Annotated in this window: 53 protein-coding genes and 1 tRNA gene (1 of these 54 cut by a window edge); 16 read left to right on the top strand and 38 right to left on the bottom strand. The window is 68.3% G+C overall.

The annotated features are described in order from the left end of the window. On the bottom strand, positions 1–1329 hold the 5' portion of the coding sequence (locus tag AC3WRR_RS14710; RefSeq protein ID WP_492297322.1) for a M23 family metallopeptidase. The gene continues 63 nt to the left of window position 1, outside the view; 1329 of the gene's 1392 nt are visible here — the first part of the coding sequence; the start codon lies at positions 1327–1329; the stop codon falls past the left edge of the window. 245 nt (positions 1330–1574) lie between these two features. On the opposite strand from AC3WRR_RS14710, the gene tyrS reads away from it, so the two are divergent. The 4 genes from tyrS (at position 1575) to AC3WRR_RS14690 (ending at position 4731) form a co-directional block, all read left to right on the top strand. Then, the gene (gene tyrS, locus AC3WRR_RS14705) at positions 1575–2816 is read left to right on the top strand and encodes a tyrosine--tRNA ligase (RefSeq protein ID WP_010813899.1); all 1242 of its coding nucleotides are present in this window, start codon (positions 1575–1577) and stop codon (positions 2814–2816) included. Between the two features lie 10 nt (positions 2817–2826). Then, positions 2827–3288 (top strand): D-aminoacyl-tRNA deacylase, encoded by a 462-nt coding sequence (gene dtd / locus AC3WRR_RS14700; RefSeq protein WP_010813898.1) that lies wholly within the window; start codon positions 2827–2829, stop codon positions 3286–3288. Between the two features lie 51 nt (positions 3289–3339). Then, the gene (locus AC3WRR_RS14695; RefSeq protein WP_010813897.1) at positions 3340–3987 is read left to right on the top strand and encodes a YbhB/YbcL family Raf kinase inhibitor-like protein; all 648 of its coding nucleotides are present in this window, start codon (positions 3340–3342) and stop codon (positions 3985–3987) included. A gap of 69 nt (positions 3988–4056) precedes the next feature. Then, on the top strand, positions 4057–4731 hold the full coding sequence (locus AC3WRR_RS14690; protein ID WP_492297320.1) for a histidine phosphatase family protein: 675 nt from the start codon (positions 4057–4059) through the stop codon (positions 4729–4731). Positions 4732–4733: 2 nt separating this feature from the next. On the opposite strand, the gene AC3WRR_RS14685 is transcribed toward AC3WRR_RS14690, so the two are convergent. The 17 genes from AC3WRR_RS14685 to AC3WRR_RS14605 all read right to left on the bottom strand — a co-directional run bounded on the left by AC3WRR_RS14685 (position 4734) and on the right by AC3WRR_RS14605 (position 20126). After that, positions 4734–5459, bottom strand: coding sequence for a queuosine precursor transporter (locus AC3WRR_RS14685; protein ID WP_492297318.1), 726 nt, complete (start codon positions 5457–5459; stop codon positions 4734–4736). Positions 5460–5626: 167 nt separating this feature from the next. Further along, complete coding sequence (locus AC3WRR_RS14680; RefSeq protein ID WP_010813894.1) at positions 5627–6211, bottom strand: BPSL1445 family SYLF domain-containing lipoprotein; 585 nt, start codon at positions 6209–6211, stop codon at positions 5627–5629. 44 nt (positions 6212–6255) lie between these two features. Next, positions 6256–6849 carry a hypothetical protein gene (locus AC3WRR_RS14675; protein ID WP_010813893.1) on the bottom strand — a complete coding sequence of 198 codons (594 nt, stop codon included), beginning with the start codon at positions 6847–6849 and terminating at the stop codon, positions 6256–6258. A gap of 202 nt (positions 6850–7051) precedes the next feature. Then, entirely contained in the window at positions 7052–8110 is a 1059-nt protein-coding gene (gene ruvB / locus AC3WRR_RS14670; RefSeq protein WP_010813892.1) for a Holliday junction branch migration DNA helicase RuvB, read from the bottom strand. A gap of 58 nt (positions 8111–8168) precedes the next feature. Next, positions 8169–8750, bottom strand: a complete 582-nt coding sequence (gene ruvA / locus AC3WRR_RS14665) for a Holliday junction branch migration protein RuvA (RefSeq protein WP_010813891.1) — start codon at positions 8748–8750, stop codon at positions 8169–8171. Positions 8751–8828: 78 nt separating this feature from the next. Then, the gene (locus AC3WRR_RS14660) at positions 8829–10061 is read right to left on the bottom strand and encodes a glycerophosphodiester phosphodiesterase (RefSeq protein ID WP_492292920.1); all 1233 of its coding nucleotides are present in this window, start codon (positions 10059–10061) and stop codon (positions 8829–8831) included. 80 nt (positions 10062–10141) lie between these two features. Beyond that, complete coding sequence (ruvC, locus tag AC3WRR_RS14655) at positions 10142–10687, bottom strand: crossover junction endodeoxyribonuclease RuvC (RefSeq protein WP_010813889.1); 546 nt, start codon at positions 10685–10687, stop codon at positions 10142–10144. Between the two features lie 153 nt (positions 10688–10840). Further along, a complete protein-coding gene (purH, locus tag AC3WRR_RS14650; protein WP_010813888.1) occupies positions 10841–12415 on the bottom strand; it encodes a bifunctional phosphoribosylaminoimidazolecarboxamide formyltransferase/IMP cyclohydrolase in 1575 nt (524 codons plus the stop codon). A 22-nt stretch (positions 12416–12437) separates the two neighbouring features. Further along, on the bottom strand, positions 12438–12671 hold the full coding sequence (locus tag AC3WRR_RS14645; RefSeq protein ID WP_010813887.1) for a Fis family transcriptional regulator: 234 nt from the start codon (positions 12669–12671) through the stop codon (positions 12438–12440). Then, the gene (dusB, locus tag AC3WRR_RS14640) at positions 12668–13729 is read right to left on the bottom strand and encodes a tRNA dihydrouridine synthase DusB (protein WP_492297315.1); all 1062 of its coding nucleotides are present in this window, start codon (positions 13727–13729) and stop codon (positions 12668–12670) included. The genes AC3WRR_RS14645 and dusB overlap by 4 nt, the downstream gene beginning before the upstream one ends. Positions 13730–14015: 286 nt before the next feature. After that, positions 14016–15254: a UbiH/UbiF/VisC/COQ6 family ubiquinone biosynthesis hydroxylase gene (locus tag AC3WRR_RS14635; RefSeq protein WP_439671761.1), complete on the bottom strand. Its 1239-nt coding sequence runs from the start codon at positions 15252–15254 to the stop codon at positions 14016–14018. Next, positions 15235–15714: a hypothetical protein gene (locus AC3WRR_RS14630; RefSeq protein ID WP_010813884.1), complete on the bottom strand. Its 480-nt coding sequence runs from the start codon at positions 15712–15714 to the stop codon at positions 15235–15237. The genes AC3WRR_RS14635 and AC3WRR_RS14630 overlap by 20 nt, the downstream gene beginning before the upstream one ends. Next, positions 15711–17114 (bottom strand): aminopeptidase P N-terminal domain-containing protein, encoded by a 1404-nt coding sequence (locus AC3WRR_RS14625; RefSeq protein ID WP_058697880.1) that lies wholly within the window; start codon positions 17112–17114, stop codon positions 15711–15713. The genes AC3WRR_RS14630 and AC3WRR_RS14625 overlap by 4 nt, the downstream gene beginning before the upstream one ends. Positions 17115–17220: 106 nt before the next feature. Next, complete coding sequence (murU, locus tag AC3WRR_RS14620; RefSeq protein WP_492297313.1) at positions 17221–17964, bottom strand: N-acetylmuramate alpha-1-phosphate uridylyltransferase MurU; 744 nt, start codon at positions 17962–17964, stop codon at positions 17221–17223. After that, positions 17964–18287, bottom strand: coding sequence for an AzlD domain-containing protein (locus AC3WRR_RS14615; RefSeq protein ID WP_010813881.1), 324 nt, complete (start codon positions 18285–18287; stop codon positions 17964–17966). The genes murU and AC3WRR_RS14615 overlap by 1 nt, the downstream gene beginning before the upstream one ends. Further along, on the bottom strand, positions 18284–19087 hold the full coding sequence (locus AC3WRR_RS14610) for an AzlC family ABC transporter permease (protein WP_492297311.1): 804 nt from the start codon (positions 19085–19087) through the stop codon (positions 18284–18286). Before AC3WRR_RS14610 ends, AC3WRR_RS14615 begins: the two co-directional genes overlap by 4 nt. Before the next feature lie 4 nt (positions 19088–19091). Next, positions 19092–20126 carry an aminoglycoside phosphotransferase family protein gene (locus AC3WRR_RS14605; protein WP_011614548.1) on the bottom strand — a complete coding sequence of 345 codons (1035 nt, stop codon included), beginning with the start codon at positions 20124–20126 and terminating at the stop codon, positions 19092–19094. 216 nt (positions 20127–20342) lie between these two features. Here AC3WRR_RS14605 and AC3WRR_RS14600 point away from each other — a divergent pair, with 216 nt between their 5' ends. Genes AC3WRR_RS14600 through trpS form a run of 5 tightly spaced genes read left to right on the top strand, consistent with a single transcriptional unit; the run spans position 20343 to position 27353 of the window. Further along, entirely contained in the window at positions 20343–22784 is a 2442-nt protein-coding gene (locus AC3WRR_RS14600) for an LPS-assembly protein LptD (RefSeq protein ID WP_492297309.1), read from the top strand. Positions 22785–22793: 9 nt separating this feature from the next. Next, positions 22794–24269, top strand: coding sequence for a peptidylprolyl isomerase (locus AC3WRR_RS14595; protein WP_010813877.1), 1476 nt, complete (start codon positions 22794–22796; stop codon positions 24267–24269). Positions 24270–24298: 29 nt separating this feature from the next. Beyond that, a complete protein-coding gene (gene pdxA / locus AC3WRR_RS14590; RefSeq protein ID WP_011614551.1) occupies positions 24299–25402 on the top strand; it encodes a 4-hydroxythreonine-4-phosphate dehydrogenase PdxA in 1104 nt (367 codons plus the stop codon). A 17-nt stretch (positions 25403–25419) separates the two neighbouring features. Then, positions 25420–26262 (top strand): 16S rRNA (adenine(1518)-N(6)/adenine(1519)-N(6))-dimethyltransferase RsmA, encoded by an 843-nt coding sequence (gene rsmA, locus AC3WRR_RS14585; protein ID WP_010813875.1) that lies wholly within the window; start codon positions 25420–25422, stop codon positions 26260–26262. Between the two features lie 56 nt (positions 26263–26318). Then, the gene (trpS, locus tag AC3WRR_RS14580; RefSeq protein WP_492297307.1) at positions 26319–27353 is read left to right on the top strand and encodes a tryptophan--tRNA ligase; all 1035 of its coding nucleotides are present in this window, start codon (positions 26319–26321) and stop codon (positions 27351–27353) included. Between the two features lie 52 nt (positions 27354–27405). Here the strand turns inward: trpS and AC3WRR_RS14575 are convergent, their stop codons facing one another. The 15 genes from AC3WRR_RS14575 to AC3WRR_RS14505 form a co-directional block, all read right to left on the bottom strand. Next, a complete protein-coding gene (locus AC3WRR_RS14575) occupies positions 27406–28311 on the bottom strand; it encodes a DMT family transporter (RefSeq protein ID WP_492297305.1) in 906 nt (301 codons plus the stop codon). A 12-nt stretch (positions 28312–28323) separates the two neighbouring features. Continuing rightward, positions 28324–28731, bottom strand: a complete 408-nt coding sequence (gene gloA, locus AC3WRR_RS14570; protein WP_492297303.1) for a lactoylglutathione lyase — start codon at positions 28729–28731, stop codon at positions 28324–28326. Between the two features lie 83 nt (positions 28732–28814). Next, entirely contained in the window at positions 28815–29651 is an 837-nt protein-coding gene (locus AC3WRR_RS14565; protein WP_492297302.1) for a M48 family metallopeptidase, read from the bottom strand. Next, a complete protein-coding gene (locus AC3WRR_RS14560) occupies positions 29648–30412 on the bottom strand; it encodes a lysophospholipid acyltransferase family protein (RefSeq protein WP_011614553.1) in 765 nt (254 codons plus the stop codon). The genes AC3WRR_RS14565 and AC3WRR_RS14560 overlap by 4 nt, the downstream gene beginning before the upstream one ends. Before the next feature lie 41 nt (positions 30413–30453). Further along, complete coding sequence (gene gmhB / locus AC3WRR_RS14555) at positions 30454–31041, bottom strand: D-glycero-beta-D-manno-heptose 1,7-bisphosphate 7-phosphatase (protein ID WP_010813869.1); 588 nt, start codon at positions 31039–31041, stop codon at positions 30454–30456. 21 nt (positions 31042–31062) lie between these two features. Further along, on the bottom strand, positions 31063–33186 hold the full coding sequence (gene glyS / locus AC3WRR_RS14550) for a glycine--tRNA ligase subunit beta (RefSeq protein ID WP_011614554.1): 2124 nt from the start codon (positions 33184–33186) through the stop codon (positions 31063–31065). A gap of 36 nt (positions 33187–33222) precedes the next feature. Further along, positions 33223–33852, bottom strand: a complete 630-nt coding sequence (locus AC3WRR_RS14545) for a hypothetical protein (protein WP_010813867.1) — start codon at positions 33850–33852, stop codon at positions 33223–33225. Next, the gene (gene glyQ, locus AC3WRR_RS14540) at positions 33849–34796 is read right to left on the bottom strand and encodes a glycine--tRNA ligase subunit alpha (RefSeq protein ID WP_010813866.1); all 948 of its coding nucleotides are present in this window, start codon (positions 34794–34796) and stop codon (positions 33849–33851) included. The genes AC3WRR_RS14545 and glyQ overlap by 4 nt, the downstream gene beginning before the upstream one ends. A gap of 591 nt (positions 34797–35387) precedes the next feature. Beyond that, a complete protein-coding gene (gene lnt, locus AC3WRR_RS14535) occupies positions 35388–36998 on the bottom strand; it encodes an apolipoprotein N-acyltransferase (protein WP_492297300.1) in 1611 nt (536 codons plus the stop codon). Beyond that, positions 36995–37882, bottom strand: coding sequence for a CorC family transporter (locus AC3WRR_RS14530; protein WP_010813864.1), 888 nt, complete (start codon positions 37880–37882; stop codon positions 36995–36997). Before AC3WRR_RS14530 ends, lnt begins: the two co-directional genes overlap by 4 nt. A 144-nt stretch (positions 37883–38026) precedes the next feature. Next, the gene (gene ybeY / locus AC3WRR_RS14525) at positions 38027–38773 is read right to left on the bottom strand and encodes an rRNA maturation RNase YbeY (RefSeq protein WP_010813863.1); all 747 of its coding nucleotides are present in this window, start codon (positions 38771–38773) and stop codon (positions 38027–38029) included. Then, entirely contained in the window at positions 38774–39772 is a 999-nt protein-coding gene (locus tag AC3WRR_RS14520; RefSeq protein WP_010813862.1) for a PhoH family protein, read from the bottom strand. It lies immediately after the preceding gene. A 33-nt stretch (positions 39773–39805) separates the two neighbouring features. Next, the gene (miaB, locus tag AC3WRR_RS14515; RefSeq protein ID WP_010813861.1) at positions 39806–41158 is read right to left on the bottom strand and encodes a tRNA (N6-isopentenyl adenosine(37)-C2)-methylthiotransferase MiaB; all 1353 of its coding nucleotides are present in this window, start codon (positions 41156–41158) and stop codon (positions 39806–39808) included. An 89-nt stretch (positions 41159–41247) separates the two neighbouring features. Continuing rightward, the gene (locus tag AC3WRR_RS14510) at positions 41248–41649 is read right to left on the bottom strand and encodes a hypothetical protein (RefSeq protein ID WP_010813860.1); all 402 of its coding nucleotides are present in this window, start codon (positions 41647–41649) and stop codon (positions 41248–41250) included. Positions 41650–41762: 113 nt separating this feature from the next. Next, positions 41763–43448 (bottom strand): ClcB-like voltage-gated chloride channel protein, encoded by a 1686-nt coding sequence (locus AC3WRR_RS14505; protein WP_439668542.1) that lies wholly within the window; start codon positions 43446–43448, stop codon positions 41763–41765. Positions 43449–43747: 299 nt separating this feature from the next. Here AC3WRR_RS14505 and AC3WRR_RS14500 point away from each other — a divergent pair, with 299 nt between their 5' ends. Together AC3WRR_RS14500 and AC3WRR_RS14495 are read left to right on the top strand one after the other, a co-directional pair. Continuing rightward, positions 43748–45310, top strand: coding sequence for a DEAD/DEAH box helicase (locus AC3WRR_RS14500; protein WP_011614561.1), 1563 nt, complete (start codon positions 43748–43750; stop codon positions 45308–45310). Positions 45311–45328: 18 nt separating this feature from the next. After that, positions 45329–46375, top strand: coding sequence for a serine/threonine protein kinase (locus AC3WRR_RS14495; RefSeq protein ID WP_492297297.1), 1047 nt, complete (start codon positions 45329–45331; stop codon positions 46373–46375). A 47-nt stretch (positions 46376–46422) separates the two neighbouring features. On the opposite strand, the gene AC3WRR_RS14490 is transcribed toward AC3WRR_RS14495, so the two are convergent. Beyond that, entirely contained in the window at positions 46423–46863 is a 441-nt protein-coding gene (locus tag AC3WRR_RS14490; RefSeq protein WP_010812232.1) for a universal stress protein, read from the bottom strand. A 351-nt stretch (positions 46864–47214) separates the two neighbouring features. Here AC3WRR_RS14490 and AC3WRR_RS14485 point away from each other — a divergent pair, with 351 nt between their 5' ends. The 5 genes from AC3WRR_RS14485 to AC3WRR_RS14465 all read left to right on the top strand — a co-directional run bounded on the left by AC3WRR_RS14485 (position 47215) and on the right by AC3WRR_RS14465 (position 51868). After that, complete coding sequence (locus tag AC3WRR_RS14485; protein WP_010812231.1) at positions 47215–48282, top strand: CaiB/BaiF CoA transferase family protein; 1068 nt, start codon at positions 47215–47217, stop codon at positions 48280–48282. A 92-nt stretch (positions 48283–48374) separates the two neighbouring features. Next, positions 48375–48785, top strand: coding sequence for a carboxymuconolactone decarboxylase family protein (locus AC3WRR_RS14480; RefSeq protein ID WP_492292930.1), 411 nt, complete (start codon positions 48375–48377; stop codon positions 48783–48785). A 161-nt stretch (positions 48786–48946) separates the two neighbouring features. Next, on the top strand, positions 48947–49573 hold the full coding sequence (locus tag AC3WRR_RS14475; RefSeq protein WP_010812229.1) for a LuxR C-terminal-related transcriptional regulator: 627 nt from the start codon (positions 48947–48949) through the stop codon (positions 49571–49573). Positions 49574–49657: 84 nt separating this feature from the next. Then, entirely contained in the window at positions 49658–51250 is a 1593-nt protein-coding gene (locus tag AC3WRR_RS14470) for a L,D-transpeptidase family protein (RefSeq protein ID WP_010812228.1), read from the top strand. Positions 51251–51280: 30 nt separating this feature from the next. Then, complete coding sequence (locus AC3WRR_RS14465; protein ID WP_010812227.1) at positions 51281–51868, top strand: YcbK family protein; 588 nt, start codon at positions 51281–51283, stop codon at positions 51866–51868. Between the two features lie 108 nt (positions 51869–51976). Here the strand turns inward: AC3WRR_RS14465 and AC3WRR_RS14460 are convergent. The 4 genes from AC3WRR_RS14460 to AC3WRR_RS14445 all read right to left on the bottom strand — a co-directional run. Then, positions 51977–52053, bottom strand: a tRNA-Met gene (locus tag AC3WRR_RS14460). Between the two features lie 133 nt (positions 52054–52186). Next, a complete protein-coding gene (locus tag AC3WRR_RS14455; RefSeq protein ID WP_010812226.1) occupies positions 52187–53884 on the bottom strand; it encodes an MFS transporter in 1698 nt (565 codons plus the stop codon). A gap of 243 nt (positions 53885–54127) precedes the next feature. Next, positions 54128–54463, bottom strand: coding sequence for a DUF4212 domain-containing protein (locus AC3WRR_RS14450; protein ID WP_010812225.1), 336 nt, complete (start codon positions 54461–54463; stop codon positions 54128–54130). Further along, positions 54460–55969, bottom strand: a 1510-nt coding sequence (locus AC3WRR_RS14445) for a sensor histidine kinase (protein WP_492297296.1), incomplete at its 5' end; no start/stop codon positions are given. The genes AC3WRR_RS14445 and AC3WRR_RS14450, both read right to left, overlap by 4 nt.

Here is a 55969-nt window from a genome sequence, read left to right as displayed (position 1 = left end):
GGTGTAGGTCAGGAATTCCTGGCGCGACTTGCCGGTCAGCGTTGGCGATTCCATCAGCGTGATGGTCAGCGGGTTCTGCGGCACGTCGTTGAAGCGGAACTCATAGTGCAGGTGCGGGCCGGTGGCCCAGCCGGTCGAGCCGACATAGCCGATCAGCTGGCCCTGGCGCACCGGCTGGCCCTGGCGCATGCCGGCAAAGCCGGACAGGTGCGCGTAGTAGGTCGAGTAGCCGTTGGCGTGGTTCAGGATGACGATATTGCCGTAGCCGTTCTGCTGGCCCACGAACTCGACCACGCCGTCGCCGGTGGCCAGCACCTTGGTGCCGGTCGGGGCGGCGAAGTCCACGCCCTTGTGCTGCGCCCAGTCATGATGCAGCGGATGCTCGCGGCCGCCGAAGCCCGACGACACGCGCGAGAATTCCACCGGCGAACGCAGGAACGGCCGCTTCATGCTGCGCCCGTCGAAGGTGTAGTAGGCGCCGCCGTCCTTGCTGTCTTCGGGCGCGAACCACAGCGCCTGGTGCAGCTGGTTGCGGTTGATCAGCTCCAGTGCGACCACGCGGCCGTTGCGCACGAAGGTGCCGTCGCGGAAGCCCGCTTCGTAGATGATGCGGAAGCGGTCGCCGCTGGCGATGTCGTGGTGGAAGTCGATCACGCCGGAGAAGATCGACAGCATCTGCTGCACGACTTCGTCGGGCACGTTGGCCGCGTCCATGGCCTTGAAGAAACCGCCCGCGGAAATCGCGCCCGAGGCCATCTCATAGTGCACGTCATTGTCGACGCGCTGCACCTTGGCCTTGTAGGCGGCGGCGGTGTTGTCGCTGGCCGCGCGCACGCGTTCGATCACCAGCTCGCGCGAGGCGGCTGCGTCGCCGCCCAGGTTGGCCTGCAGCGACACCAGCGTGTTGCTTTCGTCGATCTCCGCCTGCACCGCCTGGCCGGGGTTCAGGTTGAACAGGCCGCGCGCGGTCGGGTTCTTGACGATGAACGCCTGCGCGTCGGCATCGTCCACGCCCAGCCGCTTGAGCAGGCTGGCGATGGTGTCGCCGCGCTGCATGCGTTCTTCGCGCACGTAGACGGCCTGGCTGTCGGTAAGCTGTTCAAGTTGCTCGCGCACGTCGGGCATGCGCAGCGCCTGCTGCGTGCGCGGTGCGAGCGGATCGTCAAAGGCGCTGCGCGGCGCAACGCCCATCGCCGCGGCCATGCCGAGCGTGAAGATTACGCCCACCGAGGCCGTCAGTTGTTTGCGCCGCCGCGCGTGCTGGGGGTTGGTCGGATCGACAAGAACCACCAGCTCACGCGCGAAAACTTCGCGGAGTCTGGACCACATCACGTAAAATTCAACCTTGGTCTGAGCACCGCTGCCGGGGACGATGTGTCTCGTCTGCCTTCCTCCCCCGAGGTGCGGCGCGGGCTCTTCACTGTTATTTGGCCGCCTGCATTGCTGCATAAAGTGGCGGGTGGCGCACTGGAAAGGCTTCCGTAGGCGCCGGGAATCGCGGATTATACCAAAATCCGGCTCTGGCGGCTGTCAGGAAATTTCCTAAAATTTCAAGTATTTCAAAGACTTACGTCATGACTGAAGTTGCCACGGGCCCTACGGCCAAATACCCCCTGACGCCGTCGGTGATGCAGGCCCTGGAAGTCTCCAAGCGAGGCTGCGACGAACTGCTGATCGAATCCGAATGGGCGCAGAAGCTGGCGCGCAGCGAGGCCACCGGCGTGCCGCTGCGCATCAAGCTGGGCCTGGATCCGACCGCGCCCGACATCCATATCGGCCATACCGTGGTGCTGAACAAGCTGCGCCAGCTGCAGGACCTCGGCCACCAGGTGATCTTCCTGATCGGCGACTTCACCTCGACCATCGGCGATCCGTCGGGCCGCAACAGCACGCGCCCGCCGCTCACGCGCGAGCAGATCGAGGCCAACGCCCAGACCTACTACCGCCAGGCCAGCCTGGTGCTGGACCCGGCCCGCACCGAGATCCGCTACAACAGCGAGTGGTGCGATCCGCTGGGCGCGCGCGGCATGATCCAACTGGCGGCCAAGTACACCGTGGCGCGCATGATGGAGCGCGACGACTTCACCAAGCGCTTCCGCTCCGGGATTCCGATCTCCGTGCATGAGTTCCTGTACCCGCTGATGCAGGGCTATGACTCGGTCGCGCTCAAGTCAGACCTGGAGCTCGGCGGCACCGACCAGAAGTTCAACCTGCTGGTCGGGCGCGAGCTGCAGAAGGAATACGGCCAGGAGCCGCAGTGCATCCTGACCATGCCGCTGCTGGTGGGCCTGGACGGCGTCGAGAAGATGTCCAAGTCCAAGGGCAACTACGTCGGCGTGACCGAGGCGCCCAACGAGATGTTCGGCAAGCTGATGAGCATCTCGGACGACCTGATGTGGCAGTACTACACGCTGCTGTCGTTCCGCCCGCTGGCCGAGATCGAGCTGATGAAGCAGGAAATCGCGCTGGGCCGCAATCCGCGCGACTGCAAGGTGCTGCTGGCGCAGGAAATCGTGGCGCGCTTCCACAGCCAGGCCGATGCCGAGAAGGCGCTGGAAGACTTCAACCACCGCGCCCGCGGCGGCGTGCCGGACGATATCCCGGCAGTGAGCCTGACTGGCGCGCCGCTGGGCATCGCGCAGCTGCTCAAGCAGGCCAACCTGGTGCCGTCCACCTCGGAAGCCAACCGCAATATCGAGCAGGGCGGCGTCAAGATCGATGGCGCCACGGTCAGCGACAAGGCCACCAGGGTGGCAGCGGGCACCTATGTCGTGCAGGTGGGCAAGCGCCGTTTCGCGCGCGTGACGCTGGCCTGAGGCGGCCGGGATGATCGCGCTGATCCAGCGGGTGGCCCAGGCCCGCGTCACGGTCGAAGGCCGCACCACCGGTGAAATCGGCGCCGGCCTGCTGGCGCTGGTCTGCGCCGAGCGCGGCGACACCGAGGCGCAGGCCGAGCGGCTGCTGGCCAAGATGCTGTCGTACCGGGTGTTTTCCGATGCTGCCGGCAAGATGAACCTGCCGGTTCAGAACATGGACGGCAACGGCAACGCCGGCGGGCTGCTGGTGGTTTCGCAGTTCACGCTGGCGGCCGATACCAACAGCGGCACGCGGCCGAGTTTCACGCCCGCTGCCTCGCCCGAGGACGGCCGGCGCCTGTACGAGCATTTCGTGGCGCAGGCGCGCGCCGCCCATCCGCAGGTGCAGACAGGCGAGTTCGGCGCGATGATGCAGGTCAGCCTGGTCAACGACGGCCCGGTCACCTTCTGGCTGCGGGTGCCGCCGGCCTGAACAGATTCCAAGCTGCCGCGCCCCGGCGCGGCACCAAGACAGGAGAGACAAATGAAACTCTGGAGCAAGTCCTTCAACGACAACGCGCCGATTCCCGGCGAGTTCGCCTTCTGCGTGCCCGACGCCGCCGCCCACGTGGCCCTGTCGAATAACCGCAATCCCGACCTGCGCTGGGAAGACGCCCCGGCCGAGACGCGCTCGTTCGTGCTGATCTGCCACGACCGCGACGTGCCCAGCAAGGGCGACGACGTCAACCAGGAAGGCCGCGAAGTGCCGGCCGCGCTGCCGCGCGTTGACTTCTTCCACTGGGTGCTGGTCGACATCCCGCCGGGCCTGACCTCGATCGCGGCGGGCTCGCACAGCGACGGCGTGATCGCGCGCGGCAAGCCGGGCCCCGAAGCCACCGGCGGCACCGCCACCGCGGGCGGCCTGCGCCACGGCATCAACGACTACACCGGCTGGTTCGCCGGCGATGCCGACATGAAGGGCGACTACTACGGCTATGACGGCCCGTGCCCCCCGTGGAACGACACGCTGCTGCACCACTACGTGTTCACGCTGTATGCGCTGGACATCGACCGGCTGCCGCTCGATGGCACCTTCACCGGCGCGCAGGTGCGCGAGGCGATCCAGGGCCATGTGCTGGCGCAGGCCAGCCTCACCGGCACTTATACGCTGAACCCTAATCTGGCGAAATAACGTCTGGCCGGGGGCCCCCCGCGCCAGCCGCGGGGCGCCGGCCTCAAAGGAAATCCCGAAGGAAACGGCATGTCGCAAAGCCCCGGGCCGCATTCGCTGGCCTATACCCACCTGATCGTGATCCGCCACGGCGAAACGGCCTGGAACCGGGAGCGCCGGCTGCAGGGCCAGCTCGACATTCCCCTGAACGAGACCGGCCGCGCCCAGGCGCGCGCGCTGGCCACGGCGCTGGCGGGCGAGCCGATCGATGCGGTCTATGCCAGCGACCTGTCGCGTGCGATGGAAACCGCTGCGCCGCTGGCCGAGGTGCTCGGGCTGCAGGTGCGCCCCGATGCGCGCCTGCGCGAGCGCAGCTACGGCACGCTGCAGGGTAAGACCTACGCCGAAGTAGCCGAGCACCTGCCCGAGGATTTCGCCCGCTGGCAGGCGCGCGTGCCGGACTACGCGCCGCCTGAAGGCGAGTCGCTGCTGGGCTTCCATGAGCGCGCGGTCGAGGCGGTGCTGGCGCTGTCGCGTCGGCATCCCGGCGAGCGCATCGCGCTGGTGGCGCACGGTGGCGTGCTTGACTGCCTGTACCGCGAGGCCACCGGCATGACGCTGGAAGCACCGCGCCAGCATGAACTGCTCAATGCCAGCGTCAACCGGCTACGCAGCGACAGCAGCCACCTGACGCTGGCGCAGTGGGGCGATGTCAGCCACCTTGAAAACCTGGCGCTGGACGAGGTGGACCGGCGCGTGCCTTAGCGCTACACGCGGACGCGGAACGGGGTGAAGTCGGTATTGCGGTCGAAATAATCCTCGTTCTCGGCTCGCTTCAGGAACCCGACCACCTTGTACGTCACCGGTGTCATCACCACTTCCCAGCCGGTCTTCAGCACGTACTGCGCCACTGCCACCTGGATCACCTTTTCCAGCGGCCAGATGCCGTAGAACGCGATCACGTAGAACAGCGACGAGTCGACCAGCTCACCGGCCAGCGTAGAGCCGATCGTGCGCGTCCACAGCCACCGCCCCGAGGTCCACAGCTTCATCTTGGCCAGCACGTAGCTGTTGGTGAAGCTGCCGCAGCAGAAGGCGATCAGCGAGCCGAGCGCAATCCGCCAGGTGTTGCCGAACACGTCCTGCAGGCTTTTCTGGTAGTCCGCCATGAAGGGCGCCACCGGCATGTTCAGCACCACCAGGCTCATGAAGGTGGCGAAAGCCAGCGCGGAAAAGCCGGCCCAGACCACGCGCCGGTCGCGGCCGTAGCCGTAGACCTCGGTCAACACGTCGCCGAAGATGTAGGAGATCGGGAAGAACAGCACGCCGGCGCCGAAGGTCACCGTGCCGATCACGGGCAGCGTCACCTGTGCCGCCTTGGCCGCGCCGATCAGGTTCGAGCACAGCAGCACGGTAACAAAGGCCACCATGACGAAGTCATAGTAACGGTAGACGCGGCCAGCGGGGCCTGCGCTGGCGGGGATGGCGGACATGGGGGCTCCCGGTCGGACGCGCTGGCGCGCGGTGTTTTGGGCGCGATTATGCCAGCGGACCCCGGATTCTGCCGCGGCATGCGCAAGCGTTGCTGCGGCCGCCTGAAATGAAAATTCCCGGCCGAAGCCGGGAATTTCAGGTGGAGCGGCGCAGCCGGGTGGCCGGGTCAGATATCCAGCTTGCTGATCTTGGAGCCGTTTACCGAGACGTCGAACATCAGGCCGGCATTGGTCTGCACGAAGGCAATCACCGGCTGCTGGCTGGTCAGGGTGTCGAGCCTGCCGTCCGCGCCGACCTTGGCCACCGCCACGTTGGCATCGGCGCCGGCGGTCCAGCCCTTGCTGGCAACAAACTTGTTGTAGGCCTCCGGGGTCATGAACATGATGATGACGGCCTTGGACTGCCCGCCGGCGGTCAGCCCGACCGAGGCCTGCGTCGTGCTGTAGTAGCCGACCGTCGCGCCCTTCGATCGCAGCGCACCCTCGCCGTACTCGCCGCCTACCACCAGGCCGGCCGAGATGACACGCGGGAACACCAGGACTCCTTGCGCACGCTGCGCCAGGTCGCGTGCGCCGGGGTTGGCGGAGAACAGCCGGTTCAGCGCTCCGTCCACCCCTGCATCGATTTCCTGCTTCTTGGCGACCGGGTCCTTCGAGGCGCTGGTGCCGGTGGTGGTGCAGCCTGCCGCCATTGCGGTGGCAACGAGCAGGCCCGATCCGGCAACCCGGGTAACAAAGTGGCGACGATTCATAGGTAACCTCCTGATGGGAAAAGTACCGCGTCTGGCTCAGTGGCTCAGTTGGCTGCGGCTGCCGCGGGTGCCTTGACCGTAATGGCCACGACTTCACGGTAGACGATCTTGGCCATCTGGCCCTGCTTGATGCCGTTCAGGTCGATGGCCGGATCCTGCACTTTCACGGTGCGCAGCGTCTCGCGCGGACCGCGGAAGGTGATCAGGCGCTTGGCCGGGTCGACCTTGGTGATCTGTGCGGTCACTGTGGTGGTGATCTCGCGCATGATGCCGGGCTTGCCGCCCTCGGCGGCGCGCGTGGTGCGGTCGACCGATTCGGCCAGTGCGGTGGCCTTGCTGTCGACCGGCTCAAGCGCGGCGACCAGCGCGGCGCCACGCGCCACGGTGAGGATGTCGCCCTTGCGGATCTGGCCAAAGTTGCGGGCCTCGTCGCCAGCCACCAGTTCGACCACGTTGCCGCGCGGGCCCTGGACCAGCACGGCCTTGGATTCGGGATCGATATCGACGATCTTGCCGCTGATGACCGCCTCTTCGGCCACGCCGACCGGCGCCGGCGGGCGCTGGGCGTTGGCACTGCCGGCGGCGAACGCGGTGGCGGCGAGGGCTGCGGCGAGCAGGCTGGACGAATGGCGAATCATTGGCTTTCCTTGACGTATTTGTGAAGGTGCCGTGCCTGGCGGGGCGCGGCCATCGCAGCACCGGGCCGGTGCCGATAAAGCCATTGTGGACAATCGGCCACGGGCCAGCAATCCACTTCGAAAAAATTTGGAGCGCGAAATTAAAACGTTTAATTGGTGCTGCGCCGGGGCCCTGCCAAGGCGCTGTTGCTGCTTCGTGCTGTCAGGCGTCGCCGAACAGTTCGCTGGCGCCGCTGCCTTGCGGGTTGGCCAGGCCGAAATGCCGGTAGGCGGCAGCCGTGGCCACGCGCCCGCGCGGCGTGCGCTGCAGGTAGCCTTGCTGGATCAGGTAGGGCTCGAGCACGTCCTCGATGGTGTCGCGCTCTTCGCCGATGGCCGCGGCGAGGTTGTCCACGCCCACGGGGCCGCCGCCGAACTTGTGCAGCACTGCTTCCAGCAGCTTGCGGTCCATCAGGTCGAAGCCGACGCTGTCCACGTCCAGCATGGCCAGCGCCGCGTCGGCCATGGCGCGGGTGATGTTCCCGTCACCCTTGACCTCGGCGTAGTCGCGCACCCGGCGCAGCAGCCGGTTGGCGATACGGGGCGTGCCGCGCGCGCGCCGGGCGATCTCCAGCGCGCCCTGCGGGTCGATACGGGCATGCAGCAGCTGCGCCGAGCGCGTGACGATGCGGGCCAGCTCATCGGCGGTATAGAACTCCAGCCGCGCCACGATGCCGAAGCGGTCGCGCAGGGGGTTGGTCAGCATGCCGGCACGCGTGGTGGCGCCCACCAGCGTGAACGGCTGCAGGTCGAGCTTGACCGAGCGCGCCGCCGGGCCCTCGCCGATCATGATGTCGATCTGGTAGTCCTCGAGCGCCGGGTACAGGATCTCCTCGACGACCGGCGAGAGCCGGTGGATCTCGTCGATGAACAGCACGTCGTTGGCTTCCAGGTTGGTCAGCAGCGCGGCCAGGTCGCCCGGGCGCTCCAGCACGGGGCCCGAGGTCTGGCGCAGGTTGACGCCCATCTCGCGCGCGATGATGTGGGCCAGCGTGGTCTTGCCCAGGCCCGGCGGGCCGAACAGCAGCACGTGGTCCAGCGCCTCGCGCCGGTTGCGCGCGGCGTGCATGAAGATATCGAGCTGCCCGCGGACCTTTTCCTGGCCGACATACTCGTCCAGCAGCTTGGGCCGCAGCGCGCGCTCGAACGCCTCCTCCTGCGACGAGGCGGGGGTGGCGGCAATTACGCGGGCGGGGGCGGCAAGCTTGTCAGTTTCGATCATGGTGGTCAGGGGCCCGGACAGCGGCAACAATCCGCCATTCTACGCGCCTATGCAGGTCTCAAGCCTTGGACAATGCCTTGAGCGCCAGCTTGATGCCGTCCGACACGCCGGTCCCCGCCGGCACCTGCTTGATCGCGGCGGCGGCTTCCTTTTCCGAGTAGCCCAGCGCCAGCAGCGCATTGAGCACGTCGACGGCGCTGTCCGGCACCGCCGGCGTGCCCGGCACGTGGCCCAGCTCCGCGCCCAGCTTGCCCTTGAGCTCCAGCAGCAGCCGCTCCGCGGTCTTCTTGCCGATGCCGGGAATGCGCGTGAGGCGGCCGGCTTCCTGCAGCGTGATGGCCTGCGCCAGCTCGGGCACCGACATGCCCGACAGCACCGCCAGCGCCATGCGCGCGCCGATGCCGGTGATCTTGATCAACTCGCGGAAGGTGTTGCGCTCCGATGCGGTGCCGAAGCCGTACAGCAGGTGCGCGTCCTCGCGCACGATCAGCTGCGTCAGCAGTGTCACCGGCTGGCCCACCGCGGGCAGGTTGTAGAAGGTGCTCATCGGCACGTCCACCTCGTAGCCGACGCCGTGGCAATCGACTAGCAGGTGCGGGGGATTCTTCTCGATAAGGGTGCCGGCGATGCGTCCGATCATGGTGCGGAGGAGGGAATGGAAGGTGGGGGTCAGGGACCAGGCGGCCGCAAGTGTAGCCCAGCGGCCGCCCTGCCGGGGTCAGCGCGCCGGCGTATCCACCGCGCGCCGGCCCAGCGCCGGGTCGTCGGTGAAGAAGCCATCGATGCCGGCCGCGATAAAGGCCTGCACCTCCCGCTCCATGCCGGACGGGCTGCGCGTGGCGTCGTCGCCGCCGGCCTGCAGCGCCTTGGGCAGGAAGCTGTTTTCCGGACGGAAGGTGTAGGGATGGACGAACAGCCCGGCAGCATGCGCCTGGCGCACCACCGGCGTCGGCGCAGCCAGCGCGCCCTGCGCATCGCGCGGCACCACGCTGCTCTTCTCGGGGCCGATGCCGTCGGCATAGGCTGCCACCTCGCGCAGGCCGGTCGCGCCCAGCATGTCGCCGAAGGTGCGGCCGTCGCCCGCCAGCTTCCAGTCGGCCGGGCCCTTGCGCGGGTTGCCGATGAGCTGCACCAGCTTCACGTTGTGCTGCCCGCTGCCAAGCGTGCGCCGCAGCGCGCGCAGGCTGCCGGTCTCGAAGCATTGGATAAACACGGGTGCGTTGCGCAGGTAGGGTTGTGCCCGCAGCGCGGCCACCAGCTTGTCCTCGAGCGGCAGCCCGATGCCGCGGAAGTAGCTCGGGTGCTTCAGCTCTGCGTAGATGCCGATGGGTTTGCCGGTGCGCAGCGCGGCCTGCTCGGCCAGGCGCACGATCTCGTCGAAGGTCGGCACCTCGAACTGGTCGTTCAGGCGCGCATTGTCCGGGCGCAGGCGCGGGATGCGCTCACGCGCGCGCAGCGTCTTGAGCTCCGCCAGCGTGAAGTCTTCGGTGAACCAGCCGCTCAGGCGCTCGCCGTCGATCACCTTGGTGCGCTTGCGCTCGGCGAACTGCGGCAGTTCGGCCACGTTGGTGGTGCCGGTGATGTCGTTCTCGTGGCGCGCTACCAGCACGCCGTCGCGTGTCATGACCAGGTCGGGCTCGATGGCGTCGGCGCCGTCCTCGATGGCTTTGGCGTAGGCGGCAAGTGTATGTTCGGGGCGCAGCGCGCTGGCGCCGCGATGGGCGATCACCAGCGGTTTGGGAGGCTGGGTGGCGGCGGCCGCAGGCGCAGCGCTCGCGGCGGGTGCCGGCACCGGAGCCGCGGACACGGGCTTAGGGCGCGGCGCGGTGGCGCAGCCCGCGACCAGCGCGGCGCAGGCCGCGGCGGCCGGAAACAGCCAACGCCGGAAGGCAAGAACAGGGAAGAGGCTGGGGCGCCGGCGCGGCGCGCTCAATCGGGACTGACTAGGCATGCAGCGTTCCTGTGGTGAGACCAAGGCCCGATTGTAAAAGATGGGGAAGCGGGCACAGCAAGCGCCAGCCGCTGGCGTGTTCAGCCGACCAGCCGCCCGCGCCGCACGCGCATGCCTTTGCGCACCAGGTCGGGCGCCAGGCCCGACAGCGTGCCCAGGGTATCGCTGCCGTTGGCATGGCAGATCGCCACGCCGAGCGCATCGGCCGCATCGCTGCCGGGCTGGCCGGGCAGCATCAGCAGCCGCGTCACCATTTCCTGCACCTGCGCCTTGTTGGCGCGGCCGTAGCCGACCACCGCCACCTTGAGCTGCAGCGCGGTGTACTCGAACACCGGCAAGCCGTAGCCCACCAGCCCGCAGATCGCCGCGCCGCGGGCCTGGCCGAGCAGCAGCGTGGACTGCGGGTTGACGTTGACGAAGACCTTCTCGATCGCCGCGCAGTCGGGTGCATAGGTGCGCGACACTTCGCTGATGCCGTCGTAGAGCGTCTTCAGCCGTTCCGGCAACGTTGAATTGCCGTCGCTCTTGATCGTGCCCGAGGCCACGTAGGCAAGCTTGTTGCCGTGCTTCTCGATCACGCCGAAGCCGGTGGTGCGCAGGCCGGGGTCGATGCCTAGGATTCGCATTGGGTGGGTAGGATGGATGCCGTCGCTAGTGTATTGCTTTTTGCACCGGCACCTAAGGCAAAAAGCGGTTTCGCTTTCCCTTGCAGGAGAACGAAACCGCTTCGGAGCCGGGGGGGGGGGCCTTCCCAGGAAAGGCCGCAAGCCTGCCAGTGCTTAGTGGCGGAAGTGGCGCGTGCCGGTCACCACCATGGCGATGCCGCGTTCGTCGGCGGCGGCGATCACTTCGTCGTCGCGCATCGAGCCGCCCGGCTGGATCACGCAGGTCGCGCCCGCGTCGACCACCACGTCCAGGCCGTCACGGAACGGGAAGAACGCGTCCGAGGCCACTGCCGAGCCGGCCAGCGTCAGGCCGGCATTCTGCGCCTTGATGCTGGCGATGCGGGCCGAATCCACGCGGCTCATCTGGCCCGCGCCCACGCCCAGCGTCATGCCGCCGCCGCAGAACACGATGGCATTGGACTTGACGAACTTGGCCACGCGCCAGGCGAACATCAGGTCGTCCATTTCCTTCGGGTTCGGGTGGCGGCGCGTCACCACGCGCAGCTCGGACGGCTGCACGTTCCTGGCGTCCGGGCTCTGCACCAGCAGGCCGCCGCCGACACGCTTGAAGTCATACTGGTTGATGCCCTGGCCCAACGGGATCTCCAGCAGGCGCACATTCTGCTTGGCCGCGAACACGGCACGCGCGCCGGCGCTGAACGACGGGGCGATCAGCACTTCGACGAACTGCCTGGCCACGGCCTGCGCGGCGGTTTCGTCCAGCTCGACGTTGAAGGCGATGATGCCGCCGAAGGCCGAGGTCGAATCGGTCTTGAAGGCCTTGTCATACGCTTCCAGCGCATTCGCGCCCAGCGCCACGCCGCACGGGTTGGCGTGCTTGATGATGACGCAGGCGGCGCCGCTGGCGGCGTCGAACGACTTGACGCATTCCCAGGCCGCGTCGGCGTCGGCGATGTTGTTGTACGACAGTTCCTTGCCCTGCAGCTGCACGTAGTTGGCCAGCGCGCCGTCCACGGCCCTCAGGTCGCGGTAGAACGCGGCGGACTGGTGCGGGTTCTCGCCGTAGCGCATTTCCTGCACCTTGTCGAAGGCGAGGTTCAGCGTCTGCGGGTAGGCGCTGCGGCCCTGGTGCGACTTGTCGGCACCCAGGCTGGTCAGGTAGTTGGTGATGGCGCCGTCGTACTGGGCGGTGTGCGCGAACACCTTGGTGGCCAGGCGGAAATTGGTGTCGTAGCCGACGCTGTTGGCGTTGGCGCGCATTTCGTCGAGCACCACGGCGTAGTCGGCCGGGTCGACGATCACGGTCACGTCACGATGGTTCTTGGCCGCCGAACGCAGCATGGTCGGGCCGCCGATGTCGATGTTCTCGATCGCGTCGGGCAGGGTGCAGTCATCCTTGGCCACGGTCTGCTGGAACGGGTACAGGTTCACCACCAGCAGGTCGATGGTCGGGATGTCGTGCTCGGCCAGCGCGGCCATGTGCTCGGGCAGGTCGCGGCGCGCCAGGATGCCGCCGTGGACCTTGGGATGCAGTGTCTTGACGCGGCCGTCGAGCATTTCCGGGAAGCCGGTGTAGTCGGCCACCTCCGTCACGGGCAGGCCGCTGTCGGCCAGCAGCTTGGCGGTGCCGCCGGTGGAAAGCAGCGTGACGCCGAGCGCGTTCAGTTCGCGCGCGAAATCGACGATGCCGGTCTTGTCGGAAACGGAGAGTAGGGCTTGCTTGATCATGGCTGTGGGAGACGCTTCAAATTCAAAGTAAACCGTGCTGCTGCAGCTTCTTGCGCAGCGTATTGCGATTGATGCCCAGATAGGCGGCGGCCAGCGACTGGTTGCGCTCGGCGCGCACCATCACGGCTTCCAGCAGCGGCCGTTCGACCGCCTCGAGCACCATGTTGTACATATTCGACGGCTCTTCGCCGTCCAGGTCGCGAAAATAAGTGTCCAGGCTTTCCCGGATACACTGGTCGATAGCGTTGCGGCTCATGCGGCAAGCAACTCCCCGTTTTTGTTGTTGTTCGCTTCGTCTTGGTCTTGTGCTGCGTCGTCCACGTACACCAGCCGGTCAGAGATCTGCGCCTGCTCGTCGAAGAACGCATTGACCGCCGCCAGTTGTTCGGCGGTGCTCTCCAGTGTGTTCATGCGGTGGCGGAACAGGTTGGCGCCGCGCAGCCCGCGCGTGTACCAGGCAATATGCTTGCGCGCGGTGCGCACGCCGGTGAATTCGCCATAGAAGGCGTAGTGGTCTTCCAGGTGCGCATTCATGATGGCACGGATCTCGGCCACTTCCGGCGACGGCAGCATCTCGCCGGTCTTCAGGAAGTGCTCGATCTCACGGAACAGCCAGGGCCGGCCCTGCGCCGCGCGGCCGATCATGATCGCGTCCGCGCCGGTCAGCGCCAGTACTTGCTTTGCCTTCTGCGGCGTGGTGATGTCGCCGTTGGCGACCACCGGGATCGAGACCGCTGCCTTGACCGAGGCAATGGTCTCGTACTCGGCGTTACCGTGGTACAGGTCGGCGCGGGTGCGGCCGTGGATGGTCAGCATGCTGATGCCCGCGTCCTCGACCATGTGCGCGATGCGCAGCGCATTGCGGTTCTCGCGGTTCCAGCCGGTGCGGATCTTCAGCGTGACCGGCACCCGGTCGCCCACGGCGCCGACCACGGCCTGAACGATGCGCACCACCAGCGGCTCGTTCTGCAGCAGGGCCGAGCCGGCGGCGACGTTGCACACCTTCTTGGCCGGGCAGCCCATGTTGATGTCGATGATCTGCGCGCCGCGGTCCACGTTGTAGCGCGCGGCCTCGGCCATCATCGACGGCTCGGCGCCGGCGATCTGCACGGCGATGGGTTCGACCTCGCCGGCGTGGTTGGCGCGGCGCATGGTTTTCTCGCTCTTCCACAGCTGTGCGTTGGACGCCACCATTTCCGACACCGCATAGCCCGCGCCGAGCTGCTTGCACAGCTGGCGGAAGGGCCGGTCCGTCACGCCCGCCATCGGGGCGACAAACAGGTTGTTGCGGAGTTGGTGAGGTCCGATCTGCACGGTTGGGCGGCGGTTCTGAGAGGCCGTCCCGGTGACCGTAGCGCGCCCTCGCGGCGTGGATGGCGCCAGGGAAGGGGTCGGGACAGCCTGCTCTGAGACGGAAGACGAAACGGAAAAACATGCCCCTGCCGAAACTGCAGCCGGCCTTGGATCGGGACATGTGCGAGGGCAGGATTCTACCGCCAAACCATCGCCATTGCCCAAGATTTGAGCATCCGGAGCGCAACCGGGCAGGGGCCGTGGCGCAAACGCCGCCATGCGCGTGGCGCTTGCGCCACTGGCGGGGTCAGCGACGCATCCCGAACATCATGTGGCGCGCCAGCGCATGCCGCAGCGGCGGCAGGCAGGCCAGCACGGCCAGCGACGCGCCCCGCGCGTGCGCGGCCAGCGGGTAGGCGATGCCGAACACACGTGGCAGCAGGTCGGTCACGCCGATGGTGACGGCGCGGTCGAGCCGGTGGCGGCTGGCGAAGGCTTGCAGCGCCTGCGGCGTGCAGGCGCTGCGCAGCGAATCGGCCAGCGCGAAGGCGTCGCGCAAGCCCAGGTTGAGTCCCTGTCCGGCCACCGGGTGCAGCGTTTGCGCGGCATTGCCGACCGCCGCCACGCGGCCGTTGACGGTCACCGGGGCCGCATTCAGGCCGAGCGGGAAGGCATGGCGCTTGCCGGCCAGCGTGAAATGGCCCATGCGGTCGCCAAAGGCCCGGCCCAGTTCCGCCGCGAACTCCGCTTCCGGCAGCGCGATGCGCCGCGCGGCCTGGTCCGGCGGGCAGCACCACACCAGCGCATAGCCCGGCACGCCATGCTCCTCGTGCGGCAGCAGCGCCAGCGGGCCTTCGTCGGTAAAGCGCTCCCAGGCCCAGCCCGGCTGCGGGCGCGAGCAGGTCACATGGGCGATCACCGCGGTCTGGCGGTAGTCGCGCGTGCGCGCGCCGCGGCCCTGGTGGGCGGCCTGCTGGTGGAACAGCCCGCCCTCGGCCTGCACCACCAGGCGCGCGGCCAGGTGTGCCACCTGGCCGTCGTGGCCGGTGCCGGCCAGTTGCACGGCGCCGGCATCGGGATCGTCCGCGGCGCTCGGCGCAGGATCCTGTGCGATCTGGTCGATGCGGGTCTCGAACACACGCTGCAGCCGGCCTCCGCCCGCCGCCTGCGCGGCATGGGCGAGCGCGCGCTCCAGTGCCTCGCACAAGTCGCCGTAGCGGACCACGTAACCGAGCGCCGGCACGCCGTAGTCGTCATGGTGCAGCCGCACATGGCCGAAGCGGCCGCGCTGCGAGACATGGATATGCTCGATCGGGCTGCCGGGCACCGGCCAGGCGCCGATCTGCTCCAGCAGCTGGCGGCTGCCATGCGACAGCGCGATCGCGCGTGGATCGCGCGCGGCGCGCGCCGGCGTGGCGGCATCGACCAGTGTCAGGCGCCAGCTGGTAGTGCGGAGCAACTGGCAGGCCAGCGCCAGCCCGACCGGGCCGCCGCCGACGATGGCGATATCGCGCAGGCTTTGGAAATCAGGCTGCGCGGCCGGCATCGTCGCTGCCTCCTGCATGACCCGCATCCGCCTCCGTTGGTGCTGCCGCATCGCGCTTCCAGCAGATCGCATCCGAGCGCGATTTGCCGGCCGCGGCGTCGCGCAGCGCGTTCTCGAGCTTCTGGTGGTTGAAACCCGGCAGTGCGCGCAGCTGCTCAAGCAGTGCACCATGGTTGGCGGCATTCAGCGGCGCCACGCAGCCCTGGCCCGAATCGGGCGTGCCGATCAGGATCAGCCAGGCCGTGCCGGCCCAGGGCGCGCGGTCGGACACCCGGACCACCACGCGCTCGAGCGTGTCCCAGGCGACTTCCTCGCGCTGGCCGTCGGGGCGGTGCACCACCACGCGGTCGTCGTACAGGTTGATGATGAAGGGTTCGGACGGATCGGGCCGGCGGTCGCTGCCAGCATTGCTGCCGCTGCGGGCCTGGCCCGGAAAGATCCTGCGCAGCCAGCCGATCATCGCAGACCTCCGGCAGCATTGGCGTTATCGCGCATCAGCGCCTCGATCTCGTCGGCCAGCACCGGCACGCCGCGCGTGATCAGCTCGCAGTCGCCGTCGGTGACCACGGCGTCGTCCTCGATGCGGATGCCGATATGCCAGTAGCGCTCGGGCACGTCCTCGGCCGGGCGCACATAGATGCCGGGCTCGATGGTCAGCACCATGCCCGGCTGCAGCGGCCGCCACGGGCGCTCGCCTTCGCCGCCGTGGCTGGCCACGCGGTATTCGCCCACGTCATGGACATCCATGCCAAGCCAGTGGCCGGTGCGGTGCATGTAGAAGCGGCGGTAGCTGCCGCTGGCGAGCACGTCGTCGAGCGTGCCTTCCTTGTTGCGGTCGAGCAGGCCGGTATCGAGCATGCCCTGCGCCAGCACGCGCACGGCGGCGTCATGCGGCACGTTGTAGGGCACGCCGGCGCGGGTCTCGGCGATGGCGGCGTCCTGCGCGGCCACCACCAGGTCGTACAGCTCTCGCTGCGCCGGCGAGAAGCGGCCCGAGACCGGGAAGGTGCGGGTGATGTCCGAGGCGTAGCCGTCGAACTCGCAGCCGGCATCGATCAGGCAGAGGTCGCCGTCCCTCAGTTCGGCGGGGCCGGCGCGGTAGTGCAGCACGCAGGCGTTGGGGCCGGCCGCGACGATCGAGTTATAGGCCACGCTCTGCGCGCCATGGCGGCGGAACTCATAGAGCAGTTCCGCCTCCAGGTGGTATTCACGCAGTCCGGCGCGGGTGGCCTGCATGGCCCGTACATGGGCCCCGGCGGAGATCTGCGCCGCGCGGCGCATGGTGGCCAGCTCGCCGGCATCCTTGAACAGGCGCATTTCGTCGAGCACGGTGCGGATGTCGAGCGCAACCGACGGCGCGGCCACCCCGGCGCGGCCCTGCATGCGCACGGCGTCCATCCAGCGCCGCATCTGCACGTCGGTGCGGGTCGAGTCGGCCAGCGGGTAGGCAATCTGCGCGCGGTTGGCCAGCAGCGGCGGCAGCGCGGCGTCGATCTCTTCGACCGAATGCGCTTCATCGAAGCCGAACGCGGCGCGCGCGCCATCCGGGCCGAAACGGAAACCGTCCCAGATCTCGCGCTCTTCATGCTTGGGGCGGCAGAACAGGATGCTGCGGTCGGCATCGGCGGGGTCGCCCGGCGCGCCGGCCACCAGCACCAGCACGGCCTCGGGCTCGGTAAAGCCGCTCAGGTAATAGAAATAGCTGTCGTGCCGGAACGGGTAGTCGCTGTCGCGGTTGCGCATGGCTTCCGGCGCCGTGGGCAGGATCGCCACACCGCCGCCGCCGGCGCGCAGGTGCTGCAGCACACGGGCGCGGCGGTCGCGGCAGGCGGCGAGGAGGGCGTTGTCGGGTGAGGACATGGTAGGGCCTGGGATGAGGAGGATCAGGGCGATTCTACCGCCGCTGGCGCCTCGCTGGCCGCGGGATCGTCCGGGCGCCTTGCCAGCCCCCGCCCAGTCAGCCGACCTAGCGCCCGTGCGCCGCCACAGGCGCTGCTGTCGCAAGCGCCGCATCCAGCTCGGCCAGCTGCGCCGGCGTGCCCACGTTCTCCCAGCGCCCGTCGAAGCGTTCGCCGGTAGCGGCGCCGGCCTCGATGGCCTCCCAGTAGTAGGGTGTCATCGGCATTTTGGTGCCAGGTTCGATGGCGGTGAAAAGGCGCGTGTCGTACAGGCCGATATTGCCGAATGTCAGCCGTTCGCCACCGTTGGCCAGTGTCCCGTCGAGCGTCAGCAGCCCGTTCGGTTGCAAGGTGAAGTCGCCGTTCGGGTGAAAGTCCGGGTTGGGCACCATCACCAGGTGCATGCGCGGGGCGGGCGCGCCGGCCATGTCGTGCGCGCGAGGCAACAGCCTGCGGAAGTCGTAGTCGCAGAAAATGTCGCCCGACACGGCCAGGAAGATCTCGCCGCGCTCCGGGTGCGCGGACAGCAGTGGCAGGGCCTGTGCGATGCCACCGGCGGTTTCCAGCGCAGTGCCCTCGGCAGAATAGGCCAGCCGCACGCCAAAACGGCTGCCGTCTCCCAGCGTGGCTTCGATCTGTCCGCCCAGCCAGGCATGGTTGATGACGATGTCGCGCAGGCCGGCACGCGCCAGCGCCTCGATCTTCCAGACGATCAGTGGCTTGCCGCCCACCGCCAGCAGCGGCTTGGGGCAGGTATCGGTCAACGGACGCATGCGGTCGCCGCGGCCGGCGGCGAAGATCATGGCCTTCATCAGAACAGAGCCTCCAGGGCAAGCAGCGCGGCCATGCCACCGGCGATGGTCCAGCCCACGCTGCGGGTTCGAGCGGCGATCAGGATGGCCACCACGCCGGCCACCAGCCGCGCGTTGGCGGGGGTGAGGGCAAGCTCGCCATGCTGCATCAGCAGATCAGGGGCGATCAGCGCCGACAGCATCGCTGCCGGCACGAACTGCAGCGCGGTGCGGAACCACGACGGCAGCCGCACGCGGCCTTCCACGGCGATGAACGACAGGCGGATCAGGAAGGTTGCCAGGCCCGCGGCAAGGAAGACCCACAGCAGGGTCATCGCACTCATGCGGCCTCCTTGCCGGCTGTTCCTCCTGGCGTGGCATCGGCGCCACGGCTGGCCGGGCGTGGCCCGGGGCGGTTGCCGCGGCCCAGCAGCAGCATGCCCACGGCAATGCCGCCGAGCGCCGCCACCATCAGCCCGAGCTTGTGCGGCAGGCTGTAGCAGGCCACCGCCAGCACGCTGGCGGCCAGCGCCGCGGCCACGTGCGAGCGGTGCTTCAGGCCCGGCACGATGATGCCGATGAAGGTCAGCGGCAGGAAGAAGTCGAGCGGCCAGTCGCGCGGCACCTGGGCGCCGACCAGCACGCCGGCCAGCGTCGACAGCTGCCAGCTGGCCCACAGCGCGAAGCCGCCGCCGAAGTAGTACCAGTGGCGGTAGCGGGCGCGCGGGCCGCTGTCGCCAAGCCGGTGCGTCATCGCGGCAAAGGCTTCGTCGGTCAGCAGGTAGGCGATCAGCGCCTTCCAGCGCCGCGGCAGGTGCGCGAGCGTGGGCGCGATGGTGGCGGAATACAGCGCATGGCGCAGGTTGACCATGGCCACCGTCAGCGTGATCACCACTGCCGGCGTGCCGGCGGTCCACAACTGGGTCAGGATCATCTGCGAGGCGCCGCCGAACACGACCACGCTCATCGCGCAGGCCAGCCACGCCGGCATGCCGGCGCCGACGGCCAGCACGCCGTAGATCAGGCCGAACGGCACCACGCCCAGCAGCATCGGCGCGAGCGCGCGCGCGCCGGCCAGCCATTCGCCGGCGGCGGTGATGGCGGGCGCGCGGTGGTCGCGCAGAACGGGCTGGTTGTCGGGCACGGCGTCAGAACGTGTAGCCGGCCGGGCTGGCCACGCCTTCGAGCGCGTCCAGTAGCCGGATCAGCTTGCGCAGTTCGGTGTAGCGGCCGGCCACCTGGCGGGTGTACTTCATCACCAGCGGCAGGTTGGCGAGGTAGCCGTCCTTGCCGTCGCGGTGGTACAGGCGGGCAAAGATGCCCAGCACCTTGAGGTGGCGCTGCAGGCCCATCCACTCAAAATCGCGATAGAACTCGCCAAAGTCGGCGCTGACCGGCAGGCCGGCCTTGCGCGCGCGCTCCCAGTAGCGGATCAGCCAGTCCAGCTGCTGCTCCTCGTCCCATTCGATATAGGCGTCGCGCCATAGCGAGACCGCGTCGTAGGTGATCGGGCCGATCACCGCGTCCTGGAAGTCGAGCACGCCCGGGTTGGCGCCGCCATCGAGCACCATCAGGTTGCGCGAGTGGAAATCGCGGTGCACGTAGACCTGCGGCTGCGCAAGGATATTGGTGAGTAGCGCTTCAGTCACTTCGCGCAGGTCCGCCTGCTGGGCCTCGGTCAGAGTGGCGCCCAGGTGCCTGGCCACATACCACTGCGGGAACAGGTCGAGCTCGCGCTGCAGCAGCGCGCGGTCGTAGGCCGGCAGTTCGCCGGGGCGGGTGGCGGCCTGGATGCGGACCAGCGCGGCGGCCGCGTCGGCGTACATGGCGTGGGCGGTGGAGTCATCGAGCCGCGACAGGTAGGTCTGGTTGCCAAGGTCGGCCAGCAGCAGGAAACCCTGCTCCAGGTCCTGCGCCAGCACGGTCGGCACGGTCACGCCGGCCGCGCCGAACAGCCCGCATACGTGGATGAACGGGCGGCAGTCCTCGTGCGCCGGCGGGGCGTCCATCACGATGGCGGTGGGATGCGCCGGATGGCCGGTGCTGACGCGGAAATAGCGCCGGAAGCTGGCGTCGGCCGAGGCGGGGGCGCAGGAATCGGGATCGGCGGACCAGGTCGGGCCAAGTCCGGATACCCAGGCCTTGAGCTGGTCCAGGCGCGGGTCGTGGGGGAGAGCTGCCATACAGATACGTGTGGGGAACGGGCGCAGAGTGGAAACGTAAATGAAACCGAAAGTAAGCGGGAAGGCGACCCTAGGTTGCCCCGTATAATACCCGACCAGACCCGGGCGCCGGGCGGCCCCCGGGTGGGGCCATTCGGTGCCCCGCAGCCTGCTCCGGCGGGGGCTGGCGGCTTGCAGGCGGGCCGCAGCCGACGCCGAGACTGACAACCCGTGCGAATGACCGAACAACGACGATCACCGAACAACAGGGCCTTGCCTTCGCCTGCCCCAACCAGCGTTCCTGCCCGAGCCAGGCGCGCCGGCGGCCTGCACGCGGGCGCGCTGCGGCCGCTGGTGCTGGCCATGGCCAGCCTGTCGGCCGGCGCACACGCGCAGATGTCCGGTTCGGCGATCCCCGATCTCGACCAGGTCGAGCCGGTGTTCGAAGCCGCGCCGAAAGCGCCGCCGCTTCCGGTGGAATCCGGCGAACTGGTGCCGCGGCTTGCCGAACCCGGCAAACAGTCTGACGCCGGCTCCGACGCCCCGACCTTTATCGAGGCCGACCGCATGACCGGCTACAGCGAGCGCGGCGTCGAGCTGGAAGGCCATGCCGAGCTGCGCCGTGACGGCGGTGCGATCAAGGGCGACAAGCTGACCTACGACCAGGACACCGACGAAGCCTTTGCTCAGGGCAATGTGCGCATGTCGCGCAGCGGCACGCTGGCGGTCGGTCCCGAGGCGCGGATGAAGGTCGAGGCCAACGAAGGCTATATGCTGTCGCCGGACTATTATTTCCAGCAGACCGGCGGCTCGGGCAAGGCCGAGCGCATCGACTTCCTGGACAAGGACCGCAGCACCGCCAGGCACGCGTCATACACCACCTGTTCGCCGGACAACGCCGACTGGTATTTCAGCGCGAACCGGATCGACCTGGACAACGACCGCCAGGTGGGCGTGGCCTACGGCGGCGTGCTGAATTTCTTCGGCGTGCCGATCGCTGCGGCGCCGGCGTTCAGCTTTCCGCTGAACGACGACCGCCGCAGCGGTTTCCTGCCGCCGCTGATGGGCTACAGTTCGCGTGCGGGCTTCGACCTGACCACGCCGTACTACGTCAATATTGCGCCAAACCGCGACCTGACCATCTATCCGCGGCTGATGACGGAGCGCGGCTTGCAGCTTGGCGGCGAGTATCGCTACCTTGGCCAGGGCTACTCCGGACGCTTGCGCGCTGAGTTCCTGCCCGACGACAAGAAGACCAACTCGAATCGCTGGGCCTACTCGTTCCAGCACAACCAGAACCTGGCCAAGGGTCTCAATGCCTACCTGAACCTGAACCGGGTGTCCGACGATCAGTATCCGGACGACTTCAACCGCAGCGTGGCGCAATCGACGCTGCGCCAGTACGCGCAGGAAGGCGGCGTTACCTACAACTGGCAGGATTTCACGGTACTCGCGCGGGTGCAGAAGTTCCAGACCCTGCGTCCAAGCGAACCGTCATACGAGCGCGTGCCGCAGCTCAACGGCAAGTACATCCGCTATGACCTGGGCGGCTTCGACGTGCAGGTGGAAGCGGACTACACGCGCTTCCGCATTCCGCTGACGTCCACCGGCTTCCAGCAGCCGCAGGGCGAGCGCATGTTTATCCAGCCGAGCATCAGCTACCCGATCGTGCGGGCGGGCTGGTACGTGACGCCGAAGGTTAGCTTCAATGCGGCGCAGTACCAGATGGAGGCGGCCACCAACACGCCGACCGCGCAGAATAATTTCTCGCGCGCGCTGCCGACTGTCAGCCTGGATTCTGGCATGACTTTTGAGCGCGACGCGCCAACCATCAGCCGCCTGTTTGGCGTGAACTATGTGCAGACGCTGGAGCCGCGCCTGTTCTACGTGTACACGCCGTTCCACGACCAGAGCCAGTTCCCGCTGTTCGACACGGTGCAAGCGGATTTCGGATACGGAACCATCTTTACCGAAAATCCGTTCTCTGGCTACGACCGCGTCGCCGACAACAACAAGCTGACCGGCGGCCTGACCACGCGCCTGATCGAAGCCGACACCGGAATCGAGCGCTTCCGCGGCACCATCGCGCAGCGCTACGACTTCACCGGCCAGCGCGTGCAGATCAACGGCACGCTGGCGGATCCCAAGGCGGGTTTCTCGGATCTGCTGGCGGCCACCACCATCCAGATGTTCCGCGGCTATTACCTGGACGCGGGGGTGCAGTACAACCCGGACAGCGACCGGATCAACTACGGCAACGTGGCGGTCTCTTACCGGCCCGAGTCGCGCAAGGTGATTAACGCAGGCTACCGCTACCGCCGCCCGACCTCGGTGACCGACAACACCGCGATCGACCAGTTCGAGGTGTCAAGCCAGTGGCCGATCACGCGCCGTGCCTACGGCATCGCACGCTTTGCCTTCGACCTGGCCGCAAGCCAGATGGTCGATGCGCTGGCCGGCGTCGAGTACGCCGCCGACTGCTGGGTCGGCCGCGTGGTCTACCAGCGCTTCCGCAACACCACGCAAGGCTACACCGGGCGGGTCTTCCTGCAGGTGGAGTTCCGTGGCCTTTCCAAGATCGGTTCCAACCCGTTGAACATCCTGCGCCTGAACGTGCCCGGCTATGAGCCCGTGTCGGCCAAGCCGGTGCCGACGACCCGGTTCGATCACTATGAATGACGGATTACGATGAAACGTCAAGAATTCGCCGTGTTTTCCTTTCTCCTGACGTCCTGGCATCGCTTGCTGCTGCCGGCCGTGCTGGCCGCCATGACGGTGCCGGCTGCCGCGCAGCTCAAGGCGCCCGGGACGGCGCCGCGCTCCAGTGGCATCTTCGTGCCGCAGGCGTCTGACGTCGCGGCGCCGTCGAGCCAGCCCAAGCTGGGCGTGCCCCAGGCCGGCGGCCAGAAGCGTTCGCAACTGGTCGACGAAGTGGTGGCAGTCGTCAACAACAGCGTGATCACGCGGCGCGAGCTGCTCGACCGTGCCGACGAGATCGAAGGCCAGCTGCGTGCCGCCGGCCGCCCGGTGCCCGCGCGCGCCGACCTGCTGGGCGAGGTGCTCGAGCGCCTCGTAATGGAGCGCGTGCAGACCCAGGCCGCACAGGAGGCCGGCATCCGCGTGACCGACCAGGAAATCGACCGCGCCATCGAATCGGTGGCACAGCAGAACCGGCTGAACGCGACCGAGTTGCGCCGCCGCGTCGAGGCCAGTGGCATGACCTGGACCAAGTACCGCGAGGAACTGCGCAAGCAGGTACAGGTGATCCGCCTGCGCGAGCGCGAGGTCGATTCCAAGGTGCAGGTCTACGACGGCGAGATCGACAACTACCTGGCGGCGCGCGGCGGCCAGGGCGCCGCCAGCGGCCCGACCGAATACAACGTGGCGCAGATCCTCGTGCGCGTGCCCGAGAATGCCTCGGACGCACAGAAGCAGGCGCAGCGCGCCAAGGCCGAAGGGCTGCTCAAGCAGGCCCAGGGCGGTGCCGACTTCGCGCAGCTGGCGCAGGCCAATTCCGAGGGCCCCGAGGCGGCCCAGGGCGGCGCGATGGGCTTCCGCGAGATCGGCCGCCTGCCGGCACTGTTCGCCAACGCCGTGGTCGACCTGCAGGCTGGCGGGGTGGCGCCGCAGGTGGTGGAAAGCGCGGCGGGCTTCCATGTGGTCAAGCTGGTGGCCAAGCGCGCGGCGCCGGCATCCAGCCCGGCCGCGGCCTCGAAGATCACCCAGACCCAGGTGCGCCACATCCTGATCCGCACCGGCCCCAACATGCCCGAAGCCGAGGCGCGCCGCCAGCTCAGCACGCTGCGCGACCGCATCACCCACGGCGGCGATTTTGCCGACGCGGCCAAGCGTTTCTCGCAGGACGGCTCGGCGCAGAACGGCGGCGACCTCGGCTGGGTCTCGCCGGGCGAGCTGGTGCCCGAGTTCGAGCAGGCGATGAGCCGCCTGCGCCCGAACGAGATCTCGGAGCCGGTGGTCACGCAGTTCGGCGTGCACCTGATCCAGGTGCTCAACCGGCGCGAGACCGAGATGTCGCCCGAGAAGCAGCGCGACTTCGCCCGTGCCGAAGTCCGCGAACAGAAGCTGCGCGCAGCCTATGATGACTGGGTGCGCCAGCTGCGCTCGCAGGCGTACGTGGAGTACCGGGTCAACCGGCAGCGCTGAAGCGCCGGTCCCCGATCCGCTGACCTGACATGCCCGACCCGCTAGCCCTTGCCATCTCGACCGGAGAACCCGCCGGCATCGGTCCAGATATCACCATCGGGGCGTTGCTGCAGCTGGCGGGCGCCAACAATGGCGTCGGCGGCGGGCAATACCGCTTCCATGTGCTGGGCGATGCCCGCCTGCTGGCCGATCGCGCCGCGGCGCTGGGCGCCACGCACGCCTGGGAGCGGCGCATTGCCGACGGCGACGTGGTGGTCGAGGACATACCGCTGGCGGTCGCGTGCGAGGCCGGGCGGCTCGACGCGCGCAACGGCCCCTATGTGCTGAAGCTGCTCGATGCCGCCATCCGCGGCTGCCGCGCGCGCGGCAAGGCCGCGCCCCGGTATGCCGCAATGATCACGGCGCCGGTGCAGAAGAGCACTATCAACGACGCCGGCGTCCCCTTCACCGGCCATACCGAATACCTGGCCGAGAGCGCCCGCGTGCCGCGCGTGGTGATGATGCTGGCCGGCCCGCAGCCCGCGCACGACGGCGCCATGCTGCGCGTGGCGCTGGCCACCACCCATCTGCCGCTGCGCGCGGTGCCCGATGCGCTGTCGGTGCCGCTGCTGGTGCAGACGCTGTCGATCATCGATGCCGACCTGCGCCGCTACTTCGGCATCTCGCGGCCGCGCATCCTGGTCACGGGCCTGAACCCGCACGCCGGCGAAAGCGGCCATATGGGCCGCGAAGAGATCGACATCATCACGCCCGCGCTGGCGCAGGCCAAAGATGCCGGCATCGACGCGCGCGGACCCTTTCCGGCCGACACGCTGTTCCAGCCGCGCCACCTGCGCGATGCCGACTGCGTGCTGGCGATGTACCATGACCAGGGGCTGGCGCCACTGAAATACGGCACCTTCGGCCACGGCGTGAATATCACGCTGGGGCTGCCCTTTATCCGCACCTCGGTGGACCATGGCACCGCGCTTGACCTTGCCGGCACCGGCCAGGCCGAACACGGCAGCATGATCGAGGCCATCCGCAGTGCGGTCACCATGGCCGGCCACGCCAATGGCCGGCGCCCTGGCAGCAACGGTGCCACGGGCAGCCATCCTGGCCACACCCATTCCGGCCTGCAGCCGCCATGCTGAAGCTGGACGAATAACCCATGCGTTCAAACGTGCACCAGGGCCATGTGGCCCGCAAACGATTCGGGCAGAACTTCCTGGTCGACGACACCATCATCCACGGCATCGTCAATGCCATCAGCCCGCAGGCCGACGACGTGCTGGTCGAGATCGGCCCCGGCCTGGGCGCGCTGACCGACCCGCTGCTCGAACGGATCCCGCAGATGCAGGTGGTTGAGCTGGATCGCGATCTGGTCGAGCGCCTGCGCCGCCGCTATGGCGAGCGCCTGCAGGTCCACGCCGGCGATGCGCTGGCGTTCGATTTCGACAAGCTCGCCGTGCCCGGCCGCCCGCTGCGCATCGTCGGCAACCTGCCGTACAACATCTCCAGCCCGCTGCTGTTCCACCTGATGGATTTCGCCGACCACGTGCGCGACCAGCACTTCATGCTGCAGAAAGAGGTGGTGGAGCGCATGGTGGCCGAACCCGGCAGCAAGGCCTTCGGCCGGCTCTCGATCATGCTGCAGGTGCGCTACTACATGGAACACGTGCTGGACGTACCGCCGGGCGCCTTCAATCCGCCGCCCAAGGTCGATTCCGCCGTGGTCCGCATGATCCCGTGGCCGCGCCACAGCGACGGCCGGCTGCGTTCGCCGCATGCCGATTGCGACATCACCGTGCTGGGCGACGTGGTCACTGCAGCGTTCTCGCAGCGGCGCAAGGTGCTGCGCAACACGCTCTCGTTCCTGCGCGACCAGGTCGACTTCGATGCGATGGGCTTCGACCTCGGCCGCCGCGCCGAGGAAGTGCCCGTCGGCGAATATGTCGAACTGGCCCGGCGCCTCGGTGGTACGCCATCCGGCCGGGCCGGACAGGCCGCCTGAGGCCCGCGCATCCCGATTCCCGAATTTCCCGCGACTATTTCGTGCAAGACCGTCCCATGACAGCCCAGACCCAAACCAACCGGCGTCCCGTGATCCTGACCGGCGACCGTCCCACCGGCCCGCTGCACCTTGGCCACTATGTCGGCTCGCTGAAGAGCCGCGTGACGCTGCAGGACACGCATGAGCAATACGTGCTGCTGGCCGACACCCAGGCCATGACCGACAACGCGCACGATCCCGACAAGGTGCGCCGCAACGTGCTGGAAGTGGCGCTGGACTACCTGGCCGTGGGCATCGACCCGGCCAAGACCACCATCACCGTGCAGTCGCACCTGCCGGCGCTGGCCGAGCTGACGCTGATGTACCTGAACTTCGTCACGGTGGCGCGGCTCGAGCGCAACCCGACCATCAAGGAAGAGATCCAGGCGCGTGGCTTTGGCCGCGACATCCCGGCCGGCTTCCTGTGCTACCCGGCATCGCAGGCCGCGGACATCACTGCCTTCAAGGCCCACGTGGTGCCGGTGGGCGAAGACCAGGCGCCGCTGATCGAGCAGACCAACGAGATCGTGCGCCGCATCAACCACCAGGTCGGCCGCGAAGTGCTGCCCGAATGCAAGGCCCTGATCCCCGAGTTCGGCCGCCTGCCTGGCGTCGACGGCAAGGCCAAGATGAGCAAGTCGCTGGGCAACGCGATCGCGCTGGGGGCTTCGCCCGAGCAGATCAAGGCTGCGGTGCACAGCATGTACACCGACCCCAACCACCTGCGCGTGTCGGACCCGGGCCAGGTCGAGGGCAACGTGGTGTTCACCTACCTGGATGCGTTCGACCCCAACACCGAGGAAGTCAAGGCGCTGAAGGAGCACTACCAGAAGGGCGGTCTGGGCGACATGGTGCTCAAGCGCCGCGTCGAGGGCATCCTGCAGGACATGCTGGCCCCGATCCGCGCGCGCCGCGAAGAACTGGCCAAGGATCCGGACTATGTGTTCGACATCCTGCGCCAGGGCACCGCGAAGGCACGCGCACTGACCCAGCAGACGCTGGACGAAGTGCGCGACGCGCTCGGCATGTTCTCGTTCGAGGCACGCCGCTGAGCGTCAGGCAGGGGCGGCTCCGGCCGCCGCAGTATTGCGCTTGCCGCGCCGCTCAGGCGCGGCGATTGACCAGCACGATGCCGGCCAGCACCAGGAGTGCCGCCACGGCAAAGCGCGGGCCCACCGCGTCGTGCATCAGCACGACGCCGAAGGCGACCCCGAACAGCGGCGTCAGGAAGGAAAATACCGACAGCCGCGACGCCAGGTAGCGCCGCAGCAGCCAGAACCAGGTCAGGTAGCTGGCAAACGCGATCAGCACTGACTGGTAGAACAGGCTCGCCAGCACCACCCCGTCGATCTGCACGGTTGCGGTCTGGCCGGCGGCCACGGCCATCGCCAGCAGCATCACCGCGGACACCGCCAACTGGTACAGCAGGGTCTTGCTGGCCGGGGCGCTGGCCAGCGGGCTGGCGCGCACCACCAAGGTGGTGGCGGCCCACAGTGCGCCGGCGAGGATGCCAAGCGCATCGCCCGGCAGCGTGCTGCCCTGCGCCGACGGCGCGGCAATGCCATCGGCAAAGGCCAGCGCCATGCCCGCGAACGCGAGCGCCACGCCCAGCCATTGCCCCGTGTGCAAGCGCTCGCCCGGCACCACGAAATGCAGGCCCAGCGCGGTGAAGATCGGTGCGGTGTACAGGAACACCGCCATGCGCGAGGCCGTGGTGTGTCCCAGCCCGACGAAGATGCAGAAGAACTCCGCGCCGAACAGCAGCCCGGCCAGCAAGCCGGCGTTCAGCGTGCCGTCGCGCCGCCACAGCGGCGTGCCGCGCCAGGCGGCAAAGCCGAACACCAGCAACGCCGCCACCGCCGAGCGCACGCCGGCCTGCAGCACCGCGCCCATCAGCGGCGTGGTGACCTTGATCACCACCTGCTGCAGGCCCCAGGCGGCGCACAGCACCACCATCAGGCCCACGGCGATGCCGTCGAGCGGCTGCCGGGTCAGGGCTTGCGTGCTCATCGCCAGCGTCCGTCAGGGACGCCTGGCGTCGCGGGTCGAATGGCGCTCGATCAGTTCGATCTTGTAGCCGTCCGGGTCTTCGACAAAGGCGATCACGGTGGTGCCGCCCTTGACCGGGCCGGCTTCGCGCGTGACTTTGCCGCCGGCGGCGCGGATGCGCTCGCAGGCGGCCGCGGCATCGTCGGTCTCCAGCGCGACATGGCCGTAGGCCGTGCCCAGGTCATACTGGTCGACGCCGTAGTTGTAGGTCAGCTCCAGCACCGCGGTCTCGCTCTCGGGGCCGTAGCCGACGAAGGCGAGGCGGTACTTGTACTCAGGGTTGTCGCTCTGGCGCAGCAGCTGCATGCCGAGCACGCGGGTATAGAAATCGATGGAGCGCTGCATGTCGCCGACGCGCAGCATGGTGTGGAGGAGTCGCATTTGAGGGCCTTCAACTGTTTTAGGTATAGGAAGGCGCCATTTTAGTGCGTTTGGCCGAAACGTACCGGCCCGCTCCCACCCGCTCAGAAAGTCGGCAACAGCTCGGGCGGGTGTGCCCGCAGTTGCGCGCGCGCATCGCGGAACTCGGGGAAGATCGATTCCACGGTCTGCCAGAAGCGCGGGCCGTGGTTCATTTCCTTCAGGTGCGCCAGCTCGTGCGCGGCGACATAGTCGATCATCGACAGCGGGAAATGCATCAGGCGCCAGTTCAGCCGGATCTTGCCGTCGGCGGTGCAGCTGCCCCAGCGCGTGGCGGCCGAGGTCAGCGCAAAGCCGGTGTGGCGCACGCCCAGCTTGTCGGCGTAGATATCGAGGCGTTCGGCCAGCAGCCGGCGCGCCTGCTGCTGCAGCCAGCCCTGCACGCGGTCCTTGATCTGCTGCTCGTCGGCATGGCCCGGCAGCGCCAGGTGCAGCACGCGGCGGTCGGCATCGAACAGCAGCGCGCCGAGCGGCGACTCCAGCGACAGCGTCAGCGGCTGCCCCAGGAAGGGCAGGCTGGCGCCGTCGCGCCATTGCACCGTGGGCAGGATGCGGCGCGACTCGCGGTGGCGCCACTCGCCCAGCTTGTTGAAGATCCAGCGCTGTTTTTCCAGGATGGCCGACTCGATGTCCGCCAGCGTGACCCAGCGCGGCGCCGTGATCGACAGGCCGCGGTCGTCGATGGTGAAGCCGATGGTGCGGCGCGCCGAGCGCTTGAGCGTGTAGTGCAGCGGCCGTTCGCCGATACGCAGCAGGCGTGCATTGGGTTGCGGCACCGGCCAGGCGGGCTGCTGCGGCGGCTCCGGCGCCTGGGCGGACTCCGCCAGCGGCAGCTCCAGCTGCGCGCCGTCGGCGTCGGTGGCGGGTCGCAGCAGCTTCATGCGGCGGGCCCGCCCGGGGCCGCGCTCCGGTAGCTCTGCGGATCGATGCGGCGCATATCGCGCTCGATCCATTCCGCCACCTCCTGGTTGAGCTGGTCCGCGGTCTTGTTGGCCGAGGCGATCGCCGGGCCAACCGAGATCGTCACCATGCCCGGGTGCTTCAGGAACGAATTGCGCGGCCACACCCGGCCCGAGTTGACCGCCATCGGCAGCACCCAGGCGCCGGTTTCCACCGCCAGGCGCGCACCGCCGCTCTTGTAGCGGGCCTTCTCCAGGCCCGAAGGCGTGCGCGTGCCTTCCGGGAACATGATGATCCAGGCGCCTTCGGCCAGCCGCTCGCGGCCCTGACGCGCGGCCGAGGCGAAGGCGCGGGTGCCTTCCTTGCGGTTGATATGGACCATCTTCAGCATGCCCAGCGCCCAGCCGAAGAACGGCACCAGCAGCAGCTCGCGCTTGAACACGAAGCACAGCGGCTTGGGCATCAGCGCCACGTAGGCCACGGTTTCCCAGGCTGACTGGTGCTTGGACAGCAGCACCACAGGCTTGTCGAGCATCACGTCCATATGCTCATGGCCTTCAATGCGGTACTGGATGCCGCAGATGCCGCGCGCGGCCCAGATCACCAGCAGGGGCCAGCCGCGCACGAAGCGGAAGCGCTGGTCGGCATTCATGAACGGGAACACCAGGAAGCAGGCGCAAGCGTACGGCGGCGTCAGCACCAGCAGGTACAGCGCAAACAACAGGGAACGGAGAAACGTCATGCGGGGGGGCGGGGGTGCGAATAGGGAATGGATGCGGGCGGTCAGCCGGCGCTATGAGTGGGTGGGCGCTGTGCGCCGCCGTTGCCGGTCAGCCAGCGCGCAAACGCGAGCAGGTCGTCGTGCACTTGCGTGCCCGGCGGCAGGGCGCCCTGGTCGAGGGTCTTCTGGCCCTTGCCGCTGCGTACCAGGTGCGGCGCGCAACCGACCGCCACGCCGGCTTCCAGGTCGCGCAGCGAATCGCCAACGATGGGCACGCCGCGGAGCTCGATGCCGAAGCGCTCGCTGATCTGCTCCAGCATGCCGGGCTTGGGCTTGCGGCAGTCGCAGCCGTCCGCGGCGGTATGGGGGCAGAAGAACACCGCGTCGACGCGCCCGCCCAGGCGCGCGAGCAACGTGTGCATCTTCTCGTGCATGGCGTTGAGCGCGCTCATCTCGAACAGCCCGCGGCCGATGCCGGACTGGTTGCTGGCGAGGACCACGCGGTAGCCGGCCTGGTTCAGCGCGGCGATGGCCTCCAGGCTGCCGTCGATCGGCACCCATTCATCGGGCGTCTTGATGAACTGGTCGCTGTCGAGGTTGACCACCCCGTCGCGGTCCAGGATGACAAACTTGGGCGGCGTCTGCGGCATGTGCGGCTCCGGTGGCTGAGATCAGGCGGCCAGCTTGGAGATGTCGGCCACGCGGTTGGCCATCGCGTGCAGCGAAGCCAGCAGCGCCAGGCGGTTGGCGCGCAGCTGCGCATCCTCGGCCATCACCATCACATCATTGAAGAAGCGGTCGACGGCATCGCGCAGCTGGGCCAGGTCGCGCAGCGCGGCGGTGAAATCGCCGCTGGCGAAGGCGGCTTCCACGGCCGGGCGCACGCGCTCGATGGCGGCGTGCAGCGCGCCTTCGGCCTCTTCCCGGAACAGCGCCGGATCGACCGCGCCGACCGGTTCGGTGTTCTTGCGCAGGATGTTGGTGATGCGCTTGTTGGCGGCGGCCAGGGCCTCGGCCTCGGGCAGCGCGGCAAAGGTGCGCACGGCTTCCATGCGGCCCAGGATGTCGTGCAGCTGGTCCGGGCGCAGGCTGACCACGGCCTCGACTTCGTTGGTGGTGTAGCCCTTGTCCTTCAGGTAGCCGCGCACGCGGTCGTACAGGAAGTCGGCGATTGCGTCGGGTGCCGGCTTGACTGCAGCGATGCCGGCAAAGGCCTGTTGCGTCAGCGCCAGCAGCGACGACAGCGACAGCGCCAGCGGCTTTTCGATCAGCATGCGCAGGATGCCCAGCGCATGGCGGCGCAGCGCGAACGGATCCTTCTCGCCGGTGGGCTGCAGGCCGATGCCCCAGATCCCGACCAGGGTCTCGAGCTTGTCGGCCAGCGCCACGGCGGTGCTGACCGCGCCTGCGGGCAGCGCATCGCCGGCAAACCGCGGACGGTAGTGTTCGGAGCAGGCCAGTGCCACGTCTTCGGCTTCGTCGTCGTGGCGGGCATAGTACGTGCCCATGGTGCCCTGCAGCTCGGGGAACTCGCCGACCATGTCGGTCAGCAGGTCGGCCTTGGCCAGTTCGGCGCCGCGCATCGCGGCGGCCTTGTCGGTCGGCACGCCGCTGCCGTTGAGGGCGTCAGCGATATGGCCGGCGATCTGCTGCAGGCGCTGCACGCGGTCCAGCTGGGTGCCGATCTTGTTGTGGTAGACCACGCTGGCCAGCTGCGGCACGCGCGACGCCAGCGTCTTCTTGCGGTCCTGGTCGAAGAAGAACTTGGCATCGGCCAGGCGCGGGCGCACCACGCGCTCGTTGCCGGTGATGATCGACTGCGGCGTCTCGGTGGCCAGGTTCGACACGATCAGGAAGCGGTTGCGCAGGTGGCCGTCGGCATCGGTCAGCGCAAAGTACTTCTGGTTGGTCTGCATGGTCAGGATCAGGCATTCCTGCGGCACCGCCAGGAAGGCTTCCTCGAAATGGCAGGCATAGACCACCGGCCATTCCACCAGCGAATTGACTTCATCGAGCAGCGACTCGGGCATGATCACCTGGTCGGCGCCGGCTTCCTTGAGCAGCGCGGCGCGCATGCGCTCGCGGCGCTCGGCGTAGCTGGCGACCACGTGGCCGGCGGATTCCAGCCGCTGCGCATAATCATTGGCATGCGCGATCTCGATCACGCCATGCGACAGGAAGCGGTGGCCCTGGGTCAGGTTGCTGGCCTGCAGCCCCAGCAGCGTCACCGGCAGGATCTCGGCGCCGAACAGTGCGATCAGGCTGTGCGCCGGGCGCACGAAATGCACGGTGCTGCCGTCCGGGCGCTGGTAGCTCATGACCTTGGGGATCGGCAGCTTCGCAATGGTGTCTTCCAGCGCTGCCTGCACCGCGGCAGCCAGTTCGGCGCCGCGCGCGGTATAGCGGTAGAAGAAGGCCTCGGCCTTGCCGTCGGAGGCGCGCTCCAGCGACTGCCAGTCGATCTCGGCAACGCCGACCGACTTGGCCAGCGCAGCCAGCTTCTTGGCCAGCGGCGCGGTGGGCTCGCCGTTGGCGTCCAGCGCCACCGACAGCGGCAGGACCTTCTCGCGCTGCTCGCGGTCCGGCGCGCTGCGGCGCACGCCCGACACCAGCGCGGCCAGGCGGCGCGGGGTGGCGAACGGCGTCACGGTGGCGCCCGGCTCAAGCAGGTCGCGCTCGCCCAGGCCGGCGAACAGGCCCTGCGCGAAGGCGTCGCCCAGGCGCGCCAGCGCCTTGGGTGGCAGCTCTTCGGTGAACAGTTCGATCAGCAGCGAGTCGGTCATGGGTTGCGACATGAATCGTATCCAACAGGTTGTAGCGCGCGCCGCTTGTCAGCAGCGCGGCGAAAGATTAGGTTCCACTCCGGACAGCAGCCACAGGCCGTTCTGTTGCCGGAATTGCAGCGTGGTGTAGGCGCATTGCGCGGCCGCCGCGGCGCTGGCCGCGCCGTTGCTGCCGCCGCGGCTGCCTGCAGCCGGGAAGCGTGCGTCGATGCGGCGCAGGCGCTTGTCGTAGCGGATCTCGTCGATGCGCCCGCCCACCCAGAAATCGATCTTCGGCGGCAGCTGCGCCGCCGAATAGTAAGTCTTGACCGTGCGGCGGGTGCGGCCGTTGCGGGTCTCCATCTCCACCCACGTCAGCGGGTAGCGGATCGCGCTTTCATAGGCGCGCAGCGGCACGCGGTGCCACCCCAGGTCGCGCTGGCCGGACAGGTCGCACGAGAACGAGCGCACCAGCTGCGCCCACTGGTCGAGCGCGTTCAGCGACGGGCGCCATTGGCGCGCCATGGCCAGCTGCAGCGCCTGCGGATCGGCCTCGCACACATTGCTCAGTTCGGCCGGCAGCATCAGCACCTGCGCGCTGGGTGCCGCCTGCGCGCGCGCGCCGATGGCATTGCCGGCGGCGGCGAGCGCGGCGATCGCCATGGCGCAGCACAGCGCGCTGCGCGCCAGTTGCGTCATGCCCGGGCTCCGCCGTTGCCGCACATCGGGAAGCCGAGGGCCTCGCGCGAGTCGTAGTAGGCCTGCGCCACCTGGCGCGACAGGTTGCGGATGCGGCCGATATACGCCGCGCGCTCGGTCACCGAGATCGCGCCGCGCGCGTCCAGCAGGTTGAAGGTGTGGGCGGCCTTGAGCACCTGCTCGTAGGCGGGCAGCGCCAGGCGCGTGCCGGCGGCCTGGCCTTCCTCGGCGCCATCGCCGTTGCCCATCAGCCGCTTGGCTTCGCCTTCGTGCTCGGCGAAATGGCGGAACAGGATCTCGGTGTTGCTGTGCTCGAAGTTGTAGGTCGACTGCTCGACTTCGTTCTGGTGGTACACGTCGCCATAGGTCAGGCGGCGCGTCTCGCCGTTCTCGACCCACTCGGTCCAGATCAGGTCATAGACGTTCTCGACCTTCTGCAGGTACATCGCCAGGCGTTCGATGCCGTAGGTGATCTCGCCGGTGATGGGCTTGCAGTCGATCCCGCCCACCTGCTGGAAGTAGGTGAACTGCGTCACTTCCATGCCGTTGAGCCAGACTTCCCAGCCCAGGCCCCAGGCGCCCAGCGTGGGGTTCTCCCAGTCGTCCTCGACGAAGCGGATGTCGTTCTGCTTCAGGTCCAGGCCGAGCGCCTCGAGCGAGCCCAGGTACAGCTCCAGGATGTTCTCCGGCGCGGGCTTGAGCACCACCTGGTACTGGTAGTAGTGCTGCAGGCGGTTGGGGTTCTCGCCATAGCGGCCGTCCTTGGGGCGGCGCGACGGCTGCACGTAGGCGGCACGCCACGGCTCGGGGCCGAGCGCGCGCAGGAAGGTGTGTACGTGGGATGTGCCGGCGCCGACCTCCAGATCGATGGGTTGCAACAGCGCGCAGCCCTGCCGGTCCCAATAGGCCTGCAGGGTCAGAATCATTTGTTGGAAGGTCAGCATATGAAGACTAGGTAGAGGCACCCGGGCGCGGTCGCGGCGCCCGGCATGCAGGCCGCGCGGCGCGTGCCGGAGCCGGCGCATGCGGATTTTGCCAAACCCTGAATTCTATCGGCTTTTTGGCGAGGCGCCCCGTTTGGCGGGGCCGGCTAGGTCACGCACCGATGGTGGAGGATGTCCGCCAATGTCGGTCCTACGCAACGCATCGGGAAAATACCGAGGCGGATTTCAGGTTTGGCCGCTGCTGGCCGATAACGTTTTTGTATACAGTATGAGTAAGCAACCCGTTTCAGAGCGTTGCGACTGACAGTCCGTGCCGGCATGGCGGGCACGGCGGCTGCTGGCTGGCACCGCAGTAGCCGTTTGTCGGTAACTGATTATTGATGGGGACTTGGCATCATGGCACTTCTTTCTCGCAAACCTTACCTGGTCGCAATCGCGGTCATGATCGCCGCGGCCACCGTGTCCGTGGCGACCGGGCTGCTGAACTGAACCGGCTGGCGCCCACCTGAGGCGCCACCACCGGCACCGCAATCCAGCGCCGGACGGCGGCGGCGATCCCGCCGGGTCCGGTGCCTGCGCCAGCCTGTGCCTTCAGCCTGCACCGCGCAGCTTGCGCACACGCCAGGCAGCAAGCCCCAGCACCAGTGCAAACAGCGCCAGCACCGGCGCGTTCCCCCAGCGGATATAGGGCGTCAGCCCCTGCATGCCCTGCACCTCGGCCGCCAGCGTGCCGACCGTGAAGGTCGGCAGGCGTTGCTGCACCGAGCCGTCCGGACGCACCACCGCGGTCATGCCGGTATTGGTCGAGCGCAGCATCGGCCGGCGCGTTTCCAGTGCGCGCATGCGCGAGATCTGCAGGTGCTGGTCCAGCGCGATGGTGTCGCCGAACCATGCCAGGTTGGTCAGGTTGGCCAGGACATTGGCCGGCGCCGGCTGCTGGCGCAGCGTCTGCGCGATCTCCTCGCCGAACAGATCCTCGTAGCAGATATTGGGCGCCACGCGCACGCCGCGCACCGGCAGCGAGGCCTGGTCGAGCCCGCCGCGGCGGAAGTCGCCCAGCGGCATCTTCATCATGTCGACGAACCAGCGGAACCCCAGCGGGATGAATTCGCCGAACGGCACCAGGTGGTGCTTGTTGTAGCGGTACAGGCGTTCGGTCTCGGGGCCCAGGCCGAAGACGCTGTTGGTGAAGTCCACCGGCGAGTCGGCGCCGGCGGCGCCGAACAGCACCGTGGTGCCGCTGGCCAGCGCGTAGTCGCGCACCGCCACGGCCACGTCGACCGGCAGCTCCTGCAGGATGACCGGGAACGCGGTTTCCGGCGTGACCACGAGGTCGGCCGGCGCGGCGGTGATCATGTCGCGGTACAGCTCGATCGAGCGCTGGATGCCGGCGGGCTCGAACTTGATGTCCTGGGCCACGTTGCCTTGCAGCAGCCGCACCGACAGCGGCTTGCCGGCGGGCGTGGTCCAGGCCAGCGGCGCCAGCGCGGCGCCCGCGGCGGGCAGGGCCAGTGCCAGTGCCAGGGCGCCCAGCGCCCGGCCGCGCTCGCCGCGACCCAGCCCGCGTACTGCAGCCGCCAGCAGTGCCGCCACCGCGGCTGCCAGTGCGCCGATGCCGTACACGCCAAGCAGCGGCGCGAAGCCGGCCAGCGGGCCATCGGCATGGGCATATCCGCCCGACAGCCACGGGAAGCCGGTAAACACCACGCCGCGCAGCCATTCGGTGAGTCCCCAGGCAGCGCCGAAGGCCAGCGGCGCCAGCAGCGTGGCCCGGGGCAGGCGCGCCGCCAGCCGATGCCACAGCGCGCCGGCCAGTGTCGGGTAGAGCGACAGGAAGCCCGAGAACAGCACCACCGCGAGCGCGGCCATCCACGCCGGCATCTCGCCGTAGACGTGCATGCTGATATAGAGCCACCAGATGCCGGACAGGAACCAGCCCAGCCCGAAGGCATAGCCAGTGGCGGCGGCCAGGCGCGCGCGCGGCGCGTCGGCCATCAGCGCGGCCAGGCCGGCCAGCGACAGGATCTGCAGCCACCACCAGTCATGGGGGGCAAAGGCTTGCGTATGGGCGATGCCGAGCACGCCGGCCAGCAGCAGCCGCGCCATGGTCGCCGTGCGCGAATGCGCGCGCGTGCCAGGCACGCCCGCCGGGGCGGCGTCGGCAGCGGCGGCGCCGTTGAGGATCGGGGCGGAACGCTTCATGCGCCGGCCGCGCCCGCGTTGTCGCCGTTGGATTCCCGGTGCACCTGCAGCAGGTGCACCTGGCGCGCGTCGGCGCGCAGCACTTCGAAGCGGATCGGCGGCAGGGTGATGACCTCGCCGCGGTGGGGCACGTGGCCCACGTGGTTGGACAGCAGCCCGCCCACGGTATCGACATCGTGGTCGGAGAAGGCGGTGCCGAAGGCGTCGTTGAACTGGGCGATCTCGGTCAGGCCGTGCACGCGCCAGCTGCCGTCGGGCATCGGCAGGATATTGTCCTGGTCTTCGTCCAGGTCGAACTCATCCTCGATGTCGCCGACGATCTGCTCCAGCACGTCCTCGATCGTCACCAGGCCTGCCACGCCGCCATACTCGTCGACGACCATGGCGATATGGTTGCGGTTGATGCGGAAGTCGCGCAGCAGGATGTTCAGGCGCTTGGACTCGGGGATGAACACCGCCGGGCGCAGGGTCTCGCGCAGGTCGAAGGCGGGGTCGGTGTAGTAGCGCAGCAGGTCCTTGGCCAGCAGGATGCCGATGATGTTGTCACGGCTGCCTTCATAGACCGGGAAGCGCGAGTGCGCGGTCTGCTGCATGAAGGGGATGAACGCCTCCGGGGCATCCGCGATATTGACCATATCCATCTGCGCGCGCGGCACCATGATGTCGCTCGCGGTCAGTTCGGAGACCTGGAACACGCCCTCGATCATCGACAGCGAGTCGGCGTCGATCAGGTTGCGCTCATGCGCTTCCTGGAGCACTTCGAGCAATTCCGCGCGGGTGTCCGGCTCGGGGGAAATCAGGTCTGACAGGCGTTCGAGAAGCGATCTGGGCCGATCGGCCTGCTTCAGGTAAGCGGGCTTCGAACTGGGATAAGGGTCGTTCATTTCGCGGCGAGCGCGTGGTGGAGATCGTCTGAAGGATACACTAAAAGCTTGGCCGTCCCGTGACGGCGGGCGGTGGCCTGCGACAATATGTGCAGCAGGCGGCGCCCGGTCGGCGCCGCCCGTGAGAAAGGAATTACGCGGGGATCACGCGGTGCGATCGCCCTGGTAAGGGTCGGCGTAACCGAGCGCCTGCAGCGTTTCGGTCTCGATCGCCTCCATTTCCTCGGCCTCGGCGTCTTCCTCGTGCTCGTAGCCTTGCGCATGCAGCACGCCGTGCACGATCAGGTGCGCATAGTGCGCTTCCAGCGGCTTGCGCTGCTCGCGCGCCTCGGTTTCCACCACCGGGCAGCAAAGCACGATATCGCCCGTGACCGGGTCTTCCTCGTTCTCCGCATAGGCAAAGGTCAGCACATTGGTGGCGTAATCCTTGCCGCGATAGGTGCGGTTCAGCGTGCGGCCCTCTTCCTCATCGACGAAGCGGATGGTCAGCGCGGCGTCGGCATACAGCGCCGACTTGACCCAGGTCTCGATCTTGCGGCGCGGCGGCAGGCCGGCGCGCTTGCCGACGCCGTCGCCGTTCTGGATCTCGAGTTCGAGTCCGGGCGGGGTGGCCGGCGTGCCGGTGGTGGTGACCACCGGCGTGGCGGTCACGGCCACCGACAGCGAGTCATGGTTGTCCGGGCGCACCAGCAGGCCAGCCTGCTGGTTGGTGTCGGTGTGCTCGGCCAGCAGCGCGACCACGCCGTCGGCGGCCTGCGACAGGTCCAGCGTCAGGCTGCGGCCGTCGGGCAACTGCACGCGCAGCGCGTGCGCGGCGCTCTTGCGCGCGCGGCCGTCGCCGTCGAACAGGGTCAGGCTCACGGCGGAAGACTTGGATTTCTGGGATTTCAATTAAGCGTCCTTGTGCTGGGCGTGGTATTCGTCATAGGCATCGACGATGCGGGCCACCAGCGGATGGCGCACCACGTCGATGCTGGTAAAGCGGGTGCAGGCAATGCCGCGCACGTCGCGCAGCACGTGCAGCGCCTCCACCAGGCCGCTTTTCTGCCCCCTGGGCAGGTCGATCTGGGTGGTGTCGCCGGTGATCACCGCCTTGGAGCCGAAGCCGATGCGCGTGAGGAACATCTTCATCTGCTCGGGCGTGGTGTTCTGCGCCTCGTCCAGGATGATGAAGGCATGGTTCAGCGTGCGCCCGCGCATATAGGCCAGCGGCGCGATCTCGATCATCTGGCGCTCGAACATCTTCTGCGTGCGGTCGAAGCCAAGCAGGTCGTACAGCGCGTCATACAGCGGGCGCAGGTAGGGGTCGACCTTCTGCGCCAGGTCGCCAGGCAGGAAGCCCAGGCGCTCGCCGGCTTCCACCGCCGGGCGCGTCAGCACGATGCGCTTGACCGCGTCGCGCTCCAGCGCATCGACCGCGCACGCCACTGCCAGGTAGGTCTTGCCGGTGCCGGCCGGGCCGACACCCAGCGTCAGGTCGTGCGACAGGATATTGCGCAGGTAGTCGCGCTGCGCCACGGTGCGGCCCTGCAGGCCGGTGCGGCGCGTGTGCAGCACCGGCGATTCGTCGCCGATCTCGCGCTCTTCGACATTGTCGCCGTTGCCGGGCAGGTAGCTGCCATGCGCGGACAGCTGGCGCGTTTCCACCAGGCCCAGCTGCACGTCGTCGATCGACAGCGGCGTGCGCGCCTGGTTGTAGAAGCGCTCCAGCGCCGTTGCCGCATCCTGCGCGTTGCCGCCGCGCACCGTCATGCGGTGGCCACGGCGCTGGATGTTCACGTCCAGCGCCTGCTCGATCTGGCGCAGGTTCTCGTCGAGCGGCCCGCACAGGTTCTGCAGCCGGGTGTTGTCGTCCTTGGGGGCGACGAATTCTGCGGAAGGGATTTTCATCGGTAGGCGATGGCCTCGCTGGATGGTGCCTGGTTACTGCCGAACCACGATCTCGCCGCGCAGCGAGTGCGGGAAGGCCTGCGTGATGCTGACATCGACCAGCTGGCCGACCAGCCGGTCGCGGCCTGCCTGCGGCACGCCCGGCAGCGCAAAGTTGACCACGCGGTTGTTCTCGGTGCGCCCGTGCAGCTCGGTCGGATCCTTGCGCGCGGGGCCTTCCACCAGGATGCGCTGCACCGTGCCGACCATGTTCTGGCTGATGCGCTGCACGTTTTCCTCGATGGTGGCCTGCAGGCGCTGCAGCCGGCGCAGCTTGACCTCGTGCGGGGTGTCGTCGTGCAGGTTGGCAGCGGGCGTGCCCGGGCGGGGGCTGAAGATGAACGAGAACGAGGTGTCGTAGCCGATCTCTTCGATCATCGCCATCAGCTTCTCGAAGTCGGCATCGGTCTCGCCGGGGAAGCCGACGATAAAGTCCGAAGACATCGACATATCCGGGCGCAGCACGCGCAGCTTGCGGATGATGCTCTTGTACTCCAGCACGCTGTAGCCGCGCTTCATCGCCATCAGGATGCGGTCGGACGCATGCTGCACCGGCAGGTGCAGGTGGTTGACCAGCTTGTCGCAGCGGCCGTACAGCTCGACCAGGCGCGAGGTGAATTCCTTCGGGTGGCTGGTGGTGTAGCGGATGCGCTCGATGCCGGGGATCTCGGCCACGTACTCGATCAGCAGCGCAAAGTCGGCGATCTCGGTGGTGTCGCCCATCTTGCCGCGGTAGGCGTTGACGTTCTGGCCCAGCAGCGTGACTTCACGCACGCCCTGTTCGGCCAGGCCGGCGACTTCGGCCAGCACGTCCTCGAACGGGCGCGACACTTCCTCGCCGCGGGTATAGGGCACCACGCAGTAGCTGCAGTACTTGGAGCAGCCTTCCATGATCGAGACAAAGGCGCTCGGGCCTTCGACGCGTGCCGGCGGCAGGTGGTCGAACTTCTCGATCTCGGGGAAGGAGATATCCACCTGCGACTGGCCGGTGCGCTGGCGGCGCGCGATCAGGTCGGGCAGGCGGTGCAGCGTCTGCGGGCCGAACACCACGTCGACATAGGGTGCGCGCGAGACGATGCTGGCACCTTCCTGGCTGGCCACGCAGCCGCCCACGCCGATCACCAGGTCGGGTTTGACGGCCTTGAGCGCCTTCATCCGGCCCAGTTCCGAGAACACCTTCTCCTGCGCCTTCTCGCGCACCGAGCAGGTGTTGAACAGGATCACATCGGCGTCTTCGACGTTGTCGGTGGGTTCCAGCCCCTGGCTGGCGTTGAGGACGTCGACCATCTTGTCCGAGTCGTACTCGTTCATCTGGCAGCCGTACGTCTTGACGAAAACTTTCTTCATATGCCGATCTCAGTGGTTGACCTGGGGGCATCAGGATGTTGCAACAACACGGCCGGCGCGTGGGGCACGCTGGTCGCACTTCCGGGGGACTACGATTTCTTCTTCAGCGCCTTCTGTTCCGGCTCGCTCAGCACCCAGGCGGTCAGCAACTGGCCGTACAGGTCCAGCTTGTACCGCACCGGCAGCTTCTGGCCCGCCACCGCGGCACTGGCCAGCAACTGGTTGTCGGAGCCGAACAGGCGCAGGCCCGGCGCCACGCCGACGGTCTTGCCGTCGAGCGTGGCCGTCTGCGGGGCACCGGCAGACGGCGTGGCGATAACGAGCCTGGCCGCCTGCGCATCGTCCGGGATCGCCCGCACCGGCTGGGCCATCGCGCTTGCCGCACCGAGCAGCAGGGCGGCGGCGCAGGCCAGCGCTGGCAACAGCCTGCGGGCGCGCCCGGGTTGAACAGACTCCGGCGCCTCGCGGCGCGCATCACGACCTGCTGGCATGGGGGAGAACTCCGACAAATGGGACGACGCGTTGGCGGGAATGGCCCAAAGGCGGGCGCAACCCGGCATTTTACCCCGCTGGCGGCCTGGCCGGGTCGGCGATGCGGCGGGGCTCAGAACAGGCAGGATGCCTCTTGCAGCACACGCTGCTTGGACACCGTGCCCATCAGTTCGCGGCCGGCGCTGTCGCGCACCAGCGGGATGCGGTTGATGCCGTGCTCGGCAAACACCGCCAGGGCGTCGCGCAGGCGCGAATCCGGCGTCAGCGCGGGGAAGTCGCGCTCGGCCAGCGCCAGCACGTCGTCCGCGGCGCCCTCGCGCTGGGCGCGCTGCAGCGCATGGATTGACAGCGCGCCCAGCAGGCGGCCATCCGCTTCGACCAGATAGAGGTAGCGCGTGCCGGTCTCGGCAAACTTGTCGGCTGCGGCCGACAGGGTGGCGTTGGGGTCGAGCACGGTATCGGTCGGGTCGCACAGGCCCGCCAGCGTCAGCGTGCGGGCGTGTTCGGCCGCGGCCGAGGCCTGCGCGCGCTCGGCGATCACGCTGTACAGCGACAGCGTCTGGCAGCGTGACGCGGTGTAGTACGCCGCCACTGCGCCGATCATCGACGGCAGCAGCAGCGCGGGCGCCAGCGTCATCTCGAACACCATCAACACCGACATCAGCGGCGCCTGGCTGGTGGCCGCCAGGAACGCGCTCATGCCCACCAGCGGCAGCAGCGGCGCCGCAGCGGCCGCCGTGCCCTGCATGCCGATGGCCAGCAACTGCCCGAGCGCCGCCCCCACGAACAGCGACGGCGTGAACACGCCGCCGACCGCCCCCGAGCCCATGCTGATCACCGTAGCCACCAGCTTGGCCAGCAGCACGCCGGCCACCGGCACGCTCAGCGGCTGCTCCTGCAGGATGGTCTGGATGGTGGAATAGCCGTTGCCAACCACCTCGGGCACCGCCATCGCGAGCACGCCGACCAGCGCCCCGCCCAGCGTCAGCCGGGCCACCGGGCCGCCAGGCATCGCTGCAAAGCGGCTGCGCGCAAAGCCCGCCGCACGCATGAACAGCGCGCCCGCAATGCCGGCGGCCACGCCCAGCGCGGCCGCGGCCAGCAGGATGTGCGGGCGCAGGTCGGGGGCGATATCCAGGCCCGGGTAGAGCGGCTGCAGGCCGCCGTGCCACTGGCTGACCATGGCACCGGCCACCGAAGCCAGGAAGAGCGGCATCAGGCGCTGCACCGCGAGCGCCCCGAACACCACTTCGGCAACGAAGACGGCAGCGGAGAAGGGGGTGTGATAAACGGTGGCAAGGCCCGCCGCGGCCCCGCAGGCGGTCAGCATGCGGCGCATGTTCGAGCCGCCGCCGCGTTCCAGCCGGGTCGACGGGAACAGCGAGCCGCACAGCGCCGCCAGCTGGATCATCGCGCCTTCCTTGCCGACCGAGCTGCCGCTGACGATCGAGAAAAACGACGAGAGCGCGCGCAGCAAGGTGATCCGCACCGGCAGGCGGCCGCTGCCGTTGGCCACCGCTTCCATGTAGTCGGTGGCGCCGCCGTGGCTGCCGGCCAGGCGATTGGCCAGCACCAGCAGGCTGCCCGCCAGCGCGCCGCCCACGGCCGGCACCACCACACGCCACGCCAGCGCCAGCGTGGCGAATACGGCGACCACGTCGGCATGGCTGGAAAACAGGACCACGCCCGCGCCATCCAGCGCCTCCTTGAACAGCGTGGTGGCAATGGCCGCGACGATCCCGACCGGGATGGCCGCGAACAGGGTGACTTCCTGGTCTTCGAGGAAACGCAAGCGCATGGCGGCTTTCCGGGGCACATGTGGAGCGGGTGCGGAGCCGGAGAGGGGCGGGCAGAGGCTGTCATGATAGCGCAGCGCCACCCGCGCAGACCCGATGTGCGCCGGCGCGCATGCGGGGCCGCGCGCGGTGCAGAACCCGCTGGTCCCGGACTGGTACACTACCGCTCTTTCCTTCGCGGGCGGGCCGGTGCCCTGCCATGCCGGCTTCCCGGCGTTCGCGTTCCGATTCCGATCCGATTACCAGGAGCCATCCGGCGTTTGGCGCACCGCGTGCGCAGCGATGGCCCAAGCAGCAATTCATGTCTTTTTCTGAACTCGGCTTGTCCGACAAGATTGTGCGTGCCGTGGCCGAACAGGGTTACACCACGCCGACTCCCATCCAGGCCCAGGCGATCCCCGCCATCCTCAAGGGCGGCGACCTGCTCGCCGGCGCGCAGACCGGCACCGGCAAGACCGCCGGCTTTACGCTGCCGATGCTGCAGCTGCTGTCCGACTCCGCGGCGCGCGGCGCCAATGGCGCGCAGCGTCCGGCCCGCCTGCCGGTGCGCGCACTGGTGCTGACGCCCACGCGCGAACTGGCCGCCCAGGTCGAGGAGAGCGTGCGCAACTACGGCAAGTACCTGCGCCTGCGCTCGATGGTGATGTTCGGCGGCGTCGGCATCAATCCGCAGATCGAGCAGCTCAAGCGCGGCGTCGAGATCGTCGTGGCCACGCCCGGCCGCCTGCTGGACCACGTGTCCCAGCGCACCATCGACCTGTCGCAGGTGGAACTGCTGGTGCTGGACGAAGCCGACCGCATGCTCGACATGGGCTTCATCCACGATATCCGCAAGATCCTCAACGTGCTGCCGGCCAAGCGCCAGAACCTGCTGTTCTCGGCGACGTTCTCCGACGACATCCGCGCGCTGGCAGACCGCCTGCTGAACAACCCGGCCTCGATCGAGGTGGCGCGGCGCAATACCACGGCCGAGACCGTGGACCAGCGCGTCTACCCGGTGGACCGCGAGCGCAAGCGTGAACTGCTGGCCCACCTGGTGCGTCAGCATGACTGGCACCAGGTGCTGGTGTTCACCCGCACCAAGCACGGCGCCAACCGCCTGGCCGAGCAGCTGACCAAGGACGGCCTGTCGGCACTGGCGATCCATGGCAACAAGAGCCAGTCGGCGCGCACGCGCGCGCTGTCGGAATTCAAGTCCGGCACGCTGCGGCTGCTGGTGGCAACCGATATCGCCGCGCGCGGCATCGATATCGACCAGCTGCCGCACGTGGTCAATTTCGACCTGCCCAACGTGCCCGAGGACTATGTGCACCGCATCGGCCGCACTGGCCGCGCCGGCGCCGAGGGCGAAGCGATCTCGCTGGTCTGCGTGGACGAGATTGCGCTGCTGCGCGATATCGAACGCCTGATCAAGCGCAAGCTCGAGCAGACTGTGCTGCCGGGCTTCGAGGTCGACCCGAGCATCGCACCCGAGCCGATCCAGAAGGGCCGCCAACAGCGTGGCGGTGGTGGCCAGGGGCAAGGACAAGGCCAGGGCCGCGGACGCGCCCAGGCGCGTCCGGCCGGCAACGAAGGTGAGGGCGCCCAGCGCCAGCGCCCGGCGCGCGAAGCGCAGGCTGCGCCGCGGCAAGCCCAGGGCGGCCAGCGCGGCAACGGTGCAGCCAACGGCAACCGTGGCGGCCAGCCCGCCGGCGGCGCGCGCAATCCCGCACCGCGCCGCGACGGCCAGGAGCCGGCGCGCCAGCAACGGGCCGCGGCGCAACCCGCGCGCCAGCCGCACGACGCGGCCCCGGCACCGGCGCGCAATCGCCGTCCGGCGCCGCAGGCCGCGCTGCTCGGCGGCAACCGCAAGCCGGCGCGCTGAGCGGGACAGGCTGACACCATGCACGCGTCCGACACCCCGGCCGACCCCGGCGTTCCCTACGCCGGCCTGACGCCGGAGCTGATTCTGGACGCGCTGGAAGGCGCCGGCCTGCGCCCCGACGGGCGCCTGCTGGCGCTCAACAGCTATGAGAACCGCGTCTGGCAGCTGGGCATCGAAGATGCCGCGCCGGTCATCGCCAAGTTCTACCGTCCGGGCCGCTGGACCGATGCGGCCATCCTGGAAGAACACGCCTTCGTGCAGCAACTGGCCGATGCCGAGATCCCGGCCGTGCCGGCCATGGTGCTGGCACCGGGCGCGGCTGGCACGCTGCTGCATCACGCCGGCTTCCGTTTCGCGGTATTCCCCCGCTGCGGCGGCCGCGAGCCGGCGCTGGACCGTTCCGACACGCTGACCTGGCTCGGCCGCTTCATCGGCCGCATCCACGCGCTGGGGGCGACGCAGCCCTACCAGGCGCGCCCGGCGCTAAATCTTGAAACCTTCGGCGTTGCCCCACGCGACTGGCTGCTCGCCAGCGGCTGCATTCCCGCCGACCTGCTGCCCGCATGGCAATCGGTGGCCGACCTGGCGCTGGACGGCGTGCGCCGCTGCTATGAGCGCGCCGGCGAGGTGCGCCTGCTGCGCACCCACGGCGACTGCCATCGCGGCAATGTGCTGTGGATCGGCGAGGACGACGCGCGCGGCGGCACCCATGGCGCAACGGGCCCGCATTTCGTTGACTTCGATGACAGCCGAATGGCGCCGGCGATCCAGGACATCTGGATGCTGCTCGAGGGCGACCGCGCGGCCATGCAGGACCAGCTGGCCGACATCGTTGCCGGCTATGAGGACTTCGCCGAATTCCAGCCGCGCGAACTGTGGCTGGTGGAAGCGCTGCGCACGCTGCGGCTGCTGCACTACAGCGCCTGGCTCGCCAGCCGCTGGGCCGACCCGGCCTTTCCGGCCGCGTTCCCTTGGTTCGGCACGGCGCGCTACTGGCAGGATCGCATCCTGGAACTGCGCGAACAGGTGGCGCTGATGGACGAAGCGCCCCTGTGGGGCGCCTGAGGTCTACCGGTCGGCGCCGCCAGGGCGCCGGTTTTCCACTACTTTGCTCAACCTTTCTTTTCCGGCGCCTTGACCAGCAGCACCGGGCACTCGGCCTGCGCCAGCACGCGGCCTGCGACTGAACCGATCACCGCATCGAAGAACGAACCGCGGCCATGCGTACCCATCACGATGGCCGCGGCGTCGACCGAGCGCGCACAGGCGACGATGCGCTCCGGCGCGAAGCCGTGCAGCGGGTGCCGCTCGAACGGCACCTTGGCTGCGGACAGGATCTCGCAGACCGTCGCCATGGCCTTCTCGCTGGCCTCCTTGTGCCAGTCATCGATGGTCTCCTTGCTGACAAAGGCGCGCACCTGGCCGCTTACTTCCGGCGCCACATGCACGACATGCACGGTGAAGCCGCTCTGCAGCAGCTTGCCTTCGGCGATAAAACGGGCCGCGGCGTCGCTGAAGGCCGAACCGTCGGTGGCGAGCACGATATTGGTCATGTTGGAAATCTCCTGGATGGGGGCTGTCGGCAGGCGGTGCGCCATGAGGCGGCACCGCCATCTGGAACCATCATGGCACCTAGTGTCCTGCCAGGACCCGATTTAGATCAAGTCGGATCGGATTTATCCGATTTCGCCGTGCGATAGCCGGCCGGCTGACGGATTCCGTCAAGCCGGCTGAAGCATTTGGCCATTGCCCCGTCAACGCCGTGGCGCGTAGCATGCTCCCGAGCCCCGCGGCAGGCATTGGCACGTCCGCGCTGCCGCAGGCACGGCCCATCCCATACCAATTCAATGCAAGCTGTCCCCCGGCCATGGCCCGGGCGGGCGGCGATTCCGGAGACGACGATCATGAGTGAGCGTGGCAACCTGCTGCCCCTGCGCGGTATCAAGGTGGTGGAATTCGAAGGCATCGGCCCCGGCCCGTTGTGCGGTGCGATGCTGGCTGGCCTGGGCGCCGAGGTCACGCTGGTGACCCGGCCGGTCGCGCCGGATGCCCGCCGCATCCTGCGCGGCCAGCCCGTGCCGCCTGAGATGGAGCTGGAGCACGGCAAGCGCGTGGTGCAACTGAACCTGAAGTCTGCGGACGACGTGGCCGCCGCACTGGACCTGGTGGCCGGCGCCGACGCGCTGATCGAAGGGCTGCGCCCGGGCGCGATGGAGCGCCTCGGCCTGGGCCCGAAGGCGTGCCATGCACGCAATCCGCGCCTGGTCTACGGGCGCATGACCGGTTGGGGCCAGACCGGCCCGCTGTCGCAAAGCGCCGGCCACGACCTCAACTACATCGCGCTGACCGGCCTCTTGTCGATGGCTGCGCGCGCAGGCTCACTGCCGATGGTGCCGCCGACCGTGATGGGCGATGCCACCGGCGCGCTTGGCCTGGCATTCGGCATCACCAGCGCCATCCTGAGCGCGCGCGCAAGCGGCGAGGGCTGCGTGGTGGATGCGGCCATCACCGATATCGTCGCCATGCTGGGCTCGCTGGTGCAGGTGTCGCGCGCAGCCGGCACGCTCGGCGGCCCGCAACCGAGCCCCTTCCACGATTCGCCGTTCTATGACGTTTTCCCTTGCGCCGACGGCCGCGCCATCACGCTGGGCGCGCTCGAGCCGCAGTTCTACCGCGAGCTGCTCGAGCGGCTCGAGCTGACCGACATCGACCCCGCCACGCAGTATGACCGTGCCCAGTGGCCCGCGGTGAAGGCCCGCATTGCCGCTTGCATCGCAGGCAAGTCAAGCACTCACTGGGAGGCGTTGCTGGGCGGCACCGACGTGTGCTTTGCGCGCGTGCTGACCCTGGACGAGGCCGCGCGCCATCCGCACAACCAGGCACGCGGCACGTATCGGCTGTACCGGCAGGGCGAGCGCGAGGTGCCGCGTTCGGCGCCGGCGCCGCGCTTCCTGCCCGCGGGCACGGAATGACCTGGGGCCGCGGCACCGATGCTGCGGCCTCTCGAATCGGCTTGATCGGTTCGGCTACCATGCGGCATCCACCCAGACCGGAGACCCATGCCATGGCCGAACCCAGCCAACTTCCCGTCTACACTCCCACGCCGGCCTTCGAGGCCGGCCTTGACGTGCGCACCGAAGTGCTCGGCTCCGAGCACGTCCGGCGCGCGCTGGATGCCGCCGCACAGCAGGGCGACACCAGCCTGCAGCAACTGGTGACGGAGTTCGCCTGGGGCACGGTCTGGACCCGCGACGGCCTGGACCGCAAGCAGCGCAGCCTGGCAACGGTGTCGATGCTGATTGCGCTGAACCGGCCGCAGGAGCTGGCCGGGCACCTGCGCGGCGCGCTCGCCAATGGCGTTACGCCGCAGGAACTGCGCGAACTGATGGTGCACAGCGCGGTCTACTGCGGGTTCCCCGCGGCGCTGGATGCCAGCCGCAAGCTGACTGAAGTCCTCGACGCTGCCAACGGGTAACGCCGACCGCGGCATCGATACGAAAACAGCGATGCAGAAGAGTCTGACTCTGATGCAGATTTTGCCGCATCTGCGCGGCGAGGATTCGGCGCATCAGGATCTCTCCGGCCCCTTAACCTTGGCACCAGGCCAAGCCATGCAAGTCGTTAAGGAGCCTCAAATTGCATCTCGCGCTGATCGTCGACGAACCCTCCCGGTTCCGAACCACGCTGTCCGCTGAAATCCGCGCTGAGTTGGGCGCCGGTGAAGTACTGGAGATGGACGGCATGCAGGAAGCATTCCGGCTGGTCCGCGAGCAACGGCCGGGGCTGGTGCTGGTCGATATCGAGTGCTTCGGCAATCCCGGCATCGACTTTGTCCGGTGCGTCTCGGCGACGCAGCCCACCGTGCCCTTGCTGGTACTGTCCGACAGCGACGCCACCCTGGCCTCGGTGCGGGCGCTGCGCGCCGGCGCCCATGGCTTCGTGGTCAAGCAGCGTGGGCTGGCCGAGGTGATGCAGGCCGTACGCGGTGTGCTGAGCGGCTACCTGGTCTTTCCCATGCATACGCTGGAAACCGTGCGCCAGATCGGCGAGCAGCGGGAATCCGGCTTTGCGCGGCTGAGCAACCGCGAGATCACCATCCTGCAATACCTGGCGCGCGGCCATTCCAACAAGTCGATCGCGGCGCAACTGCTGATCAGCAGCAAGACGGTCAGCACGCACAAGGCCAACATCATGGCCAAGCTCAATGTCGGCTCCCTGGTCGAAATGGTGGACTACGCGCGCCGGCATCAGCTGGTGTGGTAACGCGCACCCCGGGCGGCTTGCGGCACCATGCCGCCATCGCGGGTAGACTGTTGGCGTGTGTGACGAATCCGAACTTTTCGCCCGATGCCACCGACCCTGAATGCCGCCGCACGCCGCCTGGGCGCTGTCGTGCTTGCCTGTGCCGCCGCATGCCAGGCCACGCCTGCCTTCGCCAACGAACCGATGTGGTTTGCGCAGGGCCGACCGGTGCCGGCGGCCCGCCAGGCCGTCGATGCGCTGGCCGCGGCCGCGGCCGACGGCCTCGACCCGCGCGACTACGATGCCGACGCCTTGCGCCAGGCCGTGGCCCAGGCCGCCAGCGGGCCAGCATTGCCGCCGGACGCTGCCGCACGCGTGGATGCGGCGCTGAGCGCCGCGATGGAGCGGATGCTGGCAGACCTGCACGGCGGGCGCGTCAACCCGCGCGCGGTCCATGCCAACTTTGCCCCGCAGGCGGAACGGCCCTTCGATGCCGCCATCTGGCTGCGCGATGCCGTCAGGCAGCAACGGCTGCCCGATGCCATCCGCCAGGCAGCGCCCACCTTCCCGCTCTATGGCACGCTGCGGGAGGCCCTGGCGCGGTACCGCGAGATCGCGAAGCAGCCGGCCTGGGGGCAGCCGCTGCCACCCTTGCCGGCGAGCAAGCTGACGCCGGGCCAGCCCTGGGCCGGTGCCGCGGCGCTGGCTGCACGCCTGGTTGCGCTGGGCGACCTGCCCGCCGGCACCCAGGTGCCGGCCCGCTACGAAGGGGCCCTGGTCGACGGCGTCAAGGCGTTCCAGTCGCGCCACGGCCTGGAGGCCGACGGCGTGATCGGCGCGGCCACGCTGGCACAACTCAACCTGCCCATCGCCAGCCGTGTGCGGCAAATCGAACTGACCATGGAGCGGCTGCGCTGGACGCCGCTGGACGGTCCGCGCATGATCGTGGTCAATGTGCCGGAATTCATGCTGCGCGCCTATGAGATCCGCGACGGCAAGCTCGACATCAAGCTCGAGATGAAGGTGATCGTGGGCAAGGCACTGGATACGCGCACGCCGTTGTTCGAGGAGGATATGCGCTACATCGAGTTCAGCCCGTACTGGAACATCCCGCCCTCGATCGCGCGCCGCGAGACCGTGCCGCACCTGCGCCGCGATCCGGCCTATTTCAACCGGCAGGGCCTGGAGTTCGTCACCGGCGACGGCAAGGCCGTGACCACGCTGTCCGAGGAAAATCTCGAGGCAGTGCTGAACGGCCGCATGCGCATCCGCCAGCGGCCGGGCCCGCTGAACGCGCTGGGCGATATCAAGTTCGTGTTTCCCAACAACGAGAACATCTACCTGCACCACACGCCCTCGCCGCAGCTGTTCAAGCGCGGCCGGCGCGACTTCAGTCATGGCTGCATCCGCGTGGAAGCCCCAGTAGCATTGGCCCAGTTCGTGTTGCACGATATGCCGGACTGGAACGAGACCCGGATCCGCGAAGCGATGACGCGTGGCAAGTCCAATACTGTGCGCCTGCAGCAGCCCTTGCCGGTGGTGCTGGCCTACGGCACGGTCATTGCGCGCGCCGATGGTCGTGTATCCTTCTTGCCTGACATTTACGGTCACGACAAATTGCTGGAGAAGGCACTGCGGCAACGCAACGGACGGCCCCAGCAACCAGCTATTGCAAGCGCCTCTGGCACCACCCGCTGAGGCGCCACTGGCACATTCAGAGGAAGTACCATGACTGATGCGACGCGCCAGGCACGCCGCCGCTTTCTTCATACCGCCGGAGGCCTGGCCCTTGCCGCCGGCCTGATGCCGCTGGCGCCGCGCCAGGCGCTGGCAGGCCTGCCTGCAAACCGGGCCCTGGCTGGCCTGCCGGACGCCCGCACGCTGGCGTTCGACCACACCCACACCGGCGAACGCGTGTCGTTGGTCTATGCCGTTGGCGACCGCTTCGTGCCCGACGCGCTGACTACGCTCAACGGCTTCCTGCGCGACCACTATTCCGGCAAGGTCGGCATGATCGACCCGCAACTGTTCGACCTGCTGTTCCAGGTCCGCCGCGAGCTTGGCACCGACCAGCCGTTCCAGGTCATTTCCGGCTACCGCAGTCCGACCACCAATTCGCGCCTGCGCAACACGCGCGGCGGCGGCGTGGCCAGGCACAGCCTGCACATGGACGGCAAGGCCATCGACATCCGCCTGGCCGGCGTGCCGCTGGCGGACGTGCGCGACGCGGCCAAGTCATTGCAGGGCGGGGGCGTCGGCTTCTATGAGTCTGACCAGTTCGTGCACATCGATACCGGGCGCGTGCGTTACTGGTAAGCGTCGTCTGTGGCCGCCCCATGATGGGCGGCTCTCGTTTGCGCGCCCTGGTAACGACCCAAAGAAAAAAGCCGCGAACCCATGCGGGATCGCGGCTTTTTAAATAGATGGTGGCGAATCAGGGACTCGAACCCCGGACCTGCGGATTATGATTCCGTCGCTCTAACCGACTGAGCTAATTCGCCAACGAAGACTGAGATTATACCTGGGCTTTCGATGCTGTCAACACCTTCGTGTGAAGATTTTGCACGAAGGGCCCATGCATAAAAAAACGGCAGGCCGGATGGCCTGCCGTTTCCGTTAGTGCCGGACGACTGCTCAGTCGTTGGCGTAGATGTTCACGTCCTTGGTCTCGCGGATGAACAGCGCGCCGATCACGAAGGTGATGGCTGCGATGATGATCGGGTACCAGAGACCGTAGTAGATGTTGCCGTTCTGGGCCACCAGCGCAAACGAGATGGTGGGCAGCAGGCCGCCGAACCAGCCGTTGCCGATATGGTAGGGCAGCGACATCGAGGTGTAGCGGATGCGGGTCGGGAACAGCTCCACCAGCATGGCGGCGATCGGGCCGTACACCATGGTGACGTAGATCACCAGGATGACCAGGATCACCAGCACCATGATCGTGTTCATCTGTGCCGGGTCGGCCTTGGTCGGGTAGCCGGCGGAGGCCATCGATTCACCAACCTCCTTCTTGAACGCCGCGATCTGCTTCTTGCTGGGCTCGTCGAAGCTGTGGCCGTTCACCAGCTGCGCGTCGAAGGCCTTGATCTCCTTGTCGCCGATCTTGACCGTGGCCACGGTGCCGGCCGGGGCCTCGACCACTTCATAGCTGGCCGATGCCTGGGCCAGCGTGCGCTTGGCAATGTCGCAGGAGCTGCGGAAGTCGATCTCGCGGGCGATCGGGCTGCCCTGGAACGAGCACTGCTTCGGGTCGGCGGTGACCACGATCTGGGCGCTCTTCTGGGCGCGCTCCAGAGCCGGGTTGGCGTAGTGGGTCATGGCCTTGAACAGCGGGAAGTAGGTCAGCACGGCCAGCGCGCAGCCCGCCATGATGATCCACTTGCGGCCGATCTTGTCCGACAGCGAGCCGAAGAAGATGAAGAACGGCGTGCCGAGCACCAGTGCGCCGGCGATCAGCAGGTTGGCCGTCTTGGCATCGACCTTGAGCACCTGGGTCAGGAAGAACAGCGCATAGAACTGGCCGGTGTACCAGACCACGGCCTGGCCGGCGGTCAGGCCGAGCAGGGCCAGGATCACGATCTTCAGGTTGCGCCACTGGCCGAAGGACTCGGTCAGCGGGGCCTTGGAGGTCTTGCCCTCTGCCTTCATGCGCTGGAACGCCGGCGATTCATTCATCGACAGGCGGATATATACCGACACGCCCAGCAGCAGGATCGACACCAGGAACGGGATGCGCCAGCCCCAGGTCTCGAAGTTGGGCCCGGTCATTTCGCGGCACAGCAGGATCACGATCAGCGACAGGAACAGGCCCAGCGTGGCCGTGGTCTGGATCCACGAGGTATAGGCGCCGCGCTTGCCGTGCGGTGCGTGCTCGGCCACGTAGGTGGCGGCACCGCCGTACTCGCCGCCGAGCGCCAGGCCTTGCAGCATGCGCAGTGCGATCAGGATGATCGGCGCGGCCCAGCCGATGGTGGCATAGCCCGGCAGCAGGCCGACGATGAAGGTCGACAGGCCCATGAGCAGGATCGTCACCAGGAAGGTGTACTTGCGCCCGATCATGTCGCCCAGGCGGCCGAACACCAGCGCGCCGAACGGCCGCACGATAAAGCCGGCGGCGAATGCGAGCAGCGCGAAGATGAAGGCCGAGGTGGGATCCAGTCCGGCGAAGAACTGCTTGGCAATGATTGCCGCCAGCGAGCCGTAGAGATAAAAGTCGTACCACTCGAACACCGTGCCCAGCGATGAGGCAAAGATCACCTTGCGCTCTTCGGCTGTCATCGGTGCGTTCTGCGCGCCCCCTGCGGGCACCGCAACGTTTTGCACGTTTGCCATATTGTCTCCTCCGTCTGGAATGGATCTCGGGTGGGCGTGGCGCGGGAAAGACCGCGCGGCTGGCCGCTATGCCTGAGTTGCAGAGGATTGTGGGTGGCGAAACTTACTGCGTTCTGACAGAACGGGGCACGGAATCGTCAAAGAATATCGGGGTATACGCTAGCCGTGGGCGCGAGTTTGGCTGCTGCGCTGCGGGGCGCAATTCACTTGTGTGGCGGAATGGCGCGCTTTGCAGGGCTGCGGCTATGCAGCATCAGTGCCTGTTCCGCGCGAGGCGCCCTGCGAAGGCGCAGGGGCGGGCGCGGCCAGGCTATCGGCGTCCGCTTCGCCGTCGGCGCGGTTCATGCGCCAGGCGTAGAGCGCGGCCATCAGCACGTAGACCACCAGCGCGCCTTGCGCGCCGACCCAGAACGAGAACGGCCAGCCAAAGAAGTCGAAGCGCAGGTCGCGCGCAAACCATGCCACCACGAAGGTGACGGTGAACCAGATCGCGAGCAGGCCGCAGATCCAGCGCAGGTTGCGCCGCCAGGCCTGGCGCTGGCGGGCTTCGGCACTATCGGGGGCGGGGCTGTCGTTCATGCGGGCGGCAGGTAGTCGGGCCGGCGCAGCGTCACGCGGAAATGCGCGCCGGCCAGCCGTGGCGATTGTTGGTAGACGTGGTCGGAAATCTGGACGTCGCCGCCGTGCTGCTGCACGATCTCGCGCACGATGGCCAGGCCCAGGCCGCTGCCTTCGGTATTGGTGCCGAGCACGCGGTAGAAGCGCTCCATCACGCGCTCGCGCTCGGCCGGCGCAATGCCCGGGCCGGTGTCTTCCACATCCAGGTAGGCGAATGGCTCGAAGGCATCGGCGCTGACGCGCACCGTGGCGTGCCCGCCGCGCGGCGTGTAGCGGATGGCGTTGTCGAGCAGGTTGTTCAGCATCTCGGTCAGCATCAGGCGGTTGCCTTGCACCATCACCGGATGTTCGTCGGCATCCAGGCCCAGGTCGATGTCGCGCGCCCAAGCCTGCGGCAGCCAGTCCTTGACCACCTCGCGCGCGAGCGCCGCCAGGTCCAGCGCGGCCATGCCGCCGGTGCCCGCCAGGTTTTCCATGCGCGCCAGCGACAGCAGCTGCGTGACCAGGTGCGCGGTGCGCTCAGAGCTGCCGGCGATCTGCGCCAGCGAGCGCCGCAGCTCTTCCGGCGACTGCTCGCGCTGCGCCAGCTCGGCCTGCATGCGCAGGCCCGCCAGCGGCGTCTTCATCTGGTGCGCGGCATCGGCGATAAAGCGCTTCTGGGTCTGCACCGACTGGTCCAGGCGCGCCAGCAGGTCGTTGAACGAACCCACCAGCGGCGTGATTTCCTGCGGCGCGGCGCGTTCGTCGATCGGGCTGGTATCGCCGGGGTTGCGCGCGCGGATGCGCTGCTGGATCGCGGTCAGCGGCGCCAGCCCGCGCGACAGCCCGAACCACACCAGCACCACCGCCAGCGGCAGGATCACGAACTGCGGCAGGATCACGCCCTTGATGATCTCGTTGGCCAGGCGCGCGCGCTTGTCCAGCGTCTCGGCCACCTGCACCAGCACCGGCTGGGTGCCGCTGACCTGCTTCAGGTCGATATAGGTGTAGGCCACGCGCACGTCGTTGCCGGCCACGCGGTCATCGCGCAGGGACACCAGCCCCGCGTGGCCCTGGTCCTCCTCGGACGGCAGCGGCAGGTCGTGGTCGCCGGCGATGTATTCGCCGCGCTTGCCGACCACCTGGTAGTAGATGTTGTCGGTCTCGTCGGCGCGCAGGATCTCGCGCGCCGACAGCGGCAGCTGCAGCGTGATGCGCCCGTTGACCTCGCGCACCTGCTGCGACAGCACGATGGCGCTGGCTTCCAGCGCGCGGTCGAAGGGCCCGTTGGCGATCGACTTGGCCACCAGGTAGGTCACCGCGATGCTCATCGGCCAGAGCAGCAGCAGCGGCGCCAGCATCCAGTCGAGGATCTCACCGAACAATGAGCGCGGCGCGGAATTTGCCGCGCTTTCCTCCAGGTGCGGCAACGCGTCGGCCAGGTCCTGGTCGGTAGTGTCCGGGGCCGGGGCGGCGGAAGGAGGGGGT

This window comes from Cupriavidus sp. FW305-3-2-15-C-LB2, from assembly GCF_058787575.1.
Note: the sequence above shows the minus strand (reverse complement) of the source record. Positions and strands in the feature narration are given on the sequence as shown.

What these genes read in the sequence shown, in the direction of transcription:
- tyrS (WP_010813899.1), top strand. Translation starts at nt 1,575, where the DNA reads ATGACTGAAGTTGCCACGGGCCCTACGGCCAAATACCCCCTGACGCCG.
- dtd (WP_010813898.1), top strand. Translation starts at nt 2,827, where the DNA reads ATGATCGCGCTGATCCAGCGGGTGGCCCAGGCCCGCGTCACGGTCGAA.
- AC3WRR_RS14695 (WP_010813897.1), top strand. Translation starts at nt 3,340, where the DNA reads ATGAAACTCTGGAGCAAGTCCTTCAACGACAACGCGCCGATTCCCGGC.
- AC3WRR_RS14690 (WP_492297320.1), top strand. Translation starts at nt 4,057, where the DNA reads ATGTCGCAAAGCCCCGGGCCGCATTCGCTGGCCTATACCCACCTGATC.
- AC3WRR_RS14685 (WP_492297318.1), bottom strand. Translation starts at nt 5,459, where the DNA reads ATGTCCGCCATCCCCGCCAGCGCAGGCCCCGCTGGCCGCGTCTACCGT.
- AC3WRR_RS14680 (WP_010813894.1), bottom strand. Translation starts at nt 6,211, where the DNA reads ATGAATCGTCGCCACTTTGTTACCCGGGTTGCCGGATCGGGCCTGCTC.
- AC3WRR_RS14675 (WP_010813893.1), bottom strand. Translation starts at nt 6,849, where the DNA reads ATGATTCGCCATTCGTCCAGCCTGCTCGCCGCAGCCCTCGCCGCCACC.
- ruvB (WP_010813892.1), bottom strand. Translation starts at nt 8,110, where the DNA reads ATGATCGAAACTGACAAGCTTGCCGCCCCCGCCCGCGTAATTGCCGCC.
- ruvA (WP_010813891.1), bottom strand. Translation starts at nt 8,750, where the DNA reads ATGATCGGACGCATCGCCGGCACCCTTATCGAGAAGAATCCCCCGCAC.
- AC3WRR_RS14660 (WP_492292920.1), bottom strand. Translation starts at nt 10,061, where the DNA reads ATGCCTAGTCAGTCCCGATTGAGCGCGCCGCGCCGGCGCCCCAGCCTC.
- ruvC (WP_010813889.1), bottom strand. Translation starts at nt 10,687, where the DNA reads ATGCGAATCCTAGGCATCGACCCCGGCCTGCGCACCACCGGCTTCGGC.
- purH (WP_010813888.1), bottom strand. Translation starts at nt 12,415, where the DNA reads ATGATCAAGCAAGCCCTACTCTCCGTTTCCGACAAGACCGGCATCGTC.
- AC3WRR_RS14645 (WP_010813887.1), bottom strand. Translation starts at nt 12,671, where the DNA reads ATGAGCCGCAACGCTATCGACCAGTGTATCCGGGAAAGCCTGGACACT.
- AC3WRR_RS14635 (WP_439671761.1), bottom strand. Translation starts at nt 15,254, where the DNA reads ATGCCGGCCGCGCAGCCTGATTTCCAAAGCCTGCGCGATATCGCCATC.
- AC3WRR_RS14630 (WP_010813884.1), bottom strand. Translation starts at nt 15,714, where the DNA reads ATGATCGGCTGGCTGCGCAGGATCTTTCCGGGCCAGGCCCGCAGCGGC.
- AC3WRR_RS14625 (WP_058697880.1), bottom strand. Translation starts at nt 17,114, where the DNA reads ATGTCCTCACCCGACAACGCCCTCCTCGCCGCCTGCCGCGACCGCCGC.
- murU (WP_492297313.1), bottom strand. Translation starts at nt 17,964, where the DNA reads ATGAAGGCCATGATCTTCGCCGCCGGCCGCGGCGACCGCATGCGTCCG.
- AC3WRR_RS14615 (WP_010813881.1), bottom strand. Translation starts at nt 18,287, where the DNA reads ATGAGTGCGATGACCCTGCTGTGGGTCTTCCTTGCCGCGGGCCTGGCA.
- AC3WRR_RS14605 (WP_011614548.1), bottom strand. Translation starts at nt 20,126, where the DNA reads ATGGCAGCTCTCCCCCACGACCCGCGCCTGGACCAGCTCAAGGCCTGG.
- AC3WRR_RS14600 (WP_492297309.1), top strand. Translation starts at nt 20,343, where the DNA reads ATGACCGAACAACGACGATCACCGAACAACAGGGCCTTGCCTTCGCCT.
- AC3WRR_RS14595 (WP_010813877.1), top strand. Translation starts at nt 22,794, where the DNA reads ATGAAACGTCAAGAATTCGCCGTGTTTTCCTTTCTCCTGACGTCCTGG.
- pdxA (WP_011614551.1), top strand. Translation starts at nt 24,299, where the DNA reads ATGCCCGACCCGCTAGCCCTTGCCATCTCGACCGGAGAACCCGCCGGC.
- rsmA (WP_010813875.1), top strand. Translation starts at nt 25,420, where the DNA reads ATGCGTTCAAACGTGCACCAGGGCCATGTGGCCCGCAAACGATTCGGG.
- trpS (WP_492297307.1), top strand. Translation starts at nt 26,319, where the DNA reads ATGACAGCCCAGACCCAAACCAACCGGCGTCCCGTGATCCTGACCGGC.
- AC3WRR_RS14575 (WP_492297305.1), bottom strand. Translation starts at nt 28,311, where the DNA reads ATGAGCACGCAAGCCCTGACCCGGCAGCCGCTCGACGGCATCGCCGTG.
- gloA (WP_492297303.1), bottom strand. Translation starts at nt 28,731, where the DNA reads ATGCGACTCCTCCACACCATGCTGCGCGTCGGCGACATGCAGCGCTCC.
- AC3WRR_RS14565 (WP_492297302.1), bottom strand. Translation starts at nt 29,651, where the DNA reads ATGAAGCTGCTGCGACCCGCCACCGACGCCGACGGCGCGCAGCTGGAG.
- AC3WRR_RS14560 (WP_011614553.1), bottom strand. Translation starts at nt 30,412, where the DNA reads ATGACGTTTCTCCGTTCCCTGTTGTTTGCGCTGTACCTGCTGGTGCTG.
- gmhB (WP_010813869.1), bottom strand. Translation starts at nt 31,041, where the DNA reads ATGCCGCAGACGCCGCCCAAGTTTGTCATCCTGGACCGCGACGGGGTG.
- glyS (WP_011614554.1), bottom strand. Translation starts at nt 33,186, where the DNA reads ATGTCGCAACCCATGACCGACTCGCTGCTGATCGAACTGTTCACCGAA.
- AC3WRR_RS14545 (WP_010813867.1), bottom strand. Translation starts at nt 33,852, where the DNA reads ATGACGCAACTGGCGCGCAGCGCGCTGTGCTGCGCCATGGCGATCGCC.
- glyQ (WP_010813866.1), bottom strand. Translation starts at nt 34,796, where the DNA reads ATGCTGACCTTCCAACAAATGATTCTGACCCTGCAGGCCTATTGGGAC.
- lnt (WP_492297300.1), bottom strand. Translation starts at nt 36,998, where the DNA reads ATGAAGCGTTCCGCCCCGATCCTCAACGGCGCCGCCGCTGCCGACGCC.
- AC3WRR_RS14530 (WP_010813864.1), bottom strand. Translation starts at nt 37,882, where the DNA reads ATGAACGACCCTTATCCCAGTTCGAAGCCCGCTTACCTGAAGCAGGCC.
- AC3WRR_RS14520 (WP_010813862.1), bottom strand. Translation starts at nt 39,772, where the DNA reads ATGAAAATCCCTTCCGCAGAATTCGTCGCCCCCAAGGACGACAACACC.
- miaB (WP_010813861.1), bottom strand. Translation starts at nt 41,158, where the DNA reads ATGAAGAAAGTTTTCGTCAAGACGTACGGCTGCCAGATGAACGAGTAC.
- AC3WRR_RS14510 (WP_010813860.1), bottom strand. Translation starts at nt 41,649, where the DNA reads ATGCCAGCAGGTCGTGATGCGCGCCGCGAGGCGCCGGAGTCTGTTCAA.
- AC3WRR_RS14505 (WP_439668542.1), bottom strand. Translation starts at nt 43,448, where the DNA reads ATGCGCTTGCGTTTCCTCGAAGACCAGGAAGTCACCCTGTTCGCGGCC.
- AC3WRR_RS14500 (WP_011614561.1), top strand. Translation starts at nt 43,748, where the DNA reads ATGTCTTTTTCTGAACTCGGCTTGTCCGACAAGATTGTGCGTGCCGTG.
- AC3WRR_RS14495 (WP_492297297.1), top strand. Translation starts at nt 45,329, where the DNA reads ATGCACGCGTCCGACACCCCGGCCGACCCCGGCGTTCCCTACGCCGGC.
- AC3WRR_RS14490 (WP_010812232.1), bottom strand. Translation starts at nt 46,863, where the DNA reads ATGACCAATATCGTGCTCGCCACCGACGGTTCGGCCTTCAGCGACGCC.
- AC3WRR_RS14485 (WP_010812231.1), top strand. Translation starts at nt 47,215, where the DNA reads ATGAGTGAGCGTGGCAACCTGCTGCCCCTGCGCGGTATCAAGGTGGTG.
- AC3WRR_RS14480 (WP_492292930.1), top strand. Translation starts at nt 48,375, where the DNA reads ATGGCCGAACCCAGCCAACTTCCCGTCTACACTCCCACGCCGGCCTTC.
- AC3WRR_RS14470 (WP_010812228.1), top strand. Translation starts at nt 49,658, where the DNA reads ATGCCACCGACCCTGAATGCCGCCGCACGCCGCCTGGGCGCTGTCGTG.
- AC3WRR_RS14465 (WP_010812227.1), top strand. Translation starts at nt 51,281, where the DNA reads ATGACTGATGCGACGCGCCAGGCACGCCGCCGCTTTCTTCATACCGCC.
- AC3WRR_RS14455 (WP_010812226.1), bottom strand. Translation starts at nt 53,884, where the DNA reads ATGGCAAACGTGCAAAACGTTGCGGTGCCCGCAGGGGGCGCGCAGAAC.
- AC3WRR_RS14450 (WP_010812225.1), bottom strand. Translation starts at nt 54,463, where the DNA reads ATGAACGACAGCCCCGCCCCCGATAGTGCCGAAGCCCGCCAGCGCCAG.